The sequence below is a fragment of the Streptomyces sp. NPDC026672 genome (genome assembly GCF_040638185.1).
Lineage (GTDB): Bacteria > Actinomycetota > Actinomycetes > Streptomycetales > Streptomycetaceae > Streptomyces.
On sequence record NZ_JBEZXS010000048.1, the window covers coordinates 1 to 57671 of the forward strand.

Here is a 57671-nt window from a genome sequence, read left to right on the forward strand (position 1 = left end):
GGTGTTTCCGACTCTATCAGATCTTTTTCCGATCCGATTTCCTCGGTGCTTTCCAGGTTCCCGCTCTCGCGTTTCCCTTTCCGGCGGTTCCGACTCTATCAGATCCCTTTCGGTGTCTGATTCCCCGTCAGAGGGGGTTGTCCTCCCGGCCGCTGGGCCGTTCCGACGTCTCAAACCTTAGCCGATTCGCTCGGCGATTCCCAATCGGGCCGCCGGGCACTCCTTCGAATTGAATTCGGGCACGCCGAATTCATCCCGAGTGGGAGGTCGTGCTGGTGGTGTGAGGTGCCGCTGTCGCGGCGGGATGTGTTGTCGCAGTACCGTTACGGCCTCGCGGCAACCCGGAGAACTTTACAGATCGGGCAGGCGACTGTCAATCAAGGTCGGTGAGGCGTCCGCCGGCGTCCGGCTGGGCGTGTTCCACCCTGCGCAGGATGCGGGTCAGGACCTCACCGAGGGCCGTGCGCTCCTCGGGGGAGAGGTCCTGGAGCAGGTCCTCCTCGAAGACCGACGCGAGGCGCATGGCCTCCAGCCACTTCTCGCGCCCCTCGGGCGTCAGCTCGACGATCACCCGTACCCGGTTGGACTCGTCCCGCTCCCGGGTGACCAGCCCCTCCCCCACCATCCGGTCGATGCGGTGGGTCATCGCGGCCGGCGTCAGGCCGAGGCGCTTGGCGAGGTCGCTCGGGCCCATCCGGTAGGGGGCGCCCGACAGGACGAGCGCCTTGAGGACCTCCCAGTCGGTGTTGCCGATGCCCAGGGCCGAGGTCTGACGGCCGTAGGCGACGTTCATCCGCCGGTTCAGGCGTGACAGCGCCGAGACGACCTTCTCGACCTGGGGGTCGAGGTCGTGGAACTCACGCTGGTAGGCGGCGATCTGCTCTTCGAGCGTGGGCTCGCCGCCCGGCGCGGCGGGGGTGTCGGCCATGTCCGCAGTATGGCACGCCCTTGCTTGGCGTCGAAGTCCTTGAACATGTAGTCTTTAGCTTCGAAATTTATCTTCGAAGTCTTCGGTTCTAAGTGCTGACCGATGCAACTACCTGAGAGAGGTGAACGTGACCAGGGCGAGGGGCGCGGCGATGCGCCGGATCCACGTGGGCAACGCACTCAGCGCGTTCGGGCTCGGCTTCACGGTTCCCTACCTGTACGTCTACGTGGCGCAGGTGCGGGGGCTCGGAGCCGTGACGGCAGGGCTCGTCCTCGCCGTCTTCGCCGTGGCCGCGCTCGTCGTGCTGCCGTTCGCGGGCCGGGCGATCGTGCGACGCGGTCCGCTGCCGGTCCTGATCGCCGCCCTGGTCACCGCCGCGCTGGGCGCGCTGGGCCTGGGGCTCGCGGGACAGGCGGCGACGGTGCTGGGGGCCGCGGCGCTGCTCGGGGCCGGGCAGGCCGTGATGCAGCCGGCGCTGGCGACGATGATCGTGGACTGCTCGCCGGCCGAGACGCGGTCAGGGGCGTTCGCGACGCAGTTCTTCCTGCAGAACCTGGGGCTCGGCGTCGGGGGGCTCATCGGCGGCCATCTGGTCGACACGACGCGCGTCTCGTCGTTCACGCTGCTGTTCGCGATCGAGGCGGCGATGTTCCTGCTGCTGGTCGTAGTGCTGGCGACGGTGCGGGTGCCGCACGCCCCGCGGGTCCCGGGCGCGCCGGGCGGTTCGGCGCGGGAGCGGGGCGGCTGGCGTGCGCTGGCTCGGGACCGGGCGATGGTGCGGCTGTCCGTGCTGGGCTTCGTGCTGTTCTTCGCCTGCTACGGGCAGTTCGAGTCGGGGCTGAGCGCGTACGGCGTGGAGGCGGCCGGGATCTCGACGTCGGCGCTGGGCACGGCGCTCGCGGCGAACACGCTGATGATCGTGGTCGCGCAGTTCGCCGTGCTGAAGTTCGTCGAGCGCAGGCGGCGGTCCCGGGTGATCGCGGCGGTGGGGCTGATCTGGGCCGTGGCGTGGCTGGCGGCGGGGTACGCGGGGCTGGGGCACGGGAGCCAGGAGATGGCCACGGCCGCGTTCGTCTCGACGTACGCGCTGTTCGGGCTCGGTGAGGCGATGCTGTCGCCGACGGTCGCGCCCCTGGTGGCGGATCTGGCGCCGGAGGGGCTGGCCGGTCAGTACAACTCGGCGTTCGCGCTGGTCAAGCAGCTCGCGCTGGCTGTGGGGCCGGTGGTGGGCGGGCCGCTCGGGGCGTCGCTGCACGGGCCGTACGTCGTGACCTTCCTGCTGTTCTCGCTGGGGGTCACGGTGCTCGCGGTGCGGTTGGGCCGGGGGCTCAGCGAGGTGCAGGACCGGCCGTGGCTGGCCGGGAGCCGGGTGGTCTCCCGGGGCGGGGTCGTCACGGACCCGGTGTCCGCGGAGGCCTGACCTGGTGCCCGGCCCGTCCGGCGGTTCCTAGAGCCTCGGCAGGACGAATTCGCACCACACCGCCTTGCCGCCGCCCGGGGTGCGTCTGCTGCCCCAGTGGGAGGCGATCGTGGCGACGATGGCGATGCCGCGGCCGGACTCGTCGATCGGTTCGGCCCGGCGGCGGCGCGGGAGGTGGTCGTCGCCGTCGGTGACCTCGACGATGAGGCGGCGGTCGGTGCGGCGCAGCCGCAGCCGCATCGGCGGGGTGCCGTGCTGGAGGGAGTTGGCGACCAGTTCGCTGGTGGCGAGGACGCCGAGGTCGTGCAGGTCGGACGGGAAGCGCCAGCTGGTGAGGACGCCGGAGGCGAACGCCCGCGCGCGGGGGGCCGCTTCGACGCCGCCGAGGAGTTCCAGGGCGGCGTTGCGGAACAGTTCGCCGTCGGAGCCGGTGCGGGCGGGGTGCTGGAGGACCAGGACGGCCACGTCGTCGTCGTGGTCGGCGGTGACGCCGGCCGAGCGGACCAGCCGGTCGCAGACGACCTGCGGGCTGCCGGTGGCGCCGGACAGGGCGCGCTCCAGGGCGGCGATCCCCTCGTCGATGTCCTCGTTGCGGCGCTCGACCAGGCCGTCCGTGTAGAGGACGGCCGTGGCGCCGGGGCCGAGCGGCACCGAGCCGGAGGCGTGCATCCAGCCGCCGGTGCCGAGCGGGGGCCCGGTCGGTTCCTCGGCGCGCAGCACGGTGCCGTTCTCGTCGCGGACGAGGATCGGCAGATGGCCCGCCGAGGCGTACACCAGCTTTCCCTCGTTCGGGTCGTGGATGGCGTACACGCACGTGGCGATCTGGTTGGCGTCGATCTCGGTGGCGAGGCCGTCGAGGAGCTGGAGGATCTCGTGCGGGGGCAGGTCGAGGCGGGCGTACGCGCGGACGGCGGTGCGGAGTTGGCCCATGACGGCCGCGGCGCGCACCCCGCGGCCCATCACGTCGCCGATGACAAGTGCGGTGCGTCCGCCGCCCAGGGTGATCACGTCGTACCAGTCGCCGCCGACCGCGGCCTCGGTGCCGCCGGGCTGGTAGGTGGCGGCGATGCGCAGGTCGTCGGGCTGCTCCAACTCCTGGGGGAGCAGGGAGCGCTGGAGGGTGACGGCGGTCTCGCGCTGGCGGCGTTCGCTGGCGCGCAGGCGTTCGGCGGCCTCCGCGTGGTCGGTGACGTCGGTGGCGAAGACGAGGACCGCGCCGTCGCCGAGGCCGTCCGCGTGCTCGCTGACCGGGGTGCAGGTGAACGTGTAGGAGCGGCCGTCGACGGCCTTGCGGGACTTGAGGGTGCGGGGCTTTCCGCTGCGCAGGACCTGGTCGAGGAGGGGCAGCAGGCCCAGTTCGGCGAGTTCGGGCAGGGCCTGGCGGGCGGGTTCGCCCGGGGGCCGTGCGCCGAAGGCGGTGGCGTAGGCGTCGTTGACGTAGGCGATGCGGTGGTCGGGGCCGTGGACGAGGGCGACGAGGGCCGGAACGCGGTCGAGGACCTCCCGGGCGGGGAGTTCGTCGAGGGCCGGCGCACGGTCGGGTTCGTCGGCCGGTGGTTCGACGCGGGCCGCGGGCACGGAGCCGCCGTCTCCCCTCCGGTCCTCGCCCCTCCGGTCCGGGGAGACCGCGTGGTCGGTCCGCGCTGCGGCGCGGCGCTGCGTTCCGGGGAGCCGGGCGCTCCAGCGCGTGAAGTTCACAGTGGGGAAAGCCTCGTGGGTGCTGAGGACGGGCCGGTGCCCGTCCAGGTTCGTGGAGCAGTCTGGCAGTGCGGTGGGCCGCGGCGACATTCGTCAGACGCCCGGGTGGGCCGCGGAGTTCCTGGTCCGGGTCAGGACGACCCCTTCGGGTCGTCCGTGGCGTCGTGGTGAGGCTTTCCCCCGGCCGCGAGTTCGAACTCCGCTCGGGGGTGTTCGAGCGACCCGAGGGAGACGATCTCCCGTTTGAAGAGCCCGGAGAGTGTCCATTCGGCCAGGACGCGGGCCTTGCGGTTGACGGTCGGCACCCTGCTGAGGTGGTAGACGCGGTGCATGAACCACGCAGGGTAGCCCTTCAGGCGCCGTCCGTAGATCTGTGCGACGCCCTTGTGCAGTCCGAGGGAGGCGACCGAGCCGGCGTGCCTGTGCGCGTAGGTCTCCAGGGGTTCGCCGCGCAGGGCGTGGACGATGTTGTCGCCGAGGACCCTGGCCTGGCGGACGGCGTGCTGGGCGTTGGGCGCGGTCTCGGCGCCGGGCGTGTCGGAGGTGACGTCGGGGACGGCGGCGGCGTCGCCCGCGGCCCACGCGTGGGGGGCGCCGTCCAGGGCCAGTCGGTCGGTGCACCTGAGGCGCCCGCGCGTGGTGAGCGGCAGGTCGGTGGAGGTGAGCAGCGGGTGGGGTTTGACGCCCGCGGTCCACACGACGGTGCGGGTGGGGTACCGGTGGCCGTTGCTGAGGACGGCGACGCGGTCGAGGCAGGATTCGAGGCGGGTCTCCAGGAGGACCTGGATGTTGCGGCGGCGCAGTTCGGTGACGGTGTAGCGGCCCATCTCCTCGCCGACCTCGGGCAGGATGCGGCCGGACGCCTCGACGAGGATCCACCGCATGTCCTCGGGGCGGACGTTGTGGTAGTACCGCGTGGCGTAGCGGGCCATGTCCTCCAGTTCGGCGAGGGCTTCGACCCCGGCGTAGCCGCCGCCGACGAAGACGAAGGTGAGGGCCGCGTCGCGGACGGCGGGGTCGCGCGTGGAGGAGGCGATGTCCATCTGCTCGATGACGTGGTTGCGCAGGCCGATGGCCTCTTCGACGGTCTTGAACCCGATGGCGTGCTCGGCGAGTCCGGGGATGGGCAGGGTGCGCGAGACGGAGCCGGGGGCGAGGACGAGTTCGTCGTAGGTGAGGTGTTCGGCGCCCCGGCCCTCCTCCTCGGTGGCCAGGGTGGTGAGGGTGGCGGTGCGCGCGGTGTGGTCGATGGAGGTCACCTCGCCGACGACGACGTGGCACCGGTCGAGGAGGCGACGCAGAGGTACGACGACATGACGGGGGGAAATGGAACCGGCCGCCGCTTCCGGGAGGAACGGCTGGTACGTCATGTACGGATCGGGTGTGACGACAGTGATGTCGACGTCCCCCCTGCTGATCTCCCGTTTGAGCTTCCGCTGGAGCCGCAGTGCCGTGTACATCCCGACGTAGCCGCCGCCGACAACGAGAATGCGCGCACGTTCCTTCACCATCCCATGACGCACCCGACGCTCTTGTTTGTCCACAGCCCCGGCAATTTGTGTGACCGGCGGACCCGAGTGCGCCGGGTCGGCACATGCGACGAAGCCGGGCGGAATCGGGCCAGGTCAGCGAGGCTGGACGGGAGCGCACGGAGGCGGGCAATCGTGATGAATGTGCGCCGTACTCCGATCGGGGGGCGCTCTGTGCGGAACCTGCCCCTTCTGAATTGACCCCCTCTCAACTATGTTCGTGTGACGACGGGGTGTAGGGGATGTGGTCGGACGGGTCCGCGACGGGCGGTCCCGGCCGCGGAACGGATCCGGTTCCGCACACTCCGGAATCAGTGGCGGGGAGTCTCCGGGGGGAGACGTCGTTAACCGGGGGAACACTCATGCATATTCAGGACACTCATTGGTCATCGGCCCCCACCCTCGCGCCGGGTGGCGCGGTGGGCGGGGCGGGCGGCGGACGTGCGGACAGCTCGCGCACGACGCCGCTGCGGGTGGACGCACAGCGCAATCTGGAGCACGTGCTGCGTGCGGCGCGTGAGGTCTTCGGCGAACTGGGGTACGGGGCGCCGATGGAGGACGTCGCACGGCGCGCGCGGGTCGGTGTCGGCACGGTGTACCGGCGCTTCCCGAGCAAGGACGTCCTGGTCCGGCGGATAGCCGAGGAGGAGACCTCCCGGCTGACGGACCAGGCGCGGACGGCGCTCGGGCAGGAGGACGAGCCGTGGTCGGCGCTGTCGCGCTTCCTGCGCACGTCGGTGGCCTCGGGTGCCGGGCGGCTGCTGCCGCCGCAGGTGCTGCGCGTCGGGGTGTCCGACGAGGGCGGCGAGGGCGGCGAGGCGGAGGCGGTGGACGGCACCAGGGTGCCGCAGCAGCGGCAGCAGCCGGGCGCCGGTGAGCTGCGGCTGGTGGCGGAGGACGCCGTGACCGGTGCCGACTTCGACGCCGGGGTGGCGGCGCTGCTCGACGTGGTGGGCCGGCTCGTGGAGCGGGCGCGTGCGGCGGGCGAATTGCGGCCCGACGTGTCGGTGGCGGACGTGCTGCTGGTGATCGCGACGGCGGCGCCCTCGCTGCCGGACCCGGCCCAGCAGGCGGCGGCCTCGGCACGGCTGCTGGACATCCTGCTGGAGGGCCTGCGCTCGCGCCCCGCGTAAGCGGGCGAGCGGGCCGGCCGGCCGGTCTGGCTGACCGACCGGATGGACCGACGGAGCGGAGGGGCGCGCGGGTGTTTCCCGCGCGCCCCTCTCGCCCCTCCCGCGCGCCCCCGTGGCTCCCGCGCGGACGGCCCGGACCTCGTCTGCCGGACACCGGGGCTCATTGGCCCCTACACCCGTTCGAGTGCTTGTCCGTACTCCGTGACGGCAAGTCCCCTCGGACGAGTGGATAGGTCGTACCGGGGGGTACTGAACAAAAGCCAATGTGGCAGTCTTGCCCCCGCACGGGTCGGGCTGGCAGGCGTCGGGGGCTTTCCGGGATGAGCGTTGACGGGCGGGACGAGTCTCTCGGGGGCAGTGCCGCGGAGCCCGACGGGTCGGCCTCACCACAGGTGCCCCACCAGGGCGGCCGCGCGGACGTCCCGCCGGCCGACAGCGAACTGATCGCGCGGATGCGCGCCGGCGACGACAGTGCCTACGAGGCGCTGTACCGCAGGCACGCGGACGCCGTCCGCCGCTACGCGCGCGGCTGCTGCCGCGACGGCCACACCGCCGACGACCTGACCGCCGAGGTCTTCGCCCGCATGCTCCAGGCGGTCCGGGGCGGCTCCGGGCCCGAGCACGCCGTACGCGCGTATCTGCTCACCTCCGTACGCCGGGTGGCCGCGCACTGGACGAAGTCCGCGCGGCGTGAGCACCTGGTGGACGACTTCGCCCTGTTCGCCGCGCGGGCCGGGCGGGGTTCCGAGGTGTCCGACGACGACACGCTGGACCTGGGCGCCGACGTGCGGGCCATGCACGATGCCGAGCAGTCCATGGCCATGCAGGCGTTCCGCTCGCTGCCCGAGCGCTGGCAGGCCGTGCTCTGGCACACCGAGGTGGAGGACGAGTCGCCGAGCGACGTGGCCACCCTGTTCGGTCTGGACGCCAACGGCACGCGCGTGCTGGCCAGCCGGGCCCGTGAGGGGCTGAAGCAGGCGTACCTCCAGGCGCATGTCAGCGCGTCCCTCGCGGGCGACGAGGAGTGCGCCCGCTACGCCGACCAGCTCGGCACGTACGCCCGGCGGAAGCTGCGCATCAGGGCCGAGCGGGGGCTGCGCAAGCACCTGGACGAGTGCGCCAAGTGCCGGCTGGCCGCCGCGCAGATCGAAGAGGTGGCGAGCGGTATCCCCGCGGTCGTGCCGGTCGCGGTCATCGGCTGGTTCGGTGTCGCCGGGTACGCGAAGGCGGCCGGGATCATCGCCGGTGGTGCCGGGGTGGGTGCCGCGGGTGCGGCCGCCGCGGCGACCGGTGGTTCGTCGGGCGGCGGAGCCGCGGGTGGCGGCGGTGCGGCCTCGGAGGGCGTGGGCGGGCCGGTGAAGGCCGGGATCGCCGCCGGTGTGGTCGCGGTCGCCGTCGCCGTGGTGGCGATGGCCCTGGTGGGCGAGAACGATCCCGCCAAGGAGGTCGCCAAGCCGTCCGCGTCGCCGCCCCCGGCCGCCGCACAGCCGCAGCCCCCGCAGCCGCCCGCGGCGCCGCCGAAGAAGGAGCCCGCGCCGCCCGCGCCGGCGGTGGTACCCAGGCCGGACCCGAAGCCGACCCCCACCCCGAAGCCGACGCCGACGCCGACGGCCGAGGCGCCCGCGAAGCCCACGCCCACGCCCACGCCCACCCCCACGCCGACACCGAAGCCGCCGCGGAAGCCCAGCCCGACGCCGACCCCGACGCCGACACCTCCTCCCCCGCCGGCGCCCCCGGCCGTGTACCAGTGGAGCGAGCTGTCGTACGACCTCATCGGCGACCACACCGAGCCCGAGATGCGGCTCGGCGAGAGCAGTTGGGCGTGGCAGCGCGAGGGAGTGTCCATCGCGGGGCGGGAGTACGCGCACGGGGTGACGGTCCACGGGCAGTCCTCGGTGACCATCGACCTCAACCGGCAGTGCTCGGCGTACGACGCGATGGTCGGCCTCGACGATCTGACCCGGAAGCTCGGCAAGGTCTCGTTCTCCGTCTACGCGGACGGCGCGCTCAGGTGGAAGTCCGGGACGGTCAAGGGCGGTGACCCGGCGGTGCCGGTGCATGTGAACCTGACCGGCAGGAAGACCGTGCGCCTCGTCGTGGAGCCGCACGGCAACGCCTTCGACTCGGCGGCCCTGGCCGACTGGGCGGAGTCCAGGTTCCTCTGCGGCTAGGGCGTGTTTCGAAAGTAGCGCCGTCCGCCCGGAGGGCGGGGCCCGCGGCGTCTGGTGCGTGCAATCGCAAGGCGGAGGATCGCCCTCGTACTGGATGTACTCGGGCGTTCCGACAACGCAACGAGTGTGCGTGCCAGGCGTCGCGGGCCAGGCGGGACTTTCGAAACACGCCCTAGAGAACTCCGGGGCGCCCCCGGAACCCTGGACCGTCCCCGAGGGGTCAGCCGCCCGACGCCAGGGCCGTCCTGCGGGGCACTATGCCCGCGGGGACCGCCCGGGAGCGGGCGGGGGTGCCGGTCCAGCAGGTGCCGCGGCGGGACAGCAGGCGGCCGAGCCAGAGTTCGAGGGAGACGAGGTCCGCGAGCCCGTCCAGCGGCAGGGGCTCGCCCGCCGCGGCGGAGCGCAGCGCCTTGCGGACCACCCGGGCCTCGACCAGCCCCGCCTGGGCGAGCAGGGGCGTGGTGAAGAGGTCGACGACGGAGCCGGCGGCCGCGCGCAGCCCGATGCGGGCGGCGGCGGCCGAGCTGGCGTGGGAGGGGGCGCCCCAGCCGGGCGGGAGCTCGGTGACTCCGGCGCCCTCCAGGACCGTACGGAGGATCGCGGCGCGGGCGCCCGGCTGGACGCGCAGCGCCTCGGGCAGGGCGCGGCAGGCGCGGACGACCTGGTTGTCCAGGAAGGGCGCGTGCAGGCGCTGGGAGCGGATCTCCGCGGCCTGTTCGAGCACCCGGAGATCGGCGGCGTGGCGGGCGAGTGCCGCCCGCGCGCGGTAGTCGCCGGGGCGCTGTCCCGGACCCACTCCTGAGCGGTTTGCCGCGCCCTGGAGAAGAACCGATACTTCGGCGAGCGCCTCCCCGGTCAGCCAGCGCGCCGCCGGCCCGGGTCTGGCCCAGGTGAGCGCGGACAGGGAGGCGCCCACGGCTCCCCCGGGCTCGTCGAAGCGCCGCCGCATCAGCCGGTCGGCGAGCCCGTCGAGGCCGGCCCGGTACGGCGTGCGGGCCAGCTTCCGCGCCGCGCCGTACACCCGCGCGGGCACCAGCACCGAGCCGTCCGCCTTGGCGAGCGCGGCGACCGGGCGCACCAGGTGCCGGCGCTTGCGGTCCATCAGCAGGTCGGCGAGGCGGGCCGGGTGGGCGTCCAGGACCTGGCGGGCGCCGTACCCGGTGAAGTGGTCGGCGCTGCCCGCGGCCAGCCGGGCGCGGTGGCGGGCGGCGGAGATCAGCGAGGGCCCGGGTTCGTCGGTGAGCGGGCCGTCCAGGTCGGCGTAGGGCAGGACGTCCTCGCCTCCGGTCACCACCACGTGGTGCAGGCGCGGGTTGGCCGCGAGGGCCCCGGCCCGCTCCAGTTCGGCCTCCCGGCCGCCGACGGCGAGGTCGTTGAAGGTGACGGCCAGCAGCCGCTCGCCGGCGCCCGTGCCGTGGCCCAGGACCGTGCCGGGCATGCCGGGCAGGCCGGCCGCGAGCAGAGCCAGGGTGCCGGAGGCGGGGCCGCCGGAGAGGTCCGCCCCGATGCCGGGCACGGGCATCCCGCGCGCGGCCCGGCGTTCGGCGGGGCCCATGCCGGGGACGGGGCCGGGGTCCATGTCGGTGCCGGGGACGTGCCGGGGTGCGGACAGGCGGACGCGGACGGCCTCCACGAGCGCGTCGCGCACGGCGTCGACGGCGCTGTCCGGGTCGGCCGAGGGTGCCGCGACGGCGAGGGAGGCGACGTGCTCGTACCCGGCGACCTCGCGGGCGCCGGTGCGCAGGATCAGCGCGTGTCCCGGCGGCACGCGGCGCACGCCGTCGTAGGGCGTGGAGTCGTGCAGCGCGGCCGGTACGTCGGGGGCGGCGAGCAGGGCCGCGAGGTGGCCGAAGTCGAGGTTGGCCTCGATGAGGTCGGCGAGCGGGAGGGCGGCCGTGGCGTAGGCGGTGCCGCCGGCCCAGGGCGCGTGGAACACCGGGCGGGCGCCCGCGAGGTCGCCGCAGACGGTGACGCGGCGGCCGACCTGGACGACGGCGGTGTAGCTGCCCGGCCATGCCGTCAGGTGCCGCAGTGCGCCCCCGCGCGCGGTGAACAGTCCGAGCCGCAGTTCCTCGTCGGTGGCGCCGCAGCTGCCGAGGACGGCGATGCGGTTCTGCGCGTCGGCCCGCACCACGCGCACCTCGTCGGGGCGCCAGTCGCCCACCGCCCACAGCGGATCCGGGTCGCCCCACAGGAGTTGGGAGCCGATCGGCTGGACGGTCTCGCCGTCGTACCCGGTGGCGCCGGCGGATCCGCCCGCGACGGCACCGGCGGCGGTACTGCTCCATCCCACCAACCACCGCATCGACGCCTCCACAGCCTGTGGACAACCAGTGCACGGCATGAACCGGTTCACCATGCTGCCATGAAGAACGTGCGACGGAGGGGCGGCGGCGCCGCCTCGGGGCACGGGAAATCGACCTCGCGTGCCTGCCCGTGAAGAGGCGAACCCCCGTGCGGGGCAAGCGAACTGCGACGCGAATGCGCCCCATTTCGCTCCCCCAGAACGCCCTTCACGCCCTCAACTGCCGTGGTAGGAGCGGTGAAGACCCCGATCCCACCCCATCGATTTTCAGCCAAATTGATGGCGGCGAGACAGGTTTGGGCACGCTCCGTACAGGCTCTGCGCAGCGCATGAGCCGCGCGGAAAAAGCGCACAGTCCGGGAGGCGGGCATCGCCTCCCGGACCGGTCCGCCACCCGCGGGGATGTAGGTGGCGGTGTCCCCCAGCCCACTGGATCCAGTACAGCGGGCCGACCCACGCACGATCCATGGAACCGCTCCCCCGCCGGCCGCAGGAGAGCGCACGCACGGGCGCACGGCCACACGGCGGGGGCACGACCCGGCGACCCGTGCACGGTGCGTCAGGGCCCGCACTTCCGTACGGACCACAATCCCGCCAACCGGAACAATGCCCCTTAACGCTTGGGATGCGGCGAACTACGCTGGGTTTACGAATGCCGCGTGGTTATGCCAGCGCGGCAGCCGTCTGTGTCGAGGGGTGGCGCATGTCCAGGGAGCAACGCGGGCCGAACGAGAAACTCGGCGCCGTTCTCGCCCTCGCGGGAATCAGCAACGCAGGACTCGCGCGACGCGTCAACGACCTTGGCGCACAACGCGGGTTGACTCTTCGCTACGACAAGACGTCGGTGGCGCGCTGGGTGTCGAAGGGCATGGTGCCGCAGGGCGCCGCGCCCCACCTCATCGCGGCCGCGATCGGCCAGAAGCTCGGCCGCCCGGTGCCGCTCCACGAGATCGGCCTGGCGGACGCGGATCCCGCCCCCGAAGTGGGCCTCGCCTTCCCGCGCGACGTGGGACAGGCGGTGCGGTCGGCGACGGAGCTGTACCGGCTCGACCTCGCGGGTCGCCGCGCGGGCTCCGGCGGCATCTGGCAGTCACTCGCCGGGTCGTTCGCGGTGAGCGCGTACGCGACGCCCGCCTCACGCTGGCTCATAACCCCGGCCGACAGTTCGGTGGCGCGTGAGGCGAACCCGTCCGAGGGCTCCGGCGCATCGATCAAGGTCGGCCACAGCGACGTGCAGAAGCTGCGGGAGGCCGCGGAGGACGCCAGGCGCTGGGACTCCAAGTACGGAGGCGGCGACTGGCGTTCGTCCATGGTGCCGGAGTGTTTACGAGTGGAGGCGGCGCCGCTGCTGCTCGGCTCGTACTCCGACGACGTCGGCCGCGCCCTGTTCGGGGCGAGCGCCGAACTCACTCGGCTCGCGGGCTGGATGGCCTTCGACACCGGTCAGCAGGAGGCCGCCCAGCGGTACTACATCCAGGCGCTGCGGCTCGCGCGCGCGGCCGCCGACGTCCCCCTCGGGGGGTACGTGCTGGCGTCCATGTCGCTCCAGGCGACGTACCGTGGGTTCGGCGACGAGGGCGTCGACCTCGCGCAGGCCGCCCTGGAGCGCAACCGGGGGCTGGCCACGGCCCGCACGATGAGCTTCTTCCGGCTGGTCGAGGCGCGGGCCCACGCACGCGCGGGTGACGCCCAGGCGGCCGGCGGGGCGCTGCGCGCGGCCGAGGGCTGGCTGGAGCGGTCCCGCGAGGGCGACAACGACCCGTCCTGGCTGGGCTTCTACTCCTACGACCGGTTCGCCGCGGACGCGGCCGAGTGCTACCGGGACCTGAAGGCGCCCCGGCAGGTGCGGCGGTTCACGGAGCAGGCGCTGTCGAAGCCGACGGAGGAGTTCGTGCGCTCGCACGGGCTGCGGCTCGTCGTCTCGGCGGTGGCGGAGCTGGAGTCCGGGAACCTCGACGCCGCGTGCGAGCAGGGGGTGCGGGCCGTGGAGGTGGCGGGGCGGATCTCTTCCGCGCGGACGACGGAGTACGTGAAGGATCTTCTGCATCGGCTGGAGCCGTACGGGGACGAGCCGCGGGTTGTTGAACTGCGGGAGCGGGCCCGACCCCTTCTCATGACCCCGGCGTAGGGCTGCGCCGCCTCAGCGTCTGCCGGGTTGGTCTCGGCTTGCGGGTGCAGCTCGTTTGGGGTTGATCGCGCAGTTCCCCGCGCCCCTTACGGGGCGCTCCACCGGTCCGGGGTTTCAGCGGGCCCGCGGTGGTGCAGTGCACTATCGGGAGTGGAGGTGGGTGCGCGTGTACGACTGTGACGTGCTCGTCGTCGGGGGCGGGATCGTCGGGCTGTCGACCGCGTACGCGATCACGCGCGCCGCGCCCGGCACCCGGGTGACCGTGCTGGAGAAGGAGGCGGGCCCGGCCCGGCACCAGACGGGGCGCAACAGCGGGGTCATCCACAGCGGGATCTACTACCGGCCGGGCTCGCTCAAGGCGCGGTACGCGGTGCGGGGCGCCGCCGAGATGGTCAAGTTCTGCGCGGAGTACGGCATCGCGCACGCGGTCACCGGCAAGCTGATCGTCGCCACCGACCGCGAGGAGCTGCCCCGGCTGCACGCGCTCGTGCAGCGCGGCCGGGAGAACGGCATCCCGGTGCGCGAGCTGGGCCCCGCGCAGATCACGGAGTACGAGCCGCAGGTCCGCGGCATCGCCGCCATACACGTCGGGACGACCGGGGTGTGCGACTTCACCGGGGTCGCCCGGCGGCTCGCGGAGGCGTCCGGCGCGGAGATCCGGTACGGCGCGCGGGTGGTCCGGGTGGACCGCCGTCCGCGGCTGGGCGTCGCCGTGCGCACCGCGGCGGGGGCCGTCGTACGGGGCCGGGTGCTGGTGAACTGCGCCGGGCTGCACTGCGACGAGGTCGCCCGGATGACCGGGGACGCGCCCGAGGTGCGGATCGTGCCGTTCCGGGGCGAGTACTACGAACTGGCGCGGCCGGGCCTGGTGCGGGGGCTGGTGTACCCGGTTCCCGATCCGGCGTTCCCGTTCCTCGGGGTGCATCTGACGCGCGGGATCGACGGCGGGGTGCACATCGGCCCCAACGCGGTGCCGGCGCTGGCCCGCGAGGGGTACGGCTGGGGGGTCGTACGGCCCCGGGAGGCGGCCGGCACCCTGGCCTGGCCCGGCACCTGGTCGATCGCCCGCAGGCACTGGCGGTACGGGCTCGGGGAGGTGCGCAGGTCGCTGTCCCGGGCCGCGTTCACGGACGCGGTGCGCCGGCTGCTGCCCGCGGTGGAGCAGGCGGACCTGCTGCCCGCGGCGCCGGGCGTGCGGGCGCAGGCCGTGCTGCGGGACGGGACCCTGGTCGACGACTTCCTCATCCGCGAGGGCGCCCGCGCCGTGCACGTCCTCAACGCCCCGTCCCCGGCGGCCACGGCGTCGCTGCCGATCGGCCGGGAGGTGGCACGACGGGCGCTGGCCGCGCTGGCGGCGGCGTGACGCACGGGACGGCGGGCCGCGCGGGTCGGGCCGGGGCCGGAGCGGGCCGGTGGTCTTCGTCCCGCACGTAAAATCGAGTCACTGTGTCTGACTCCGTGAACACCCCCGAGACTCCCACCGCCCCCGGACCGCCGCCCACCGGGCACGCCCCCGGTGTGTCCGTCCGGCACACCCGGGCCAAGGGGGAGCCGCGGTTCCCCGACGGGCCCCGCGCCGATCCCGCCGGGTCGCACTTCGAGCGGCGCATCCGCAGTTTCCAGCCGCGCCGCAGCCGGGTCACCGCGGGTCAGGCCGACGCCCTCCAGCGGCTGTGGCCGAAGTGGGGGCTCGACATCGACGGGCAGCGGGTCCTCGACCTCGGCGAGCTGTTCGGCGACGACCGGCCCGTCGTGCTGGAGATCGGCTTCGGCATGGGCGAGGCCACCGCGCGGATGGCCGCGGACGACCCCGGCACCAATGTGCTCGCCGTCGACGTGCACACCCCGGGCCAGGGCAACCTGCTCAACCTCGCCGACCACGAGGGACTGACCAACGTGCGGGTGGGCAACGGCGACGCGATCATCCTGCTGCGCGAGATGCTGCGCCCCGACTCCCTCGACGGGCTCCGCGTCTACTTCCCCGACCCCTGGCCCAAGAAGCGGCACCACAAGCGGCGCCTGATCCAGCCGGAGTTCCTGGACCTGGCCGCGGCCCGCCTCCGGCCGGGTGCGCTGGTGCACTGCGCGACGGACTGGGAGCCGTACGCGCGGGAGATGCTGGAGGTCCTGGACGCGCACCCCGCGTTCGAGAACACGCGGCCCGACGGCGGTTTCGCGCCACGTCCGCCGTTCCGGCCCCGCACCCGTTTCGAGGGGCAGGGACTGGACAAGGGTCATGTGGTGAACGATCTGCTCTTCCGCCGGGTCCCGCACCCCGACCGCCCCCCTCACTAGAGTCGATGCCGTGGCCACCTATCCCGCGTATCCCACCGCCGACGACTCGTTCCGGCATGTGCGCTGGTGGCGACGCAGGTGGGTGCGGTACACCGCGCTGACCGCGCTGCTGACGCTGTCCGGGCTGGTCATCCTGGCGCTGGTGCGGCAGCAGACCGGCACGGAGGGGTTCCTGGTCGGGCTGGGGCTCGCGGTGCTGCCCGTGCCGCTGCTGATATCCGCGTTCCGGTGGCTCGACCGGGTCGCGCCGGGACCCTGGCGCAACCTGGTGTTCTCGTTCGCCTGGGGGGCGTGCGCGGCGGCGCTCATCGCGATCGTCGCCAACAGCTTCGCGACCCGGTGGATAGCGACGGCCACCGCGGACCCGTCCGGCGCGGACACGCTCGGCGCGACCGTGATAGCGCCGGTCGTGGAGGAGTCCGCCAAGGCGGCGGCCGTGCTGCTGGTGTTCCTCTTCCGCAGACGGGACTTCACCGGGATCGTCGACGGGGTGGTGATAGCGGGGGTCACCGCCACGGGGTTCGCGTTCACCGAGAACATCCTCTACCTCGGTACGGCCTTCGGGACCGACCAGCTGACCGGCGACCGCGGCATCGCCTCCGTCACCGCCGCCACGTTCTTCGTCCGGGTGGTCATGTCCCCGTTCGCGCATCCCCTGTTCACCGTGCTCACCGGCATCGGCTTCGGCCTGGCCGCGCTGTCCGGGCAGCGGAGGCGGCTGCCGCGGGTGCTGGCACCGCTGTGCGGGCTGCTGCTCGCGATGGGCATGCACGCGTTCTGGAACGGCTCCTCGACGTTCGGCGAGTACGGGTTCTTCGCCGTGTACGGGGTGTTCATGGTGCCCGTGTTCGGGCTGCTGACCTGGCTCGCGATCTGGACGCGGCAGCGGGAGCTGCGGAGCCTGCGGGAGGAGCTGCCGGCGTATGTCGCGGCGGGGTGGCTGGGGCCGACCGAGCCGTACGCGCTCGGGTCGATGAGCGCGCGGCGGCTGGCGCGGGACTACGCGGGGCACCATCTCGGCAAGCCCGCGGCGCGGACGGTGGCGGAGTACGAGGCGTACGCCACCTCGCTCGCGTTGCTGCGGCGCCGGGGGCGGCGGGGGCGGGCCGGGGCGGACTTCGTCGTCCGGGAGCGGGAGCTGCTCGCGGAGCTGTGGAACCGACGTGAGGTGGCCCGACCGGCACTGGAGTTCGCGACCCGCTCGGCGGCCCCGGCCTGGCCGGGCTACGGAACCCCACCCCCCTACGCCTACCCACCCCTCCCCCACCCCACCTACAACCCGTACCGCACCTGACCCCGAACGCCTTGCACAGCACTACGCGAACGACGGACAGAAAACCACCAACGGGCCACCCCCAGCCGGGCGCCGCGGCGGAGGGCGGAAGGAGGGCGGCGGAACCAGACAAGCCACCGGGCGGGAATCCCGCCGTCCGGGCCCGGCACCACCGAAACCACCACCGGGGCTGAGCCCCGCGGCGGCGGGGAGGAAGGGGCAGCGGAGCCAGAGAAGCCGCCGGACGGGATTCCCAGCGTCCGTGCTCGGGCTCGGCACCACCGAAACCACCACCCGGACCGAGCACTGCAATCGACGGGTCACCCCCAGCCCGGCACCACCGGAAACGCCGCAGGGGCCGGGCGCCGTGGTGGCGGAGAAGGACGGGTCGTGGAGCCGGGGCGGCCGCCGGCCGTGGCTGCCGGCGGTCGCGGGTGGCTCCGTCAGGCTGAGGCCGTTGTCAGGTGGGTGAGTTCTGTGGGGGTCAGGGTCAGGGTGGCCACGTCGAGGAGGGGCGGGAGCTGGGCGAGGGAGCGGGCCGAGGCGATGGGGGCCGCAACCGTCGGCCGGGCCGCGAGCCAGGCCAGGGCGACCGTGGGCACGGCGGTGTCGTGGGCCGCCGCGATCTCGTCCAGCGCCGTGAGGACCCGGCGGCCGCGCTCCGTCTCCAGGTGCTTGGCGGCGCCGCCCGCACGCGGGCTGTCGACCGTCGTACCGGGCCGGTACTTGCCCGTGAGGAACCCTGCGGCCAGCGCGAAGTACGGCACCGCCGCGAGCCCCGCCCGGGAGGCGAGGTCGAGGAGCGGACCCTCGTAGGTGTCGCGGGAGACCAGGTTGTAGTGCGGCTGGAGCGCGACGTACCGGGCCAGGCCCTCGCGGTCGGAGAAGTCCAGGGACTCCTGGAGCCGCTCGGCCGAGATGTTGGACGCCGCGATGTACCGCACCTTGCCCGCCCGCACGAGCTCGTCGAGCGCGCCGATGATCTCCTCCACCGGCACCTCGGGCCGGTCGAAGTGCGTGTAGTAGAGGTCGATGTGGTCGGTGCCGAGGCGCCGCAGCGAGGCGTCCGCGGCGGCCTTGATGTTGGCCGCGGACAGCCCCTGGAAGTCGGGGTGCTGACCGACCTTGGTCGCGATCACGACGTCGGAGCGGTTGCCGCGCGCCTTGACCCACCTGCCGATGATCGTCTCGGACTCGCCGCCCTTGTTGCCGGGGGCGAACGCCGAGTAGGAGTCGGCGGTGTCCACGAAGTTGCCGCCTGCGGCCGCGTAGGCGTCGAGGACGGCGAAGGAGGTCTCCTCGTCGGCGGTCCAGCCGAAGACGTTGCCGCCGAGGGCGAGCGGGAAGACCTCCAGGTCGGAGGGGCCGAGCTTGCGAAGGGAAGTCATACCCCGGTTCAACGCCCGTGGCGGAGAGACGGATTCCGAGGGCGCCGCAAAGATCGCGTAAACAGCTGACCGGCAGCCCTGACGTCGGGGGGACGCCGTCAGGACCGCCGGGGACCGGTGGGGTGGCTCAGGGGGTGAGGCCCTTGCCGCGCAGCCAGGACATCGGGTCGATGCCGGTGGCGTCGCCGCCGGGGTGGACCTCCAGGTGGAGGTGCGGTCCCGTCACGTTGCCGGTGGCGCCGACGCGGCCGATGACCTCACCCGTGGCGACCTTCTGCCCGACGGAGACGTTGATCGAGGACTGGTGGCAGAACCACAGCTCGGTGCCGTCGTCGAGGGTCAGGATCGTGCGGTAGCCGTAGGAGCCGGCCCAGCCCGCCTCGGTGATCGTGCCGCTGTGGATGGCCTTGATCAGCGTGCCCGTGGGGGCGGCGAAGTCGAGGCCGGTGTGGTAGCCGGAGGACCACATGGAGCCGGCCTGGCCGAAGGTGCTGGTGATCGTGTACGAGGAGGTCGGCAGCGTGTACTGCTTGGCCAGCGCGGCGAGGCGCTCCTCCTCGGCCTTCTTCTTGGCGGCGGCCTCCGCGTCGGCCTTGGCGTCGGCGGCCTTCGCGGCCGCGGCCTGCTCCGCCTTGGCGGCCGCGTCCGCGACCTGCTTGTCGGCGGCGGCCACGGCAGCGGCGGCGGCCTTGGCGTCGACCTGACCCTGCTGCCGCTCGGCCTGGGCCATGATCCGGTTGCGCAGTGCCTCACCGGCGTCGGCGGTGCCCGTGGCGCTGTCGGCCTGGGTCACGCCGACGCTGCTGAGCGCGGTCGCGGAGCCCTTGGGCGACTCGGCGTGGGACTCGCCGAGCAGGTGCTCGACGGAGGGGAGGTCGGGCATGGAGATGGACACCGGTGCCTTGCCGGTGTTGGCGCTGGCCATGCCACCCGCGCCGACGGCGGCGATGACACCGACGCCGAGGACCGTGGAGCTGCGGGCGAGCCCGCCGCCGCGCTGCTTGGCGACGCGGTGCCGGCCGCGTACGGGCGGGAGGGACTCCTCGGTGGGGTTCCACTCCTCCCAGGTGCCCTCGTCGGCGCGCGGGGCCCCGTAGGCGAAGGGCTCGGAATCGCGCTGGCTCGGCACGAACGGGGCTACGGGGGCAGGCCGGTTGGACGCCACGCGGGCGTACTCCTTTCCTTCCGTCGCCTACCGGGTTAGCTGACGGGTTCGGAGCGGGAAGGTCTCCTACGCGCGTAAACCAGCCGTGTCTCCACGGTGGTGTCCGCGTGATTCACCCCAAGGTGGTGGTTCCCCGGTTCCCTTGCGGGATTCGGCGCGTGCGCACGGAGCCGCCTCTTGTGACGGCTGGGACGACCGCGCTGCGTTATCGAACGTTAATAGACTCGGCCACCGGATTCCAAGCCGTTCCTCTTGATCATTAACGAATTCGGTGGCGGACTTTAGGCCCATGACCGGTGAAAATCGGGCGAGTTGGCCGCAAGTCTTTACCCATCCGGGAATAGGACCGAACCTGACGGTACGTCAGTTGTTATGCGGAGGGCTTCCGTCCGGTCACCGGCCGTGACATCGGCCGTGACATCGGTTGGGGACGGCGTACGGCGAGCAGCGCCATGTCGTCCGACATGCCGCCCCCGGAGTGCCCGCGCACCTCGTCGGCGAGGTGGGCGAGCAGCGCGCCGGGGCCGGGGAAGGTGCGCCCGACGAGCCGCCGTCCGGGGTCGTAGAAGCGGCCGTGGGCGTCCCGCGCCTCGGACAGGCCGTCGGTGTACAGCAGCAGGGTGGCGCCGCCGGGGAAGGGGACCTCCTCGGCCCGGTCGGGCCACACGCCCAGGTCGGCCATGCCCAGCGGCAGCGTGGTCTCCCGCGCGGCGAGCGTGCGCAGCCCTCCGTCGGCGTGCAGCAGCAGGGGCGGGGGATGGCCGCGGTTGAGGAGCCGGGCGCTCCCCCGGCCGTGCGGGATCTCGGCGAGGACGGCGGTGGTGAACCCCTCGTAGGCGTCGAGCCCCGGGCGCCGGGCGCCCTCGCGGGCCAGCGCCCGCTCCAGCCGCCGGGCCACCGCCTCCAGCGTCGGCTCCTGCTCGGCGGCCTCCCGGAAGGCCCCGATCACCACGGCGACCACCGCCACGGCGCCCATGCCCTTGCCGCGCACGTCGCCGACGACGACCCGGACGCCGTAGCGGCTGTCCTGCACCGCGTACAGGTCGCCGCCGATGAACGCGCCCTCCTGCGCGGCCTCGTAGCGCGCCGCGATGTCCAACCCGCCGATGCGTCCGGCGGGTTCGGGCAGGACCGCGCGCTGGGCGGCCTCGGCGATCTCACGGGCGGAGGCGAGCCGCCGGTCGCCGAGGCGGACGACGCGGTTGATGCCGGCGGCCAGGACGGCGACGGTGGCCACGGTGACGACCTCGGTGACGGCGCCGGCACTGACGTGGGCGCCGAAGCGGGCGTGCACGACGACGGTTCCGGCGAGGGCGGCGAGGCCGGTCAGGACGGTGGTGCGCAGCGAGGACAGGGGGGCGGCGACGAGGGGCGCGGCGGTGAAGAAGGGGACGGCGGTGAACGCCTGCGGGGTGAGGACGCCGTAGAGGACGCCGGCGACGATCAGCAGCGCGGGCAGGGCCCGCACGAGGGAGCGCACGCAGGAGGCGCGGCGGCCGGGGCGCTCCTCGGGCACGGGGCCCTCGGTACCGGGGCCCGGGTCCGGTGCGGGGTCGCCGGGGAGTCGGCCGCCCGCCCTGACGTACGGCCCCTCCTCCACCTCACCAGAGCGCACTGCTCGTCTCCCGCTCGTCCGACGTAGGGCGTGGGGTCCAGGTTTCCCGCAGCGGGGGTGGGCGGCGAACGCTGTGGGCCGACCGGATGAGCGGACGGGGCGGGAAACACCCGGGGCCGGAACCCATGTCTGGATTCCGGCCCCGGGCCTTCAGTAGCGGGGACAGGATTTGAACCTGCGACCTCTGGGTTATGAGCCCAGCGAGCTACCGAGCTGCTCCACCCCGCGTCGGTGAAACCAGTGTACGCCATCCGCGGGGCCCGAAGCACACGGGTTGATCTCGGGGGTGGATCAAGCGGTCGGACGGCTCCCGTCGTGCCCGGCGGACGGGCGCCCGTCGGCTCCGGCGAGCGGGCTCCCGTCAGCCCAGCAGGTGCCCGTTGGGCTGCTTGGCGCGGGCCTCGTACTCGGGGAGGAGGACGACCTCGGTGCCCTCGGCCCTCAGGAGGCCGTTGCCGTCGGCCTCCGTGACGAAGGTGTCCGGCTCGCGCCAGGCGGTGACGACGCGCCGTACGCCCGCGTCCAGGATCAGCCGGGCGCAGGGCGCGGGCCGGGAGGCGCGGCGCGCGCAGGGTTCGAGGCTGCTGTAGACGGTCGCGCCGGGCAGCCGCGGGTCCTCGGGGTCGATCTTCGCGAGCGCCGCCTCCTCGGCGTGCACCACGGGGTCGTCGCCCTCCCGGGAGTGGCCGCGGGCCAGTTCGGTCCCGTCGGCGGCGACCACGACCGCACCCACGCTGAACGCGGTCCGTGAGGGCGGGCACTGGGCGGCGAGGTCGCAGGCGAGCGCGAGCCAGTGCCGGTCGGCCGCGGTGACCGAGCTCCCGGCGCCGGGCGCGGTGGGCTCGTAGCGCATCAGGACGACGTCCTCGATGCGCCGCGTCTCCACCAGCCGCAGCCGGCCCCGCTGGTAGGCGCCGGGGCCGAACAGCCGGGGCGCGTGCGGGTCGCCGACGAGCAGCGGGGCGAGGACGAGCTGGAGCTCGTCGGCGAGACCCTGCTGGAGGAGCTGGGTGTGGACGGTGCCGCCGCCCTCGACCATCAGCCGCCGCACCCCGTACACGTCGTGCAGGTGTTCGAGCAGGGCCGGCCAGTCGAGGTCGGGGCCGAGGGCGACCACATCGGCCGCGAGTTCCAGGCCGGCGGCCCGCTCGGCGCCCTCGTCCGTGGTGTAGACGACCTTGCCGCCGCCCGTGTGCCAGAACTTGGCGTCCGGGTCGAGGTCGCCGGAGGCGGTGACGGTGACCTTGAGCGGATACTCGGGCCGGCCGTCGGCGACCCGGGCCGCGCGCCGCTCGGGGGCGTTGACCAGCAGCCGCGGGTTGTCGGCGCGGATCGTGCCGGCGCCGATCAGGATGGCGTCGACCGACGCCCGCACCTCGTCGACCCGGTCGAAGTCGGCCGGTCCGGACAGCAGCAGCCGCTCCGGACCGGTGTCGTCGAGGTGGCCGTCGAGGGAGACGGCGGCGGAGAGCAGGACGTACGGGAAGGGCATCGACGCACTCCGGAGTGGGGGGCTCACATGAACGGTCTTGGTTCAGATTTGAAACAAACTTACACTGTCGGCATGACGACCCGCTGGCTCACTCCCGAGGAGCAGCGCGCCTGGCGCGCGTACCTCGCCGGCAGCTCCCTCCTGGAGGACGCGATCGACCGGCAGCTCCAGCAGGACACCGGCATGCCACACCTGTACTACTCCATCCTGGCGAACCTTTCCGAGGCGCCGGACCACAGGCTGCGCATGACGGACCTCGCCGAGAAGTCGAAGATCACCCGCAGCCGGCTGACCTACGCCGTGGGCCGGCTGGAGAAGGACGGGCTGATCCTGCGCGAGGGGTGCTCCTCGGACAAGCGGGGCAGCATCGCGGCCCTCACCGAGACGGGTCTGGCCGTGCTGGAGGACGCGGCGCCGGGCCATGTGGCGACGGTGCGCGCCACCCTCTTCGACCGGCTCACGCCGGAGCAGGTGCGGCAGCTGGAGGAGATCTTCAGCGAGGTCGCCGGGGCGCTCCAGGACGAGGGGGAGCGCGGTACGACGGACGAGGTGCCGTGGCGGCGCCGGTCGCCCCGCCCCTGTTCCTGACCGCCACCCCCCACCCCTCCTCTGATCCACCTCTCGGCTGATCCATCTCTCGGCCCCCTGGTAATCCACCCAGTGATCCGGGGAACAACCCAAAAGCCATTGCTTCAAATTTGAAACGTGATGTAGGGTCCAGGACCGAGGATCTGCTTCAAATCTGAAGCTCCCGTGTCGGCCGCGGAACGGCGGCACGGCGGAGGCGAGGCGGACACCCCCTTGGGCCGAGACCCCTCGGCCCAGGACCTCTTGGACGAAGACCGGAGAACCCGCATGCCCGACACCTCAGCCGCCACCCAGCGCGCCCGCGTCCGGGTACCGCTGCGCTTCCACGACGGCTACTCGGTCGACGCCGAACTCGTCACCTTCCACGGCCTCACCGACGGCCAGGAGCACGTCGCCGTCGTCCTCGGCGACCCGGCCCCCGGCGCCGTACCGCTCGTCCGGCTGCACTCCGAGTGCCTGACCGGCGACGTCTTCGGCTCGGCCCGCTGCGACTGCGGACCGCAGCTGCGCGAGGCGGTCGAGCGCATCGCCGAGCGCGGCGGTGTGCTGCTGTACCTCCGCCAGGAGGGCCGCGGCATCGGCCTCTACAACAAGCTCGACGCGTACGCCCTCCAGGACCAGGGCCTGGACACCTACGAGGCGAACGCCGCCCTCGGGCTGCCCGAGGACGCCCGCGACTACACGTCGGCCGCGCAGATGCTGCGCGCGCTCGGCATCGAGCGGCTGGACCTGCTCTCCAACAACCCCGACAAGGCCGACCAGTTGCGCACCCTGGGCATCGAGGTCCACGACCGCGTCCCGACCGGTGTCTTCACGACGGCCCACAACGTGCGCTACCTGCGCGCGAAGGTCCTCCAGACCCAGCACACACTCCCCCTCGGCCAGCTCACGGAACTGAACGCGGGCTGAGTTCCCGGGGGTTGGGGTTGGGGGCCGAGGCGGCGGGGGCAGAGCCGGGGGCCAGGGCCGAGGCGGCGGGGGCAGAGCCGGGGGCCAGGGCCGAGGTGGCGGGGGCGGAGCCGGGGGCCGGAGTCGGGACCGAACGCGGAGCCGAGGCCCGGACCGAACCGGAACCGAGGCCGCCGCCCACTCCGAAGCCGGGTCAGGGCCGCAGTCGAGGCCGAGGCCAGAACCAAGGCCGGTGCCGGGACCGGGCCGGACCGGCCGACAGCCGCGCCGCTCGGTCGTCCAGTGGCTCAGGTCGGGAAGTTCACGCCGGTGAGGCGTTCGCTCGTTTCCCACAGGAGTGCGCCCTCGGCCGGGTCGTCCGCGCCCCGGGGGAGGCGGGCCTCCTTCGGGGCGCCCGCGGTCTGATCGCGGCCGGCGGGCCCGAGGTACCGCACGCCGCGCACGTCCGCGGCGGTGGCGGCGTACAGCGTGGGCCAGGCGGCGCCCTCTGGCGAGCCCATGACCGTGTGCGCGAGCAGGCCGACGACCGCCTTCATCAGCGGACCCCTGCTGTGCCGCTGGAGGTTGGTCACGGCCGAGCCGGGGTGCACGGCGACCGCTTCCACCGCCGTGCCCTCCAGCCGACGGGCGAGTTCGAGGGTGAAGACGACGTTGGCGCGCTTCGACTTGGCGTACGCGGTCATCGGGGCGTAGCGGCGCTCGCTCATCAGGTCGTCGAGCCGGCCGCCGCGCCAGGCCGCGGCGAGCGCGCTGACGGTGACGATCCGCGCGGCGGGCGAGCGGCGCAGGGCGGGCATGAGGCCGGCCGTGAGCGCGAAGTGGCCCAGGTGGTTGGTGCCGAAGGTCAGCTCGAAGCCGTCGGCGGTGGTGCGGCGTTCGGGGACGTTCATGACCCCGGCGTTGTTGACCAGCAGGTCGACGGTCCCGCTCCCGGCGATGTCCGCGCTCGCGCGCCGGATCGAGGCGAGGCTGCCGAGGTCGAGGACGACCGTGCCGACGTCGGCGCCGGGCCGTTCGTCGCGCAGGGCGGCGGCGGCCTCCTCCAGCTTGCCCGCGCTGCGCCCGGCGAGGAGGACGCGGGCGCCGTGGCGGGCGAGGACCCGGGCCGTCTCCAGGCCGATGCCGCTGTTGCCGCCGGTGATCAGGGCCGTGCGGCCGTGCTGGGAGGGGATGGCGTCCGGGGTCCAGTGCGGGGCGGTGGTGCCGGGCATGGTGGGGCTCCTCTCGTGACGTGTGACGTCTCTTGGTGCGTGGCGTCTCTTGTTGTGGCGTCCGACCGTTCTCAAATGAACGTTCATTTATTACCTGGGACAGACAGTGGCAGCCGCGGGCCGAAGTTGTCAAATGAACGTTCACTAGCGAAGGATGGAGGCATGCGCACACGTGACCCCGACCGCAAGCGGCAGCAGCTGATGGAGGCGGCACTGGCCGAGTTCGCCGAGTACGGCGTCGCCGGCGCCCGCGTCGACCGGCTCGCCAAGCGCGCGGGCATCAGCCCCGGGCTCGTCTACTCCTTTTTCGACGGCAAGGAGGGCCTGTTCGAGGCGGTCTACGACGCGATCGTCGAACAGACCGTCACCGCCGTCCCGATCGACGCCGACGACCTCCCCGAGTACGCCGGCCGGCTCTACGACGCCGGCGTCCAACACCCCCAGGTGATGCGCTTCCTCAGCTGGTACGCCCTGGAACGCGGCGACCGGCGGGACGTACGGCCCCTGGTCGCCCAGTCGATGACCGACAAGACGGCGGCGATCGCGCGGGCCCAGGAACGCGGCACCGTCACCACCCGGGTGCCGGCCCCCGAACTCCTCGCCCTCGTCCTGGTGATCGCCAACATGTGGCAGCACGGCACGGAGGACGTCCACACCCTGGTCCCCCCGGACTCCCACCGCCGGGTGATCGTCGAAGCGGTACGTCAACTGGTCGCGCCGCAGGGGGACTTGCCGTGAACCGACGACGCGCGAAGAAGCTGTCGAACCGCCTCGTCGGCGCGGCGGTGACCGGAGACACCGCACTCGTCCGCCGTCTCCTGTGGGCCGGCGCACGTCCGGGGGCGGCCGACTCGGAGGGCACGACCCCCCTGTACGCGGCGGCGGTCCAGGGAGCCGCGGACATCGCAGGACTCCTCCTGCGGGCCGGCGCGGACCCCGACGCCGAGAGCGGCCACGGCGCCGAGGGCACACCGCTGTGCGCGGCGGCCTGCTGGGGGCACACGGACACCGTGCGCGCACTCGTCGCCGCGGGCGCGGACCCCGCCCTCCGCGAGGACCACGGCACGGGCCGCACCCCGCTGGAGTGGGCGACGACCGGCCCCCACCAGGAGACGATCACGGCCCTGCTGTCCGCGGGAGCACCCCCGCCGGGAAACGACCGAGCCCCCACGCCGAACACCTCGGACGCGCGGGCTCCCGGGTAGGCCCTGTGGGACTCGAACCCACAACCAATGGATCAAAAGTCCCGGCCAAGGCTTGCTGGGTGGTTCCGGGCACTTCTTGGGTGTCCGGAACCACCAGGTCGGAGAGGACTTCGGAGGATGCACGGTCCACTCCGTGACCTCGTGAGGCGCAAGAAGGGTGCCGCCTCCCGCCCACTCCCTCCCACACACGTGGCAGATCACGTACCAGTCGTCGCCCGGCGCGCTCCCGTCCATGCACCCACGCCGCCCCGTCCCAGGGCACTCGTTGGTGATTTCTTCTTGACGGAGCAGAGCCCATGACAGCTCTCCTCGAACCACGACCATGCCTCTCACCTTGCGGTGGCGCGCGCGGCCGAGGTCCGGTACGGGCCAGCACTGCATCTACAGAAGTCCTCCTGAAGCTGCTGGGCAGAGTTAATTACGTCAATTTCCTAGATCGATGCAGAGATAGTTACATCTGGAGGTAACCATCTCTGTCGAACTATGCAACCATCTCTGTATGGACCGTGCTGAACAGCTGGCTGCGCTCTCCGGGGCCGCGGCGGACCAGTGGGGCCTGGTCACCACCGCACAGGCCAAAGCGCTCGGCCTGAACGCCGTGCAGTTGCTGCGCCTGACCGAGGTCGGCCTGCTGGAGAACGTCAGCCGCGGCGTCTACCTCCTCACCGCAGGCGGCACGCCCCGCCACGTGGAGATGAAGGCTGCCTGGCTGCGCCTGCAGCCCAAGACATTCGCCTGGGAACGCCCCGCGGGTCACCCGGACTCTGGCGTCGTCTCCCACGCCTCAGCCTGCCAGCTCCATGAACTGGGCGACATCCCCGCCCCCGACGTGGAGATCACCGTGCCGCGCCGGCGGACCACGAATGAGTCATTCGTCCGCCTGCGTACCGCACCGCTGGAGTCCTCGGAGATCACCGTGGTCGACGGGCTGCCCGTCACCACCGCCGGCCGTACCATCACCGACCTGCTCCAGGCCAAAGCCGACGGCGGCCACATCGGCGGCGTCATCGCCGAAGCAGAACACCGCGACCTGATCGCCCTGGACGACCTTGCCGAACGCGTACAGCCCTACGCCCGCAAGTACGGCCTCAAAGTCACCGCCACCGGACGCGAACTCATCGAACACCTCGTGCAGCAGGCAGGGGAAAGCCTGCGCCGCCAGGAAGCCGACCGAGCCAGCCAGGAAGGCTTCGACGCAGCCGTCCACCTGCTGGCCCACAACCCCGACCTCGCCACCTACCTCGCCCAGCACACCCCGAGCAGCCCCCGCACCATCAATGCATGGAACGAAGACACCGCCATGCTGCTCCGCGGGATCCGGTTGGCCGACCTGTCCCTCCCGCGTGGCTATCCCAACGCCACCGAACTCGCCGGACTGCGTAAGGCCCTCCAAGACATTGACCGGCAGTTGAAGCTGAAGATGTCCAACCCAGCCCTGACCGAGGCAATCACCGGACTCGGCATGCTGAATAAAAGCACGCCGGACAGCGAACCGGCCGACGGCCGACCCGAGGCGGAAAAGACGGACCGACCCGCACAAAGACCTGAAGGACGATCAACCCGGGCGTAAAGTCAGCAGACTTGAACCAGCACGCCAGGGGGCGATCCATGGGCAAGACCTACACGAGCCCGACAGCGTTCCGAGCGGCCCTGACACAAGCCGCACGGAACATGTCCAAGCAGACCGGCATGAGCGTCTCCGACCTCATGAAGATCTTCTACTTCAACCGGCTCTCCGCCCGCGTCTTCACCAAGGAACCCGACGGCTGGCTCATCAAAGGCGGCCAGGCCCTGCTGGTCCGCTACCGCGGCGCCGCCCGCCTCAGCCAGGACATCGACCTGCAGAGCGCGCACCCCGAGCGCAGTGCCGACGAAGCCCGGCAGCTGGTGATCGAGGCCGCCTCGCTGGACCTGGGGGACTACCTCCGCTACACCCCAAGCAAGTTCGAAAACCACAGTGACGAAGGCCGCGGCGGCGCACAGCACTTCAAGGTCTTCTGCGGCACAGCCCAGGTGGCCGACATCAAGGTCGACCTCGTCGTGGGCCGCACCCTCTCCGGCACCCCGGAGATCCGCACCCTGAAGTCCGCCGTCGACATCGAATGGCCGGTCGACTGGCCCGAGGTCCGCCTCTACCCCGTGATCGACCACGTTACCGACAAGATCTGCGCCATGTACGAGCGGCACGGCGACAACGCCCAGTACGGCTCCAGCCGGTACCGCGACTTGGCCGACCTCCTCCTGATCAGCCAGCGGGAAGCCGTCCCCGGACAAGACGTCACCCATGCTCTGCATCATGAAGCCGAACGACGACGACGAAACGGCACCCCTGTCGTACTCCCTGCCGTCTTCGAGGCACCAGGTCCCACCTGGCAGGACATGTACCCCCAGCAGGCGGCCCTGGTTGTCGGTCTTCAGGGCTGCGGCACCTTCGCCGAAGCGGAACAGGCCGCCGCCGCATTCATCAACCCCATGCTCGACAACACGGCTCAGGGAACCTGGGACCCACACCGCGGTACCTGGGCGTAGACACCGCCGGTACGGAACCCGTTTGCCCAGAATCGGTGGTCCCCAGGAGCCACAGCGTGGAAGCAGAAGGAGTGGCCAGCTGATCAGTCGGCGGCCGGGGGCCGGTCGTCGAGGAAGATGGCGGTCACCTCGCTGTTGTGGGAACGCTCGCGGCTGCTGGCAGTGGTGACGGCCCGCTGGGTACGGGAGTGGATGGCGTGGTCGAGGGACCAAGCGGCCGGATCGTCGTCAGCTGGCGGGTCGAGGATGTGCTGGGTGGTGACCAGCACTGCGAGCAGAGAGCGGCCGGAGAGGTGAGCGTCGATCTGCCCATCGTCGGCATAACAGCCGGGCGGAGGAGACGGCAGCCGCCGCGAGCGGCCCGCGCCGGTGATGGCGCTGCCCTCCGTACAGCAGCAGCTCCCGAGCTGGCTACGCACCGACGAGACAGCGAGCCGCCAGTGAGCACACCGCCCGCTGACCCGGGTAGAGACCAAGCTCAACACCATCAGCCAGGGCCTTTTCGAGGTCGGCAAGGACGTCGCCGACCACGAGTCCCGCATCCGCACGCTGGAACACCCGGTGTGGCGGGCACTTCCTCCGCTCCCAGGGCTGGGCGATCGACGAGGAGCTGTGGGCCATCGATGGCGCGGACTGCTCGCCGTGCGACGACAAGGTGCCCGACAGCCACTGAGCCCCGCTACAGTCGCCCCCGCCCTCACAGCTCCCGAGGGCGGGGGCTCCCGCATCCCGACAACCAGAGGACCGCTGTGCCCGTACCGCACGACATCGCCGCCGAGACCGAACTGTGGGACGCCTTCGCCGAGTCGGCGTTCAAGGACGATGCCGAACCCTCGTTCTGCTGGACCCAGTACGCCGGCCACGGCCCCGGTCCGGAGCTCCTGGGCGCCGCGGAGTCCGTCCTGGAGATCGGCTGCGGCACCGGCCGCGCCCTCGCCCACCTCGCGCAGCAGGGCGTGAAGGCCAGCGGCGTGGACCTGTCGCCGCGCATGGTGCAGCGGGCGGGCGAGAAGTGGGCACCGCTCGGCGTGCGGATCGAGCAGGGGGAGATCCTCGACCGGCTCGCCGACGACAAGAGCCGGTACGACGCGATCTACTCCATCTTCGGCGCGGCCTGGTTCACCGACCCGTCCCGCCTCTTCCCCCTCGTCCGCGAGCACCTCGTCCCGGGCGGCACCTTCGTGTTCTCCCAGCCGCCTGCCATCCCCGGCGCCTACGGACCGCAGGGCATGTACAAGGGCGGTTTCGCGGGCAAGGCCATGTTCACCTACCGCTACAGCTACAAGCCCGCCGTGTGGGAGCGCCATCTGCTTCGCGCAGGCTTCGAGACGGCGGAGGCGACGGTGGTGGACGCGCCGAAGGCCGGGCACATCGGCACACTGATCTTCCAGGCTCACGCCTGACCACCCGAGCAGGCCCCGACCGGCATCCCCGTTGCCGACCGGGGCCTGTCCATGTCGTGATCGTCTGCATTTCGGGCGAGCGAGGGGCCGGCTGACGATCACCGAAGCCCCGAAAACGCCGACGACCCCAGATCAGATGCGCTCTGACCTGGGGTCGAACCGTAGGCCCTGTGGGACTCGAACCCACAACCAATGGATTAAAAGTCCTGGCCAAAGCTTGCTAGGGGGTTCCGGACGGTTCTTCGGTGTCCGGAACCCCATGGTCAGGACTGATGTGACTCGTGACGCGGTCTTCTCGGTGATGGCCTGTGCGGTTCCGTCCGCTCACGCATCGCTCACGCAGAAGAGGTCGCCTGAGCAGCACGTTCAGCAGCGATGTAGGTGCGGCGCTACTGCTTCTGGCGCTTGCAGTCCCAGCATGCTCCGGGGTGGGAGCGGACTCGTGCCCGATCGGGTCGAGTCGAGTTGCAGGTTCGCGACGACTTGGACCAGTTGCACGTGGTTCGGCGGCCGCTCCTTCGCTTACAGGTCGAATAGTGCGTCGCCCGCGTCCGATGTTGCCTTCAGCGCCTTGGTTGCCTCTGTGGGAACAGGGAGGATCCCCGCTGTGGTCAGGTCCGTCACCGTGATCAGTTCGCCCGCGCACACATCATTGAAAAGATCGGCCTGTGCTGGCTCCTCTCGCACGAGCAGGCCGAGGACATTCAGCAACTCCAGCAGCTCCGTTGTCCATGAGGGAAGCCAGCGCGGAGCTACCTCGTGGTCCAGTTCGAGGCGTCGCTTGCCGGCGGGGTTCCTCCGTCGGTAGCCGAACCACTTGTCGAGAACGTTCATCCCGGACACTTCGTACTCCCGGACCGCGCGAGGCACCGGACTGATCCGTCCACTGCCGACCCACAGATCCTGTGTCACGGGGTCGTACGCCAGCTTCTCCGGCATGGCTTCCGCATCGTCCGGGATCTCCTCGACGCATCGAGGGCGGTCGCGTGGTAGCAGCACCCTGCCGTACGGCCTCCCGGCCGTCTCGTCGACGTACCGCTCGCCGTAGGTGTGTAGCCACAGGACTCGCTGGCCGATGGCGACTGCCTGCTCCCACAAGCAAAGGTCAACGGTGAGGGGTATCCGCGCGCCGGGGACTTCGAGGTCCTCTTGGAATCGAGCCGTGTACTCCGGGTGGGACGCGATCGCGGCGATGTAGGCCAGCAGGTCTTCAGCGACGACCGGTATGCCGAGCCGCCCGGCGAGCAGGGGGAGCAGACCGGGCATGACGTTGGGCAGCGTGCCGGCGGCGTTGCGGTAGAGGGGACGGGCGCAACCGCTGCGGTTGTTGAAATAGTCCATGTCGGTAATGAGGGCGCTGAAGACCAGTGCCGGACCGTTGACCACCGGGTGGGCGTTCTGCTCAACGGTGTAGATCTGGCGGTCGCTGCGAACTCGCCAAAGGTCCGCTCTGCCTCGCTCCATCAATCGGCTGTCCGGCAACACGTATTGCCGGTCGAACGAGCGGAACCCAATGCGCACCGTTTGAGGGTTTGTCCTGTGCTCGGCGGCGAGCGGTATCCGCCCGTGAGACTCAACTCCTGGCAGGGGCGGGACATTGTCTGAAGGCGCTCGCTCACCAGAGCGTCCGAGCATCTCGGCGCGTCTCTCGGTATCCGCGGCGAGTAAGCGCTGCCACCGTTTATGAAGTGTGTCCTCGTCCGGCGCGTAGACCCACATGCGCCCAGGCGTGACGCCACGAGACGACCACGGCATCAGATCTCTCAGCTGCGGGCAGGACTCCCACAGGTCGCTGCCGGGTGGCAGAAAGGCATCCGTCTCACCCGTGGCGCACTCGCGCCATTCGGGGTCGTCGAGCCTGAGTGTCGTCAGGCGTTCGATCTTCTCGTCTCGGCGCCCGCCGACCTTGAGGTGTCTTACCTTTGCAGTCTGCTGGTCCGTCCGTGGCCTGGGGCTGTCCCGCCACCGCACAAAGATCGCGATGCACAATTCCTGGGCGACCTCGGGGAAGATCCGGGTCGCGACATCCGCGCGGTGGCCCTCCGGGGACAGGTCGACGATCCAGCCTTCGTCGGCGGTTTCGCGTAGATAACGCCGCATTCCGGCGAACGCCCGCCCCTTGAGCCATGCCTTCGGCGTGATCAGCGCGACCACACCGAATGGCACGTCGTCGTGTGCGTCGAAGACCTTCCAGGTGGCCCAGCGCCAGAAGTAGACGTAGAGGTTGGCGATCTTCGACTCGTACCTGCCGTTGCCAGGTTGCCGGAAGGCCCCCAGCGGGGCCGGGATGTCCGCCTCGGGCTCCCCTCGTTCCACCCACTTGCCAGCGCCCCGTTTCACGGCGTCGTGAGGCGGGTTGCCCATGACGACCATGACACGTTCGTCCCGCTTGACCTGGTTGGCCTGCCGACGGGATTCCGCGAGCGCCCGGTAGGTGTGAGGGATCCAGTTGAACTCGGCTGTCGGGCTGTCCAGGGCGTCAGCCACCAACAGCCTGAGTCCCCGGGCGGGGGCGGCGGACCCGTACTGCTTGAGCATGGCGTGCATGCGTAGTTCCGCGACAGCGAACGGACCGACCTGCATCTCGAAACCAACCAGCCGACGTCCCACCATCTCTCGCAAGCGTGGGCCCACCGCACCTGGGCCCTCTGCCTCGGTGATGGTCTCGGCGGCCAGCTCCAGCGCCGACAGGAGGAAGGTGCCGGTGCCCATGGCTGGGTCGACAAGGACCACATCGGGAGAAGCGAAGCCGGACGGGATACGGAAACCCTCCCGCTTCAGGACGTCCTCGACGAGCCGGGCCATGGCCGAGACGACACCACGCGGTGTGTAGTACGAGCCTGTGCGTATCCGCAGGTCCGGGTCGTAGATCTGGAGAAAGTGTTCGTACAGCAGGAAGTAGGCGTCCCCGGTGCCATCGTCCAGCACATCCCATCTGACCGCGCCGATGACACGAAGCAATGTGTTCAGCGTGGTGGACAGGCCAGCAACAGAGTCGCCGGCCAAGACATCCAGGGCCTGCCCCATCAACGAGTGCTTCTTGCCGAGCTTCGTGGCGATCTCATGCACAGTCTCGCCTTCGAAATTGATCTCCTCCACCCTGGCGAGCAGCAGTGCGAACACCACTGCCTGACCGTATTGCTCGACGAACTGGGCGTCGGTTGCTTCCGGAAACAGCAGGTGTCGCCAGTCCTTGGCGAGTGTCGTGAATGCCGGTGGACGTCGACGGCTCTTCTCCTGTGCGATCGCTTCTCCGACCTCTTCCGACAGAAGTTGGCATAGCCCGGCGACTGCTCGGATGAGCTGACTCGTGGTGCGAGGTGTCTGCGGCTCCCAGGTCAGGAATTCGCGTAGCACCCGCGCGAGTGTCCCGTCGGCGGGGGTAAGCCGGGATCCAGAGGTGAGAACCGAGCCCTTCATGTGGGCCACTTCACCAACCTGTTGGCCCTCTTGGTGGACGGAGAATTCGTTCCCGTCACAGAGCAGAACGTTGTTGAGCAGCCGTAGTTTTGCCCACTGTTCGGCGTTGCGGCCTGTGTAGACGGACGGGTCGGCCTGGGTGCCCGGCTTCTTGAGCTCGATGTAACCGACGAGGGCGCCTGCTACCTCAACGGCATAGTCAGGGCGGGCTCCCATGTCGACAAGCGGGACTTCGCCAATGAGCGTGACGTCCAGACCCAAGCCACGGCATATGGACCGGATCATGTTCTCCAGCGGTCCCCGGAGCTGGTCTTCCTGCCACCCACCGCCTCTCAGCTTTGGCGTGACCTCCGCCCCGAACGTCGACACGGCGGCCTGCACTGCCTGCTCGAAGCTGTCATCGATCCTGCGACGGGACCCCATACCGCCCCCATCCCCAAGGCGGGCAGATCCGGCCGACGTCAAGTCAGTGCGGTCACCTGCCGCACCGTGCTCCCCGTCGGGGCCGGACTTTTCCGGCCCTCGCAGTTCCATGACCGTAGAAGGGGAGCGCGGGGCGCGTGGAGGGTGCACGCAGGGGCGCACAGAAGCACCAATGCAACGTCCTGCGACGGCTACACCGGGTCACCCGGACTCCGCAGGGCTTGAAAGTGGAACTGGGCTTAGATGAAGTCCTGGCCAAACCTTGTTGGGTGGTTCCGGACGCTTCTTGGATGTCCGGAACCACCAGGTGGGAGAGGACTTCGGAGGATGCACGATCCACTCCGTGGTCGTCCATTCCACGTCGTCCGCGCACGCATCGCTCACGCACCACCAGCCCAAGCGTCAGCGCTTCCGCAGGTCCTCGTGAGGCGCAAGAAGGGTGCTGCCTCCCGCCCACTTCGTCCCACACACGTGGCAGATCACGTACCAGTCGTCGCCCGGCGCGCTCTCGTCCATGCGCCCACGCTGCCCCGTCCCAGGACACTCGTTGGTGATTTCTTCTTGCCGCATTGCTTCTCCCCTGTGAGTGGTTGATCAGGCCGCGCCTTCGGCCGCGACAGCAGTGGAGCGGATCGAGTGGATGACGGACACCATGGCGTCTACTTCGGTGTCGGGAAAGATCGCCTCGGGACCGGTCGGCGCGAGCGCGGTGAACGGCGACTCATACAGTGCGTCAACGTCAATGGTGCCGTTCCGCGCTAGATAGTCGATGACCTCGTTGAGGAAGCGGAGCTGGTTGGCCGTGAATGTCTTGCCCTGTTGGAAGGCGTCGAAGGCTAGCGCCGCTGCCTCCCGCTCCAAGCCTGTCAGCGATCGCAGGAAAAGGCCGAGGCCACCCTTGGCGTCCTTGATGTAGTCAATGTCTGCTGTGGTGCCGAGGCCGGCCTCAACGAAGATCTGCTCCAGCTGTGACAGGTCCGTCGCGGTGATCTGCTTGTTGCGACGGATCTTCTGGACAGCGAGCTGGTCCTGGTGCGTGTTGAGGTAAATGCGGATCTTCTGCTCGAAACGCGTGAGATCAGTTCCGATCTCCATGCCGCTGAGCGTGGCAGCGGTCAGCTCGCCGAGCTCATCTTCAAAGTCGGTGTAGACAATACTGCGCTTGGTCTTCTCGATCAGCCGGACGAGCCCGCGCAGGCGGCGGCGCATCGTCTCCAGCAAGGGAAGCGTCACATCCTGCCACCACTCATCGCCGGCCACTTCGTCGAGCAGGAGTTGCTGGGCCTTGATCGCAGGGATAGTCAGCTGGTCGAGCAGTGTGGACGCGATCTCCTGGACTTGGTCCCGCAGGCGAGCAAAGCTCGGGTCGCCATTCAGAACGGCGAGTTGGAGGCGAAGCGAAAGCAGGTCGAATCGCTTGGCCTCCTCCCCGGTGTCGTCCTTGTCGCGGAAGGCCGTCGGAAGTCCCGATAGGTGATCGACGACTTGGCTGTGCGCGTCAGGCGTGAATGCAAGCCACGCATCGAAGTCCGCGAAGGTTTCAATCTGCTCGCGGTGCGGACGGACAAGGAAGTTGTCCGGATTCATCGCCGTCACCTCGTCGTGCAGCCGCGTGGCGAGGTCCCAGCGCAAGCCCTCATCGCTGACCGTGCCATCGGACTCTGGTCGTACGGCAGACTCCGCCGCATCTGGGCCAGAGTCTTCTGCCCCGTCGAGGGCGAGGAGCAGGTCGGCGCGGCGTTCGAAGATCCGCTGGCTCAGCGAGGGAGCGACCTTGCCTTCAGCGCGCATCAGGTTCTGGTTGAAGAACTCGATGTTCTGGCACAGGTCAAAAACCAGGAAGCCGTCCTTGCTCCTGTTCGGACCGAACAGGTCGGGTGCGAGGCGAGTGCCGCGGCCGACCATCTGCCAGAACTTGGTCTTGGACCGCACCAGTTTGAAGAAGACAAGGTTGACGACCTCAGGCACATCGATGCCGGTGTCCAGCATGTCCACGGAGATGGCGATCTGGGGAAGCTCCGCAGCGTCGGAGAACTTGTCGATGAGGCTCTGGGCGTACTCGGTGCGGTACGTGATGACCTGGGCGAAGGCACCCTTGAGGTGCGGGTAGTTCTTGTCGAATCGCTCTGCGATGAACTCCGCGTGGCGATTGTTGGCGGCGAAGATGATGGTTTTGCCGAGCTTGTCGCCGCCGTCGACCTTCAGGCCGTGCGTCATGAGGGTCTGCAGGACCTTGTCGACGGTGTCGGCGTTGAAGAGGTACTTGTTTAGCTCCTCTGTGGTGATCTCATCAGGGACTTGCCCATCCTCGCTCCACTCCGTCTCGTCCCACTTCTCCTTGTCCTCGTCGGAGAGGTCGTCGTACTTAATGCCGCCCCGCTGAAACTTCAGCGGGACATCGACAGCACGCGGCGCCACCAGGTAGCCCTCCGCCACCGCCTCGTCCAGGCTGTAGACATCAGTGGGCACGCCATCCTCAAGCTCGAAGCGGCGGTAGGTGTTCCGGTCGACTTCGTCCTTCGGTGTCGCTGTCAGGCCAACAAGGAGCGAGTCGAAGTAGTCGAAGATTGCGCCGTATCGCTGGTAGATCGAGCGATGTGCCTCATCGATGACGATCAGGTCGAAGAAGCCAGGGCCGAAGGAACGGCGGCCCGCAGCGTCGGTCTGATCGATCAGATTCATCATCGTCGGATAGGTGGAGACGAATACCCGCGCGTTGGGGTCCTTCTCCTCCAGCAGGTTGACGACGGGGGCACCAGGCAGATGCTTCTTGAACTCGTTGGTGGCTTGCTTGACCAAAGCGGTGCGGTCGGCGAGGAAGAGGATGCGCTTGGCCCAGTTTGCGCGCATCATCAAGTCGCTCAGCGCAATTACGGTGCGGGTCTTTCCGGATCCGGTTGCCATCACGAGCAGGGCGTGGCGCAGTGAGTCCTTTTCAAAGGAGTCAGCAATCCGTCGTATCGCGCGGGACTGATAGTGGCGGCCGGCAATCTGCTCGTTGATCGGCATCTTGGCGAGGCTGCGGCGGCTGGCTCGCCGCTGGACCAGGAGACGAAGTTCATCCTTGGTGTAAAAGCCTTGCACCTCACGAGGAGGATACCTGAGGTCATCGAACAAGTAGGTGCGGAAGCCGTTGGTGTAGAAGATCACCGGCCGCTGCTTGAACTGATCTTCCAGGGCCCTGGCGTAGACGGTCGCTTGATACTTGCCCTGCTGCGGGTCGCGAGTGGTCCGCTTGGCCTCAACGACGGCCAGAGGTTTGCCGTCGTCGTCCCACAGGACGTAGTCAACCTTACCCTTGCCAGAGGGCGCGGCCGAGGTCGGCAACCCAGAGACCGGGTATTCGCGGTCCCTCGGCTGGTCCAGGTCCCAGCCAGCCTCCTTTAGGAGGAGGTCAATAATCAGGGTGCGGGTCTGGGCTTCGTTGTAGTCGTGTGTGTCCGGCTGTGCCTCGTTAGCGACCTTGGCTGCCTTGATCTGTGCGCGCAGCGCGGCGATCTCTGCATCGAGATCCTCGTTCTTCTTCCGCTCCGCGATCAGTGCGGCATCTTGCTCGGCGTGCTTCTCTGCCTGGGCCTTCAGCTCGGCCTGCTTGGCGATGCGCACCTCTGCGGGGACCGGTCGAGGTATCAGCGCCACATCGAAGGCGAGCGTGGCCGGGGGCAGTTGGGTCTGGTCGCGGGTGTAGGTGCGCGCCATCCAATACAGGACGTGGAATAGCTCCGTGAGCGTGCGCACCGCGTCCTGGGGAGTGATGGGTGTCTTGCGATGCACGGCGATATTGCCTTGCCGACGGATCACATCCATCTTCGCCCGGACCGCAGGGCCAGAGACTCGCACCAGTGTCGGCTCGGCAATCAGCGCCGCTAAATCACGTCGATAAGGCAACCTGAGCGTGTCATCAGCTTCGAACAACCACGCCACCGTGAGTTCCAGCACCCGACGTGCGTAGAAGGCGGACGCCCTCGGGTCTGCATGCGCCAGCCGCTCAGCGTGTACCGATTCTCGGTGCAGGTCAGGCCACTCAGCCTGGAGAAAACCGAAGTTGCTCACGTTGGTGACCTTTCACTGAGGCGGGCGGCGTAATCTCGCATCTGGGCGGCGGTAGCAATCATGTAGCGGACGCAGCCTGGATCGACCACAGCTCGCCGCGAAATGCACGGTGCCGGATCGAGGCAAAGAGCGCGTCGAGCTGGGACAGGTGCTCACCATGGGATGACTTGCACTGCTCAAGATGCCTGATTCTAGCCCCAAAATCCTGCTGCAACTTGATAGGGGGAATGAGCAACGGAAAATTCTTCAACTGGGTTGCATTGATCGAGGCGATTCCAGTTGTCTGCTTGGCTGAACGCAGGAAGTAGCTCCGCCCACGATTTGACGCAACAAGCCAATTCAAGAAGATGGGATCAATGCCAGACCCTTCGCGCAACCGAACGCGAAAAATGTGATTCTGGTGAATGCATTCAGGGAGTTCGTTTCGCCAGAGCGTGCCGCGGCCGAGCTTGTCCGGATCCCCTCCCTCGGTGAGGAGTAGATCGTCCTCCAAGAGGCGATAGCGATCGATCTCGTCTGCGGTAGCCTCGATCTCCTTAACTGCAGATAGATCAAGGCGTCGCTCTTGAACGTTAGCGACTGCCATATAGGGAACACTGCGCAGTGGACCGTTAGGCGCTCTGCGGCCCTTCGTGATTCCAGACACAATAAACGCTGCATCTCCCAGGGTTCGATGCTCATCCCAACCGCGATCGTTTTTTACGACATCGCCAAACATATCGCGGAAGATGGACTGACTGAGGTCTTCGAGCAAGGAGATGGCTTCACGCCGCTTAGCGCGCAGAGTGTCTAGATGGTTCAAAATTTCAGCGATCTTCCGCTGCATCGAAATTGGTGGCAGTGGGAGACGGAGAGGAGTCAAGTCCTTCTTGTTGAGCTGGGGAATGCTGCTGCCATTCGCAATCTGAGATAGATCGAACGACTGAAACCAGTGATAAAGGTAGTCGCCATCAAGCTGACCGGGAGTGGGTTCGACCGCCATCAAGTTCGGATCGAGAATGCAGGGGCGCTCTACGATTCGCTTCTTATTTGTCCCAATGGCGCCACCTCGTTTCGGGAAAATTAGCGACCCGGCTGGGCACGTAGCTGATCTGGCCCCTGGTGTGGCACTCCAGCGCTGAGATTTCTTTAGCGTTCGCTCGTTCCCCGGCAGGCTCATGTCGGAAACTCTCACGAGGAGGTACCCGTCGGGCTGGCCATTGAAAGATTCACCGATGGGGAGCGAGGCACCAGCGTAAAATTTTGAGACGTCTCCGAGCGGGTAGGTGCGCATCTAGATCATGCCCTTCAGCTCACTCATGCCCTGCTGGATTTCCGCCTCAATCTGCGCGAGTTCATCCATGATCTCGGCGGGTGAGCGATGCTCGATCTCCTTGTGGGTGATTTCCTTGTAGCGACTGAGGCTCAGATCGTATCCCTGGGATGCGATCTCCTCTTTGGGAACGCAGAAACTCGGATTGGTCCGTTCCCGGTTCTGCTCGCTGCCGTTGCGGCGTCGCCACCGAGCCAGTACGTCAGGCAAATTATTCTTGGCGTGCTCGTCCGCGCTCAGGGCGTCGTTGCCCACAAGAGGCCCAAGCTTTTCCATCCCCAGAAGTGGGGTGCGCTTGTCATCCAGGCTCCAGCCGTCCGCCGTGACTTCGTAGAACCAAACGTTGTCTGTACCGCCGCTGTTGGTCTTGGTGAAGAACAGGATGGCCGTGGACACCACTGAGTACGGCTTGAAGACGCCACTCGGAAGCTTCACAACGGCATCCAGTTTGTGCCCTTCAATAAGCAACTCGCGTAGGTCTTTGTGTGCCTTGCTTGAGCCGAAGAGCACCCCTTCTGGCACGACCACTGCTGCGCGCCCCCCGGGCTTGAGCAGCCGTAGGAATAGGGCGAGGAAAAGAAGCTCCGTCTTCTTAGTCTTGACGACCTTCTGTAGATCTGCAGCAGTCGCATCGTAGTCGAGACTGCCCTTAAAAGGCGGGTTGGCAAGAATGAGAGAATATTTGTCCGCTTCACTCGCCACGCTTTCCGCGAGTGAGTCGCGATAGCGGATATCGGGGTTCTCGACGGAATGCAGCAGCATATTCATGCTGCCAATGCGGAGCATGGTGCTGTCGAAGTCGAACCCGTGAAACATGCTCTCGTTGAAATGCTTCCTCTGGGCAGGCTCGAACAACGCCTCGCGGTGAGTACGCTCAACATACTCGGCGGAGGCCACCAGGAAGCCGGCTGTGCCACAGGCGGGGTCGCAGATCTCGTCGCCGGGCTGCGGGGCCATCATCTCCACCATCAACTGGATGATGTGCCGGGGCGTGCGGAACTGGCCGTTCTGCCCAGATGTAGCGATCTTGCTGAGCATGTACTCGTACAGATCGCCCTTGGTGTCCTTGTCGCCCATGTCGATACCGTTGATCATGTCAACGGCCTTAGTGAGCAGGTTCGAGGTCGTGATGGTGAACCGCGCGTCCTTCATGTGGTGCGCGTAGGTGGACCCCTCACCACCCAACGTGCGCAGCCAGGGGAAGACACCGTCACGCACCCTCGTGAGCATGTTCTCGGGGGACTCGTTGATGAACACCGACCAGCGCAGTACTTGAGTGTCGTCCGTGTAGATCAGGTTCTCGACCGGCCGCCCAGTGCGATTGGCCCGGTTCTCCTTGGCCTGTTCCAGGATGTCGAGGCGCCGGATGAACATCAGGTAGGTGATCTGTTCGATGACCTCTAGCGGGTTGGAGATACCTCCTGACCAGAAGGCATCCCACAGTCGGTCGATCTTGCTCTTCAGCTCACCTGTAATCACGGATGCAGGCTAGCGCAGCCCACTGATGAGGACGGGAGGATCGCAAGATCGTTGATGGCTGGCAGGAGCGAGGGTCTGCCAGCGCGTGTTCCATTCCAGCGACCTATGAGGAGATGGATGCGAGCAGGTGTCGGCCGTCTAACGAATCCGGGTGGTTCCTCGTAGGACTGTTCAGCGGGCGGTGCGGATCATCACCGTGAGAACCGGCGAGGCTGGTGATGGCTGGCTTTGCCCGATGTCCTCGTACCCCCACGACCTGTAGAGCGCATGGACCTTTCCGTCGCCGGCCGCTGGGTTGACCATGAGCGTGACGAATGGCTCGTCGCGGGTGTCGAGAAGGGCGTCGTGGATGCGGCGGGCGGTGCCGGTCTTCCGCCAGGTCGGCCGGACCCCGATTTCCTTCAGGGCCAGGGCCGGGCGCTCGGTGTACTTCTCGGCCGGCGTCGGGCTGGTGCGCTGCCAGTAGCGGTCGCCGTGCTCGATGGTGTTGCCGTAGGCGTAACCGACCGGGTGCCCATCCGCGTACGCGAGGACGGCCGTGAACCCCGGCTCGCTGCCGTGTCGGTCCAGGCGTTCGCCGAACGCGGTGACCGCGTAGTTCGGCAGGTGGAGGAGCGGGGCGCGTACGTCGGCGTACACGTCGAGGAGGTCGCCGCGGACTGTGTCGAGGGTGGTGAAGGTGCGTAGTTCGATGGCGGGCGCCGTGGTCATGCGGCCATCCTCCAGGTGGCGGTGTGCTCGGTCCAGGTCTGCACGGTGGAGCTGCCCGGCGCGGTGGCGCGCAGTGCGGCCCCGAACTCCTGCAGCATGCGCGTGACCCGGGCGTGCTGGGTGGCGGCTTCGGCGGGGACCTTCATCGCGGTGGCCGTGGCGGCGTCGGGGGCGCCCTGTGCGAGCTGGGCGTGCGCGAGCCGGGTGGTGGTGATAGCCCGGGAGCGGATCATGTGGGGCCGGAGGGCGGACAGGCAGCGGTGGGCGTGGTACTCGGCGGTCGAGTAGTCGCCGAGCGCCAAGTGTGCGGAGAGCGCCAGGGAGTCCAGCTCGGCCTGATCGTAGAAGGCGAGCATCCACACCGGCCGGTAGTCGGCGGGATCGGCGCGCAGCATGGCGTCCTGCGCCTGCTCGAAGGCCCGGCGGGTGCCGGTGCGGTCCTGTGCCGTGCCGTGGATGGCGCCCTGGCGGGCCAGACCGAGGGAGGCGAACAGGGGGTCACGGCGGGTGAGGTGCAGGTTGCGGGCGACGTCGTTGGCGGCGAACGCGTCGGCGGGGCGGCCCATGTGGCGGTACATGGTGCCCGCGTGGCTCCAGATGCGGAACTTGATCGCCTGGTCGCCGGACATCTCGGCGAGGGCCTGGGCCTCACGCATGTGCGCCTTGGCAACGTCGTAGCGCCGGCCGTCGATGGCGGCCCACATCGCGGAGGAGCGGAAGGCGGCTGCTGAGGCGTAGAGGTTGCTTCGTACACGCTGGGTGGCACTGCCGGCGTTCTGGAGGTTGAGCGCCTCGTCGGCGAGGGCGGCGGCCCGCTGCTCAATGCCGAGTTGTCCGCCGTGCCGGTGGTCGCTGGCGATGATCTCGGCGAAGCGCTTGTTCAGGCGGTTGACGTCGCTCATGCCGATACGGCGCTGCGATGCGGTGCCCGGTGCGGCTGCTGCTGCGGCAGCCGCCGCGATGCCGCCGACGAGAGTACGGCGCTTCATGTCGAGGTCCTCCTGCTGCGGTGGGGCCGGGGTGGACGACGGCCGGCCCCGTGGCACGAACCCTAAAGCGACGGCGGGCAGTCCGGAGACGTCCTCAAGTGCCTTGCGGGCAGCTGACTTTGGCCACGTGACCCGGCCCGCTTTCCATGCCCGGACCGATGAGCCGTCGAGGCCACCAGGGCGCCCGGTCAACCGTTCAATGGCCCTGTTCACGGCCTCGGCGAGGCTGTTGGAGCTGTAGCCGTGTTCGGTCATCCACGCCTCAAGAACGGTGTTGCGGGTGGTGTCCATGCGGGCACGGTAGCCCTCGCTATCCCCGCCCGCCAGGTAAAGAAGAGGTCAAAACGCCCTAGGCGGATCCGTCGACTGAGCACCTGAACGTCCTAACCAACCTGCTGGGAAAGGGAGTTGTCTGGGTGCTGGTCGCCCGCCGCGCCCCACCGTGCGGGCGGCTGTTGACGGCCCGGCCCGCCCCTGAGGTTCCCCCGCGGGGGCGGGCCGGGCGCCGAGACGACACGAAGGCTCCACCCCAATGACGAGTCTGAGAACACCAGTTGAGGCCCTCTCCGTCGGCCACCCCACGTACAACCAGACCTTCCCGTGCGAGCCGTCCACGGCCGAGCTCGGCCGCGAACTCGTCCGAGACGTCCTCGACGTGTGGCACCTCGACGGCCTCGCCGACCGTGCCGCGCTGATCGTCACGGAGCTGATCGCGAACGCCTCCAGGCACACTCCGTGTCCCGAGATCCGCCTCACGGTTGGGCGGCCGAGCGCGACACGACTGCGTGTCGGGGTCGCGGACCGGGAACCATCGCGTCTGCCCATACTCAGCCAGGCGGCTGACGACGACGAGTCGGGGCGCGGGCTGCTCCTCGTCGATGCTGTCGCCGACCGCTGGGGCTACGACCTGCACGGCTCGGGCAGACGCCCCTGGGGCAAAGAGGTCTGGGCGGAACTCCGTACCGAGGACGGCAAGTGAGCATCCCGGCCACGGCACCCTCGCCCCTTCCGGACCTCGCCCGACTCCGGCCCCGCCAGCAGATGGCCATGGACTGCCCCCTCTGCGCCCGGCTGCTGGGAGCGAGCGGTCGACGGCTGGGCGAGGTACGCCACCGGGGCCTGCCGTTCCAGCTCTGGGCCTGCGCTCCCCACTGCCAGGCCGCCCGGTCGACCATCCCGACCAGCTGAGAAAGGGGATGTCTTTCCATGGAGTGGCCGTGGATCACCGGTGATTGCTGGCTTGGCTGCGGGCGTACCGGAGTCCTGGTGATCTGGCTCGGCCCGGTGCAGTGGGACGGGCAGCACGCGCCCTTCTACGCGTGCGAGCCGTGCCTCGATCGCCTCAAGGCCCAGGCGCTCGCCTACTTCATGGAGCGGCGACCGGCATCGGCTTGATCGGACTCCCGGCACACGACTTCCCGGCGTGAGGCAGCCACCCCGCGAGGACTTCCTACGCGGAGGCCGTCCTCTCGTGCCGGGCGGCCAGGAGCCGTCGGGGAGCAGCCGTCTGGCAACGCTCCCGTGGCGGCACCTGGTGGGCGCTCCAGCCCAGTAACACCACAACGATTACGAGGAGTTGAAGCATGACGCGCAGCACCGTAGTTCCCAGCCGCACCGAAGTACGCCCGCAGATCCCGGGGGCATCGGACGGCTTCGACCTGGACGTCTCCCTCGTCGAGATCGTCGACCCGGCGGGCCTGGTCAACCTGACCGACGACAACTGCGGGTCCACCTGCGGCGCCTGCACCACCAACGTCGCCTGATCCGGCCCCAAGCCATCCCGGTCTGGTGCCGCCGCGTCTCCACGCGGCGGCACCAGCCGCCCGCCCCCTCACCTACGGAGGTACTTGGTGGTTGCTCCGCCCGCAGCGTTCCGCACCGGTTCCACTGCTCTCGTGCGCGCCGTGGTCCGACCCTCGCTGCCGTTTCCTCCATGCCCTGACCTCGACGACCGCTCGCCCAATGGTTCGTCTGCCCGTGTGGCGTGGCTACGCGCGGTCTGGGCGGACAAGGACGTCGCCGAGGCACTCCAGCACTCCAGCCCGGTCCTGGCCGCGCAAGTAGGGGCCCTGTGTACGGCCGAGCATCCCGCCCTCCGGGATGTGCAGCGTGCGGCGCTGTCCGTGACCCGCTACCTACTGCGGGCCCAGCACCGCGCGACACCCTTCGGCCTGTTCGCCGGCGTGGCCACCGCGGAGTTCGGCCCGCAGGCGCAAGCAGACTGGGGCGAGGAGCACGTGGCCGTGGGCCGCGCGGGGGCAGAGTGGCTGGCGGCCCTGGTCGAACGGTTGGAGTCCTGCTCGGACCTCCTCGAACGGCTGCCCGTCGTCATCAACAACACCGTGACGTCCCGGGGAGACCGGCTCATCGTGCCGTTCCAGCCCGACGTCCAGGACGACCGGACTCGCGCGGTCGAGGCGTCCCTAGCCCTGAGCGGACCGGTGCGCGCGGTCCTTGCCGCGACCCGGGCGCCGATCCGGTTCGGCACCCTCGTGGACAAGCTCCGAGCGGAGTTCCCCGAGGCCGGTCCCGAGAAGGCACGTCAACTGCTGACGGAGCTGATCCGGCGACGGGTACTGATCACGAGCTTGCACGCACCAAGCACCGAGACCGACGCCCTCGGGTATTTACTGGGCCAACTCGACGCGATCGACGCCCGAAGCCTCGCCCCGGTCGCGGAGACCGTACGCGAACTCCACGCGGCTCGGGCGGGCCTGGAGGATTACGCCACGCACGGCGGCCGGGACACCGTGGCGGCGCAGATGCGAGACCTCGTCCCCGGCCTGCGCCGCCACCCCGTCGCCCTCGACCTCCGCTTGGACGCGCAGATCGTTCTGCCAGAAGCGGTCGCACGCGAGATCGAGCGCGCCGCTCTCATCCTGACCCGCTTGAGCAGCCGCCCGTACGGGACCGCTGCCTGGAGCGAGTACCACCAGCGGTTCTACGAGCGGTACGGCATCGGCACAATGGTGCCGCTCGCGGAGGTCGTGGCGGACAGCGGCACCGGCTATCCCGACGGCTACCCAGGCGCTCCGGCCGGCGCACGCAGGCCCCGCGTCTCCGCTCGGGACGATGCCCTCGTTCGGCTGGCTCAGGCCGCGGCGCTCGACGGCCGTGACGAAGCGATCCTCACGGACGAACAGATTGAGGCCCTAGACGTGGGGCCCGACGAGCCTCGGCTGCCGCCGCACTTGGAGATCGGGGTGCGGGTGCATGCAGTCAGCCTGGAGGAGTTGCAGCGCGGGCGGTTCCGGCTGGAGGTCATGAGCGTGTCCCGAGGCGCCGGCGTCTCCGCGGGCCGGTTCCTCAGCGTGCTGGCCCCCGCCGAGCGGAAGGCCCTGGCCGCCGAGCTTGCCGACCTCCCGGCCGCAGACGGCAACACCATGCCCGCGCAGCTCTCTTTCCCGCCCCTGCTCCCCGCGAGTGCCCACGTCACTCGCTCGCCACAGGTCCTACCCAACGTGATCAGCCTTCAGGAGCACCGCGCCCCGCAGGACACCGTCCTCACCCCGGAGGACTTGGCCGTGGGATGCGACGGCCGCCGCATCTACCTCGCCGTCCCCGAGCGAGGCCACCGCGTCGAGGCCATCGGGATGCACGCCCTGAACCTCCACACCCACACCCCGCCACTGGTGCGGTTCCTCACCGAACTGTCCCGCGCCCAGTGCGCGCAGGTCACCGTCTTCGACTGGGGCGCCGCAGCGGCCATGCCGTTCCTTCCACGTCTGCGGTACGGCCGCATCGTGCTGGCCCCGGCACGCTGGCGGCTGGAAGCGCCCGAACTGCCCGGCCACGTCCGCCCTCGGGACGAGTGGGATGCTGCGCTCGCCGACTGGCGTGCCCGGCGGAGGCTGCCGCGCCATATCCATCTCGTTGAGGACGACCGACGTCTCTTCCTCGACCTCGACGAGGCCGGCCACCGGACGCTCCTGCGTCAGCACCTCGACCGCACGCGTCTGGCCGTGCTGGTCGAGGCCCCGGAACCGGAAGCGTACGACTGGTGCGGCGGGCGAGCCCACGAGGTCGTAGTTCCGCTCAAGGCCACCCGACCGCCGACGTGGCCGCCACTGCCCGCCCCCAGCCGGGCCCGTGCCCTGTCTGCGGCCCAGATGCAGACGCCCGCCGCTTCCTCGGTTCTTCTGGCCGCCCTGTACGGCGACCCCCGCCGCCAAGACGTCTTGCTCTCTCGGCACTTGCCCGGCCTCCTCGAACAACTCGGCAACCCGCCGTGGTGGTTCATCCGCTTCCGCGACCCGGACCAGCACCTCCGCGTACGCATCGCCCTCCCCGACCCGGAAGCCTTCGCCGACACGGCCCGAACGGTGAGCGCCTGGGCCGACGAGCTACGAGGCATCGGCCTGCTGGCCGACCTGCGCTATCCCACCTCGTACCGGGAGATGGGCCGCTGGGGCTCCGGCATCGCATGGGAGGCGGCCGAGGAGGTCTTCCGGGCGGACTCGCGCGCCGTCCTGGCCCAGCTCGCACAGCCACAGCGCCCCAGTCAGCGCACGCTGGTGGCGGCCCACACGATCGCCATCGCTTCCGCGTTTCTCGGCACCACCGAGGCCGGGATGCGGTGGCTGATCGACCATGTCTCGCCGACCGCACCCGTGCCCGTTCCGCGCCCGCAGTTCACCGAGGCAGTACGGCTCGCCGACCCAAGCGACGACTGGTCGGCCTTGCGCAGTGTCCCTGGCGGAGACGCCATCGTGTCCGGATGGGTCGACCGGGATGCGGCACTCGCCACGTACCGGCCGCACCTGCCCGGCCCGGACACCCAGGGCATCGCCGTCGACGACGTCCTGACATCCCTGCTGCACGTCCACTTCGTGCGCCACGTCGCCGTGAACTTCCCGGAGGAAGAGGTGTGCCTCTACCTGGCGCGCGCCGCCGCCCTGGCCTGGACCGCCCGCACCAAGGGGAGGGCCTCGTGAACGCGCACCTCACGCTCGGCCTGGTCGACGCCATCGCCGCCCGGCTCGCCGACCCCGAGACCATGCCTCACGGCTCCAGGACGCTGTGCTCGGACCGCCAGCATCTTGCTTACGGGCCACCGGGCATCGCGCTCCTGCACATCGAGCAGGCCGCGAACGGCCTCGGTCCGTGGCACCGCGCCCACGACTGGCTCGCCGCCGCCTCCCGGCAGCCGCTCACCAGCGGCCCGGACAGCCACCCCTTCTACGGAGTGCCCGCGTTCGCCCACGCCCTGACCTGCGCGGCCGACCACCTTCCCGGCTCCTACCAGCGCGCCCTCGACGCATCGGACGGACAGATCGCAGTCGACGCCGGACGCCGTCTCGACGCCGCACACCGCCGCATCGACGCCGGACGCCTGCCGCATCTCGCCGAGTTCGACGCCATCCGGGGCCTCACCGGATACGGCGCCTACCTACTGCGCCGAAACCCCGGCAGCTCCACGACGCGCGCCGTTCTCGACTACTGCGTACGCCTCACCGAACCGATCACCCACCACGGCGAGACCCTTCCGGGCTGGTGGACGGAGACCGGGCCCTCGGGCAGCCCGGACAACCGATTCCCCGGCGGACACGCCAACACCGGCATGGCCCACGGCATCGGCGGCGTCCTCGCACTCCTGGCCATCGCCGCTCAGAACGGCTCCGTCACCGACGGGCACCACGCAGCACTGCACTCCATCCTGACCTGGCTGGACCGCTGGAAGGAGGAGGCCGACGGTGGACCGGCCTGGCCGTACTGGGTCACTCACGGCGAGCTGCGAAGCGGGCGTCTCTCCCCGTCCGCGCCCCGGCGGCCCTCCTGGTGCTACGGCACCGCCGGCCTCGCCCGCGCCCAGCAACTTGCCGCGCTGGCCCTCGACGACACCCGCCGCCAGATTGCCGCGGAGAAGGCATTCGTGGCCGCCCTTACCGACCCCGAGCAGCTGAAGGCCACGACGGACAACGGCCTCTGCCACGGGTTCGCCGGCCTCGCCCACGTCGCCGCGCGTACGGCCGACGACGCCCGCCCCTCGACCGCGGAGAAACTCCGCGCCGCGATCCCCGCCCTCCTAACTGCGGTCGTCCCACCGGGCACCGACCCCGAACTCATGGCCACGGCGCTCATCCAGGAGGAGGAAAGCGGCCCCGGCCTACTCGACGGCGCCGCCGGCATAGCCCTGGCCCTCCTCGCGCCCAGCACCGCCACACCACCCCGGTCCCCCTGGGACGCATGCCTCCTCATCGCCTGATCCACCGACCGAAGGACCTCAATGCCTCCCGACCGCTGGCAGCAGCACAACATCACCTTCGTCGACCGCGAGAGCGCCCAGCGCACCATCGCCGGACGCCTCGGCCCCACCCTGATCGAGGCAGAGGCCGACGGGCAGCTCACCAGCTGGTGGTACATGAACAAGCAGCCCTGGCCGCTGCGCTACCTCGCGGACAAGCCCTCACCAGCCATCGAGTCGCTCCTGAGCGATCTCATCGGCGACGGCGTGGCCGTGTCGTGCCTGCCCTGCGTCTACGAGCCCGAGACTGACGCATTCGGCGGCCCGGAGGCCATGGACGCAGCCCACGAACTCTTCCACAGCGACTCCCGCCACCTGCTCACCTACCAGCCGAGCTCGAAGCACTTGGGACGCCGGGAGACCGCCGTCCTGCTGGCGAGCGTCATGATGCGCGGCGCTGGACTCGACTGGTTCGAACAGGGCGACGTATGGGCGAAGGTCGCGGCCCTTCGCCCGGCCGACAATCCACCACCACCCGAACGAGCAGCCGAACTGGCTCCGCCCATTCGGAAGCTCATGACCGCCGATGCCCACAGCCTCTGCCGCCCGGGCGGCCCACTCCACCCTCACGAGGAATGGGTGACCGCCTTCGAACGGACCGGAGCCACGCTCGCCGACCTTGCAGCCCGAGGCTCCCTCACCCGCGGCCTGCGAGCCATCATCGCCCACCACGTGATCTTCCACGCCAACCGCGCCGGTCTCCTCCGGGACGACCAGAGCGCCCTGTCCCACATCGCACGAGAGGTAGTAATGGGAACGAGTGACCACACCGAGTCGCCCACCGAGGCAACAGCCGACATCGATAGCGTCAGCGCGGTGAACACCGACACGATCACCACCCCCACGGCGGACGCCGAGCGTCTCCGCAACGCCCTGGTCGACCAGCTCCGCGCGGACGGACACGCCCGCACGCCCGCCGTCGAAACCGCGTTGCGGACCGTGCCCCGCCACGTGTTCGTGCCCGACGCGTCCCTCGAAGACGCCTACGCCAACGCACCGGTGCACATCAAGTACGACACCGACGGCACGTCCATCTCCTGCGCCTCCCAGCCGGGCGTCGTCGCCCTCATGCTGGACCAGCTCGACGCCCAGCCCGGCGAGCGCATTCTCGAACTCGGCGCCGGCACCGGCTACAACGCCGGTCTGCTCGCCCACCTGGTCGGCGAGAACGGACACGTGACCACCCTCGACGTCGACGACGACCTCGTGGAGGGTGCCCGCACGCACCTCGCCGCCGCCGGGATCACCAACGTCGAGGCCGTGACCCGCGACGGAGCACTCGGCTACGCCGAGGCAGCGCCGTACGACCGGATCATCGCCACCGTCGGCGCGCACGGCGTACCGCACGCCTGGCTGCAGCAGCTCGCACCCGGCGGCCGGCTCCTCGTCCCCCAGCGCCTCAAGGGCACGGTGTCCCGCTCCATTGCCTACGAGCAGCGCGACGGCCGGTGGGTGTCCCTCGGCAGTGAGATGAACACCTTCATGCCGCTTCGGCGGGGCATCGCCGACGACGACCGCCGAGTGATCCCGCTCAGCACGGACGGTTCCGTACGACTCCAGGCCCCTGCCGGACTCAACATCGACGCCGACGCCCTCGCGGGCGTACTCGACCAGCCGCGCACCGAGGAGTGGACCGGTATGACGGTCCGCGCCATGGAGTCGCCGGAGTGGATGGAACTGTTCGTCACCTGCTCCCTCCCTTCCGGCCTGATCCGGATGTTGTTCCCCCAGAGCGCCAAGGGCACTCTGCTCACGGAGGATCCCTACCCCTCGTCAACTGCGGTCGTCGACAAGGGCGCCGTCACCTACCTCGCCCGGCGCGTGTCCAAGGAGAAGACCCCTGAGGGCGACAAGCTCTGGGAGTTCGGCGTCATTGGCCACGGCCCGGGCAGCGATGAGCTGGCCGCGGAGGTCGCCGACACTATCCGCACCTGGGACAGGGAGTACCGAGGCCGTGAGGCCACGTTCGAGATCCAGCCCCTCGACGCCCCCGAGATCGAGCGACGCCCGGGTCTCTTCTCCCTCGACACGCCGCTGAACCGCATCGTCGTCGACTGGCAATGACACCGCTCGTGTAGCGGACGGTGCCCGTCGGCACACGACCGGCGGGCACCGTCGCCTCAGCAGTCCTCACTCTCGACCCGGGGAATCCATGGACCCACACGGCCCCATAGCCCAGCGTTTCCCGCTCATCGCCCGATTCCGCCCCGCCTGCCTGCCCCTGCCTGAACGCGTACGCGCACTCGTCGACCTGGCCGACACCGCAGTCAAAGAGACCGATCAGGGGCTCGCATCGGCCGTCCACAACCAGGCCGCGCTCATCGCCTCCGACCTCGGCCTCCCCGACCTCGCCCGCGAGATGTGCCACCAGCACGCCGCCGCCTACCTCCACGCCTGCCCCCTGCCCGGCATGAGCGCGATCCGAGGACTGGAACCGGTCGTCAACCTCGCCCGCCTCCAGATCCGCGCCGGCCACGCCGATGAGGGTCGGCAGCGACTCCTCAACCTGTACAAGGCCGTCGAGGCGGGCACAGCCGCCCGGTTCGAGGACGTCAAGGTACCTGCGGACCTCACTGCGACCGCCGAAGACCGTCAGGAGGTTCGCGCGTGGCTGTGGCGCGTCCTCCTCGCCGACGGCACGCGCACCCTCACCACCGAGGGGAGATGGGCAGAGGCGCTGGCGCACATCGAGGCCCACCATGGCATCGGAAAACGGATGCTCGACGGGCGGCAGGTCGCCGTACTCGCCGCGCTCGTTGCGGGTGACACCCCGCGGGCCGCTGCCCTCCTCGCCGACACGATGCCCGGCGGCCCATGGGAACAAGCCGTCACGACATGCCTGACCGTCCTATGCCGCCGCGACGCCGGGCAGCCGAGCGACGGCCACCTAGCGGACCTGGTGGCGGCTTACTCCAGGCGGAAGACCGAACCGGGGATGACCGTCTTCGACACCCGGCTCGGGCATACGGTCCTCGACGCAATCGGTTCCGCCGAGACGCTCGCCGCGCACCGCATCGTCGAGGACCTCCACCGCAGGACGACCGACGCCGAAGACGGCTACGCGGCTCGCGAGAACTTGGCTCATCCTCTGTTCACCGAGATCGCCACGGACCGGCAAGTGCAGGACTGTCGCGCGCTGGTGCGCGCCTGCGCCCTCGGCTCAGGGAGCCTCCCGGACGAGCTGCGAGGAGAACTGGCGGCGGCTCTGCGCGCCAGCGACCGCGTGATCAGAGGAAGCCTCGCACGTTCCTCCGGGCCCGGAGGAACGCAACTCCTGCGGTTCTGACGGTGTCTATCGGCGCTGCCCGTGCTGCTGTTCTGCAGGTGTCGGGGTCGCCGATGGAAGCTGACTGTCATGGATCTGCCGAACGCGGATCGAAGCCGTCATGGTGGTGCGGCTGCGGGCGGCTTCGGCACGGCGGTTGGGTACGGGGTTGCGGCCGGTGTGCTGGATGCGGGTGATCAGGACGCGGGCGGGCTGACGGGCAGCGTCCAGTTCGCGCTGGGCGGTGGCTTCCTTCAGGAGTTGGTGGGGTTGGTGCCCACGGGCTTCGGCGTCGGCGAGGACGGTGGCGAGCGCTGGCCAGGCGGGATCGGTGAGTATCCGCTCGGCCTGGTCCGGCACGGCGGCGCGCACGTCGCCAGCCAGGGTGAGGCGGGCCTGCTCCCTGGGAGGGCGGGCTTCGAGTTCGACGAGCACCGGGGCGATGGCATGGTCGGCAACGCTCTTCAGATGCTGGACGGCCTGGCGCGCGGCTTCAGTCTGCTGGGCGTGGCCCTTGGCCGCGTGCCAGCGGGCGGCGACGATCACGGCCCACACAAGAGCCGCCATCAGGGCGGCCACAACGCTGCCGTCGGGGCCTGTCGCGGTGTGAACGATGTCGCGGGCCGCACTGCGCAAGGCGTAGGCGGTGCGGTCCTCGGCCCGGATCTGGGAGCGCTGGGCTCGTGCGAACGCCTTGGATGCGGCCTGGAGTTCGGCGCGCAGGTGGGCGGGTGCCTTCTGGGCGGTGGCTTCAAGGAGTTCACCGAGGGCGGTGATGTGGGCCTGGGCGTGGGTGTCGTCGGCGAGGTCGGTGTGGAGGGTGTCGAGGGCCTCGGTGGCTTGGTGCCAGGGGGTGGTGGGGCGGTTGCGGCGGGCAGCGGGGTGTTCCTCCGGCACGGCGCTTTCCAGGCGGGCCTTGATTTTGGGCAGGGTGAGGTCTGGGGCGATCTTCTTGCCGGGATGGAGGATCTGCTCGCCTTGGCTGTTGAGGTCGCCGGGACGACCGACGGCGTAGCCGAGGAGATCACCCGACGGGCCGCGCCTGACCTTGACGGGGATGCCGTCGGCTTCGAGGTAGGCGATGAATTCCTCGGCGTCGGCCACGTGCGGGATGGCAGCACGGATGCGGTCTTCGAGCCACTCGGGGCTGGTCTGGTCCCAACCCAGCCGCTGGGCCTTGTGCATCTCGGCCTGGGTGGGCCGGCGGGTGGCGGTGCGGTCGCCCTTCTTCAACTGCCTGAGCCCGTATTCCTTTTCGATCTTGCGGCAGGCGTCGCCGACGCGCAGGCCGCTGTCGTGGAGTTTGGGGCGGCGTCCGTCCTCGCGAACGGTGGTGGCGAGGATGTGGATGTGGTCGTCGGCGTGGCGTACGGCGATCCAGCGGCAGGCCAGGTCGTCACCTTCGGGCGCGATGCCGGCCGCGATCACGATGCGCTGGGCGATCTCGCCCCACTCGGCGTCGGACAGGTAGCGGTCCTCGGGTGCGGCGCGGACGGCGCAGTGCCAGACGTGGTCGGTGACCTGCTGGCCGAACTCACTGTTGCGCAGCCTTACGGGCTCGTCGAGGTAGTGGCCGAGTTCGGTCAGGGTGGCGTTCTCGCTGCGGCCAGGATCGGGCATGGCGAGCATCGCGAAGGCGGCCACGATGTGCGGATCGAGGTGCTCGTCGTGCCGACCAGGTCCATAGAGGTAGGCGAGCAGACCGCGGGTCTTGGTCCCCGTGGCTTTGATGGCGGCGATCACGCGGCCAGGTCCTCTGTCGGGTCGGCGGGCTCGCGCAGAGCCTCGGCAATCAAGGTCAGCAGGTGGTCAAGTTCGTCGAGCCTCTGGCGTATGTCGGGTGGGGTGAGGTCGCTGTTGAGCGCTCGGGCGATCTGGTTGACGTTGACGCCGATCCGGTTGAGCTGGCGCAGCACCTGGGCGCGGAACATGTGGGTGCGGCGGCGGTCCTCGGACAGGGGCAGGTTCGCGGTGAAGCGGCCGTCGAGGAAGGCGACGACGACGTCGGCGCAGAACCCGGCCTCTCCCTTGTAGCCGTGCTCGGCGGTGGTCTCCCGGAGGCGTGCACGCTCGTCGGTGCGGAACTGCAGGGGGCCAACGCGTTCCGTGCGCTTGTCACCCGTGTAGCGGCGGATCGTGGGCTGCGCGCTCTTCACGGTGGGCTCGCCGGCGGCAGCGCTGTCTTCGCGTACGGGGCGGAGGATGGCGTGCTGGACGGCGTGGAGCGTGTCCGGGTCAGGGCCGCCCTCGGCCCCGACCTCCTGGCTCGGCGCCCCCTGGCGCTGGGCCTCCTCCGCCACCCCCGGGGCGGAGGTACCCGAGATCCGGCCTTGAGTCGGACTCGGGGTACTACTGGCTCCGCCCGGGGCAGCCCGCCCGAACGCGCGGCGCCAACGGTCCATCAGCGTAGGGGACTTCGTCAGCGGCATCGGCTCGTCGGAAGCGTTGTCGGGGTGGAACGGGTCGTGCTTCATGGACGGTTCTCCGGAGAGGGGTGGGGAGGGCATGCGGATCACCGCGAAGATCGGATGGAGTTCGGACGGTTACCACCTCATCCACAGGTGTGGACGATCGCGCGTTACGTGAGGGTGGTGACCGGCGGGCCGGGTGACCGGAAGGGTTCCGGTCACCCGGCAGCGGTTCCGTTCAGCCGCTGGGCCGATGGGTCTCGGCGGAGGGTTCTAGTTCGGCCCGGAGGATGTCCATCACCTCGGTCAGCCGCTCACTGCCGACCGTCAGCCCTTTGTCCTCAACCGCCGTTCGGACGACGGCCCGGGTGAGCTTGCCCTGCTCAGCGGCAGCAGCCCGGCCGATCTCCACGAGTACCTCAAGCGGGGCGCCGGGCGGACGGCCACCGCGCGACTTGCCTGCGGCAGCGGAGGCGGACGATTCCGGCGACGGGACGGATACGGCGGCCGAGGGCTCAGCGGCCGGGCCGGGTTCAACCAGCAGATCGGCAGGCCCGACGCGCGTGACCGGGGGAGCCTCGCCGGACTGACCGACCGTGGTGGTCAACGGCTCGGTGGGCTGGACGGATGTGGTGGCCGGTGGTTCCGGCGCCTGCGCTGAATCGGGGGCCGGATGGTCGGCGTCGGGCTGCACGACGTGCTCGTGGATCTGCCGCATCAGCACGCCGAAGGCCACCATCGCGGCGGCCGGGGGAACCGCGGCGACCACGTAGTCAAGCAACGGGACACTGCCGACTTCGCGCGTACCGGTCACCCCGGCCACGTTGAGCCCGATGGAGCCGACCGATCCGATGGCCGTCACGCCGATGGCCCACAGGTCGGTGACCTGGCGCAGGCCCGCACGAAGCATGAGCAGCTCGCCCGCGACGATGAACGCGTCCAGCGTCGCGGGCCACGCCCATCGGCGGGTCGGCGAGTCGCGGAGTCCGTGCTGGGCGGCGACCTCTGCCAAGTGGGCGTAGGAGAGCCAGAACGCACCAGCGGTCAGGGCCACGATGACGACGCCGGCCGCGCGGAGCACGTACTGCTCCGCGGTGAGCTTCGTCTTCGCCGGCTGCTCCTGACCGGGCCGGTCTCCGCGCGGCGGGCGGTGTCGGCGACGGGACATGCGAGGGATCTTCAAGCGGGGTACTCCTGGGGTAGTGGTGTGGTGCGTCTTTGCCGTCTTGGCCGTTGCAGGCGCAGGTCACAGCGGGTACGGCAACCGCCTCGGCCCTCCGTCCCGGCAGGCGGTGCCGACGTCGTGTTCCGAGTCGGAACACACGCGGGACGTCCAGCCGGACCTGGTGCCGGTCTGGCCGTGCCCCCGGGCCGGGACGGTGGCGTCGCGTCTTCCGTCCCAGCTGGCAGGGCTGCGACCTGCGGCGATACGGCAGGACGGCGGCGGACGGCACAAGACGGATACGGGCGGCGTCTTGGCGGGAGGGGTGCGACTGATGATCGCGTTCCCGTCTTGGCCCCGGTTGCCGTCTTGCCTGTAGGCCGTGTGACCTGCGAGATCACGGCAGGGACGGCAGGTACGGCAACCAGAGGGCGGGGCTCAGCCCTCGCCGCGAGCGGGGTCGGCGTCGACGGGGTGGACGGTGGGGCAGTACCGGCGCCAGGCGTCCAGGAACTTGTTGCGCATGTAGCCCTTACGCTGTGTCCGGTCGGCCATCCGAACGTTGCCAGGCTTGATCCCGAACTCGCGCAGCAACCTGCCCAGTTCACGGGCGGTCAGCCCGCCCCGCCCCCACTCCGCCCACGGAGCCTCCGCGTCCTGGCGCAGGTGGTGGAGGAGTTCCTCGGTGGACAGGCTGTCCGCCTCGCGCTGGGCAACGAAGACCCGGCGGATGTCGGCGAGGATCCGCGCCCCGCTCGGGTGGTCCTCCTCGGCCGCCACTTCGGCGGCGACCATCCGCGCACACGCGAGGCGCGCCAGCCTGGGCCAGTGCCCGCCCGCCAGGTCGGCGACGATGACCAGGGGCTCCCACGTGTCGGCGGCACGGTCCTCGACCGGCATCTCCGGCTCCAGGTCCGCGGCCTCCTCCAGCAGTGGCCGGGCCCACGCGTGGATGCGGTCGCGCAGATCATGCAGGGCCGGGATGTCGCGCCGCGACCGGAAGGGCTTGACCTTCTCGCCCTCGGCCCTGCGCCGCATCCGGATCACCACCGACCGGTCCATGACCGTGTCCGGCAGATCGCCGATCCCCGCGATGGCCGCCATCGCGAAGGTGGCGAACTTGTGCGGGGTGTGATCGTTGCCGACGACCCGGGTCACATACCGGCCCCGCTGGTGACCGGCGTTGAGCAGGCCACGCGTCTCCTCGTTCTTCTCCGCCACCTTCGGGCCGAAGATGGTGTCGGCCTCGTCCACCAGCAGCGTCGGCGGCTCCTCCTCGGTGATCGACCGGAAGATCGCCGCCGGTGTGGTGTTGATGGTGAGCATCGGTTCGTGGACCGTCTCGGTCAGCACGTCCAGCAGCCGCGACTTGCCGCACCGCTTCGCCGGACCCACCACCGCCAGGCGCGGGGCGTGCTGCCACGCGGGCTGTAGGTGCGTCGCCACCACCCACAGGGTGATCGCGTCCAGGGCCTCTGGCGAGGGTGGGATCACGAACTCAGCGATCTGCGCCCGCAGTTCATCCAGCAGTTTGGAGCCACAGGTCGGTTCCGCGTCGGGTATCGCCTCCAGGCCGCTCGGCGTCTCCGCCTCGTCGGCGCGGTCAGTCTGCGTGGCGCGCAGGTGGGCGCCGGGTCGGCCGGGGATGGCCGCCGCGGGCCAAACAGCGTGAGCGGGGGCGGAATAGGACTCGGGGTTCTCGGGTTGCACTCGGCAGCTCCTCGTCTGGCGGTGGCGGGCTCGCACGCCCTTGCCGCCGGGTTGGTTCTTCCAGGGCCGTTCGGGGTTGCTCGGGCCTCCGGCGTTGCACCGCCGGGGGC

42 protein-coding genes, 1 tRNA gene and 1 riboswitch are annotated in these 57671 nt (G+C 70.1%); of the genes, 22 read left to right on the top strand and 21 right to left on the bottom strand.

Annotation, left to right across the window (positions count from 1 at the left end):
* Nucleotides 1–373: 373 nt before the first annotated feature.
* A complete protein-coding gene (locus AB0F77_RS36215; RefSeq protein ID WP_361956740.1) occupies nt 374–928 on the bottom strand; it encodes a MarR family transcriptional regulator in 555 nt (184 codons plus the stop codon).
* Nucleotides 929–1079: 151 nt separating this feature from the next.
* Here AB0F77_RS36215 and AB0F77_RS36220 point away from each other — a divergent pair, with 151 nt between their 5' ends.
* Entirely contained in the window at nt 1080–2348 is a 1269-nt protein-coding gene (locus AB0F77_RS36220; RefSeq protein WP_361956860.1) for an MFS transporter, read from the top strand.
* Nucleotides 2349–2375: 27 nt separating this feature from the next.
* On the opposite strand, the gene AB0F77_RS36225 is transcribed toward AB0F77_RS36220, so the two are convergent.
* Nucleotides 2376–4046, bottom strand: a complete 1671-nt coding sequence (locus AB0F77_RS36225) for a SpoIIE family protein phosphatase (RefSeq protein ID WP_361956743.1) — start codon at nt 4044–4046, stop codon at nt 2376–2378.
* Between the two features lie 131 nt (nt 4047–4177).
* Complete coding sequence (locus AB0F77_RS36230; protein WP_361956746.1) at nt 4178–5557, bottom strand: FAD-dependent oxidoreductase; 1380 nt, start codon at nt 5555–5557, stop codon at nt 4178–4180.
* A gap of 380 nt (nt 5558–5937) precedes the next feature.
* Between AB0F77_RS36230 and AB0F77_RS36235 the strand changes: the two genes are divergently transcribed.
* A complete protein-coding gene (locus AB0F77_RS36235; protein ID WP_361956749.1) occupies nt 5938–6708 on the top strand; it encodes a TetR family transcriptional regulator in 771 nt (256 codons plus the stop codon).
* A gap of 320 nt (nt 6709–7028) precedes the next feature.
* On the top strand, nt 7029–8879 hold the full coding sequence (locus tag AB0F77_RS36240; protein ID WP_361956752.1) for a sigma-70 family RNA polymerase sigma factor: 1851 nt from the start codon (nt 7029–7031) through the stop codon (nt 8877–8879).
* Between the two features lie 220 nt (nt 8880–9099).
* Here the strand turns inward: AB0F77_RS36240 and AB0F77_RS36245 are convergent, their stop codons facing one another.
* On the bottom strand, nt 9100–11184 hold the full coding sequence (locus tag AB0F77_RS36245; RefSeq protein WP_361956755.1) for an asparagine synthase-related protein: 2085 nt from the start codon (nt 11182–11184) through the stop codon (nt 9100–9102).
* A 703-nt stretch (nt 11185–11887) separates the two neighbouring features.
* Between AB0F77_RS36245 and AB0F77_RS36250 the strand changes: the two genes are divergently transcribed.
* The 4 genes from AB0F77_RS36250 (at nt 11888) to AB0F77_RS36265 (ending at nt 16901) form a co-directional block, all read left to right on the top strand.
* Complete coding sequence (locus tag AB0F77_RS36250) at nt 11888–13312, top strand: MFS transporter (protein WP_361956758.1); 1425 nt, start codon at nt 11888–11890, stop codon at nt 13310–13312.
* A 166-nt stretch (nt 13313–13478) separates the two neighbouring features.
* Nucleotides 13479–14675 (top strand): L-2-hydroxyglutarate oxidase, encoded by a 1197-nt coding sequence (gene lhgO / locus AB0F77_RS36255; RefSeq protein ID WP_361956761.1) that lies wholly within the window; start codon nt 13479–13481, stop codon nt 14673–14675.
* Nucleotides 14676–14758: 83 nt separating this feature from the next.
* Nucleotides 14759–15607 (top strand): tRNA (guanosine(46)-N7)-methyltransferase TrmB, encoded by an 849-nt coding sequence (gene trmB, locus AB0F77_RS36260; protein ID WP_361956764.1) that lies wholly within the window; start codon nt 14759–14761, stop codon nt 15605–15607.
* 10 nt (nt 15608–15617) lie between these two features.
* Complete coding sequence (locus AB0F77_RS36265; RefSeq protein WP_361956767.1) at nt 15618–16901, top strand: PrsW family intramembrane metalloprotease; 1284 nt, start codon at nt 15618–15620, stop codon at nt 16899–16901.
* A gap of 422 nt (nt 16902–17323) precedes the next feature.
* Here AB0F77_RS36265 and AB0F77_RS36270 read toward each other — a convergent pair whose 3' ends face one another.
* From AB0F77_RS36270 to AB0F77_RS36290, 5 genes are all read right to left on the bottom strand, one after another.
* Nucleotides 17324–18268 (bottom strand): aldo/keto reductase, encoded by a 945-nt coding sequence (locus AB0F77_RS36270; RefSeq protein ID WP_361956770.1) that lies wholly within the window; start codon nt 18266–18268, stop codon nt 17324–17326.
* A gap of 127 nt (nt 18269–18395) precedes the next feature.
* Nucleotides 18396–19433: a M23 family metallopeptidase gene (locus tag AB0F77_RS36275; RefSeq protein WP_361956773.1), complete on the bottom strand. Its 1038-nt coding sequence runs from the start codon at nt 19431–19433 to the stop codon at nt 18396–18398.
* Between the two features lie 7 nt (nt 19434–19440).
* A riboswitch (cyclic di-AMP (ydaO/yuaA leader) is annotated at nt 19441–19600 on the bottom strand.
* Between the two features lie 203 nt (nt 19601–19803).
* Complete coding sequence (locus tag AB0F77_RS36280; RefSeq protein WP_361956776.1) at nt 19804–21048, bottom strand: PP2C family protein-serine/threonine phosphatase; 1245 nt, start codon at nt 21046–21048, stop codon at nt 19804–19806.
* 154 nt (nt 21049–21202) lie between these two features.
* A tRNA-Met gene (locus AB0F77_RS36285) sits at nt 21203–21276 on the bottom strand.
* Nucleotides 21277–21409: 133 nt separating this feature from the next.
* The gene (locus AB0F77_RS36290; protein ID WP_361956779.1) at nt 21410–22540 is read right to left on the bottom strand and encodes a dihydrofolate reductase family protein; all 1131 of its coding nucleotides are present in this window, start codon (nt 22538–22540) and stop codon (nt 21410–21412) included.
* 72 nt (nt 22541–22612) lie between these two features.
* On the opposite strand from AB0F77_RS36290, the gene AB0F77_RS36295 reads away from it, so the two are divergent.
* Both AB0F77_RS36295 and ribA read left to right on the top strand, forming a co-directional pair.
* Entirely contained in the window at nt 22613–23128 is a 516-nt protein-coding gene (locus tag AB0F77_RS36295) for a MarR family transcriptional regulator (protein WP_361956782.1), read from the top strand.
* A gap of 267 nt (nt 23129–23395) precedes the next feature.
* A complete protein-coding gene (gene ribA / locus AB0F77_RS36300; RefSeq protein ID WP_361956785.1) occupies nt 23396–24037 on the top strand; it encodes a GTP cyclohydrolase II in 642 nt (213 codons plus the stop codon).
* A 287-nt stretch (nt 24038–24324) separates the two neighbouring features.
* Here the strand turns inward: ribA and AB0F77_RS36305 are convergent, their stop codons facing one another.
* Entirely contained in the window at nt 24325–25248 is a 924-nt protein-coding gene (locus AB0F77_RS36305) for an oxidoreductase (RefSeq protein WP_361956788.1), read from the bottom strand.
* 162 nt (nt 25249–25410) lie between these two features.
* Here AB0F77_RS36305 and AB0F77_RS36310 point away from each other — a divergent pair, with 162 nt between their 5' ends.
* From AB0F77_RS36310 to AB0F77_RS36325, 4 genes are all read left to right on the top strand, one after another.
* Complete coding sequence (locus AB0F77_RS36310; protein ID WP_361956791.1) at nt 25411–25986, top strand: TetR family transcriptional regulator; 576 nt, start codon at nt 25411–25413, stop codon at nt 25984–25986.
* Nucleotides 25983–26453, top strand: coding sequence for an ankyrin repeat domain-containing protein (locus AB0F77_RS36315; protein ID WP_361956794.1), 471 nt, complete (start codon nt 25983–25985; stop codon nt 26451–26453). The genes AB0F77_RS36310 and AB0F77_RS36315 overlap by 4 nt, the downstream gene beginning before the upstream one ends.
* A 499-nt stretch (nt 26454–26952) precedes the next feature.
* Complete coding sequence (locus tag AB0F77_RS36320) at nt 26953–28023, top strand: type IV toxin-antitoxin system AbiEi family antitoxin domain-containing protein (protein WP_361956797.1); 1071 nt, start codon at nt 26953–26955, stop codon at nt 28021–28023.
* A 38-nt stretch (nt 28024–28061) separates the two neighbouring features.
* Nucleotides 28062–28982, top strand: coding sequence for a nucleotidyl transferase AbiEii/AbiGii toxin family protein (locus AB0F77_RS36325; RefSeq protein ID WP_361956800.1), 921 nt, complete (start codon nt 28062–28064; stop codon nt 28980–28982).
* An 83-nt stretch (nt 28983–29065) separates the two neighbouring features.
* Here the strand turns inward: AB0F77_RS36325 and AB0F77_RS36330 are convergent, their stop codons facing one another.
* A complete protein-coding gene (locus tag AB0F77_RS36330) occupies nt 29066–29401 on the bottom strand; it encodes a hypothetical protein (RefSeq protein WP_361956803.1) in 336 nt (111 codons plus the stop codon).
* A 330-nt stretch (nt 29402–29731) separates the two neighbouring features.
* Between AB0F77_RS36330 and AB0F77_RS36335 the strand changes: the two genes are divergently transcribed.
* Complete coding sequence (locus AB0F77_RS36335) at nt 29732–30385, top strand: class I SAM-dependent methyltransferase (protein WP_361956806.1); 654 nt, start codon at nt 29732–29734, stop codon at nt 30383–30385.
* A gap of 522 nt (nt 30386–30907) precedes the next feature.
* On the opposite strand, the gene AB0F77_RS36340 is transcribed toward AB0F77_RS36335, so the two are convergent.
* The 6 genes from AB0F77_RS36340 to AB0F77_RS36365 all read right to left on the bottom strand — a co-directional run bounded on the left by AB0F77_RS36340 (nt 30908) and on the right by AB0F77_RS36365 (nt 43063).
* Nucleotides 30908–34228 (bottom strand): type ISP restriction/modification enzyme, encoded by a 3321-nt coding sequence (locus tag AB0F77_RS36340; RefSeq protein ID WP_361956809.1) that lies wholly within the window; start codon nt 34226–34228, stop codon nt 30908–30910.
* A gap of 594 nt (nt 34229–34822) precedes the next feature.
* Nucleotides 34823–38281: a DEAD/DEAH box helicase family protein gene (locus AB0F77_RS36345; RefSeq protein WP_361956812.1), complete on the bottom strand. Its 3459-nt coding sequence runs from the start codon at nt 38279–38281 to the stop codon at nt 34823–34825.
* Nucleotides 38282–38339: 58 nt separating this feature from the next.
* Nucleotides 38340–39554, bottom strand: coding sequence for a restriction endonuclease subunit S (locus AB0F77_RS36350; RefSeq protein ID WP_361956815.1), 1215 nt, complete (start codon nt 39552–39554; stop codon nt 38340–38342).
* Nucleotides 39555–41072, bottom strand: coding sequence for a class I SAM-dependent DNA methyltransferase (locus tag AB0F77_RS36355; RefSeq protein ID WP_361956818.1), 1518 nt, complete (start codon nt 41070–41072; stop codon nt 39555–39557).
* Nucleotides 41073–41243: 171 nt separating this feature from the next.
* Complete coding sequence (locus tag AB0F77_RS36360; RefSeq protein WP_361956821.1) at nt 41244–41783, bottom strand: GNAT family N-acetyltransferase; 540 nt, start codon at nt 41781–41783, stop codon at nt 41244–41246.
* The gene (locus AB0F77_RS36365) at nt 41780–43063 is read right to left on the bottom strand and encodes an XRE family transcriptional regulator (RefSeq protein WP_361956824.1); all 1284 of its coding nucleotides are present in this window, start codon (nt 43061–43063) and stop codon (nt 41780–41782) included. The genes AB0F77_RS36360 and AB0F77_RS36365 overlap by 4 nt, the downstream gene beginning before the upstream one ends.
* 241 nt (nt 43064–43304) lie before the next feature.
* Between AB0F77_RS36365 and AB0F77_RS36370 the strand changes: the two genes are divergently transcribed.
* The 8 genes from AB0F77_RS36370 (at nt 43305) to AB0F77_RS36405 (ending at nt 52302) form a co-directional block, all read left to right on the top strand.
* A complete protein-coding gene (locus tag AB0F77_RS36370) occupies nt 43305–43751 on the top strand; it encodes an ATP-binding protein (RefSeq protein WP_361956827.1) in 447 nt (148 codons plus the stop codon).
* Complete coding sequence (locus AB0F77_RS36375; RefSeq protein ID WP_361956830.1) at nt 43748–43960, top strand: hypothetical protein; 213 nt, start codon at nt 43748–43750, stop codon at nt 43958–43960. The genes AB0F77_RS36370 and AB0F77_RS36375 overlap by 4 nt, the downstream gene beginning before the upstream one ends.
* 18 nt (nt 43961–43978) lie before the next feature.
* A complete protein-coding gene (locus tag AB0F77_RS36380; protein WP_019759144.1) occupies nt 43979–44167 on the top strand; it encodes a hypothetical protein in 189 nt (62 codons plus the stop codon).
* A gap of 188 nt (nt 44168–44355) precedes the next feature.
* Nucleotides 44356–44535, top strand: a complete 180-nt coding sequence (locus AB0F77_RS36385) for an FxLD family lanthipeptide (RefSeq protein WP_210875011.1) — start codon at nt 44356–44358, stop codon at nt 44533–44535.
* Between the two features lie 216 nt (nt 44536–44751).
* Entirely contained in the window at nt 44752–47706 is a 2955-nt protein-coding gene (locus AB0F77_RS36390) for a lantibiotic dehydratase (RefSeq protein WP_361956834.1), read from the top strand.
* Nucleotides 47703–48977, top strand: coding sequence for a lanthionine synthetase C family protein (locus tag AB0F77_RS36395; RefSeq protein ID WP_361956837.1), 1275 nt, complete (start codon nt 47703–47705; stop codon nt 48975–48977). The genes AB0F77_RS36390 and AB0F77_RS36395 overlap by 4 nt, the downstream gene beginning before the upstream one ends.
* 21 nt (nt 48978–48998) lie before the next feature.
* Entirely contained in the window at nt 48999–51080 is a 2082-nt protein-coding gene (gene fxlM / locus AB0F77_RS36400; protein WP_361956840.1) for a methyltransferase, FxLD system, read from the top strand.
* An 88-nt stretch (nt 51081–51168) separates the two neighbouring features.
* Nucleotides 51169–52302 carry a hypothetical protein gene (locus AB0F77_RS36405; protein ID WP_361956842.1) on the top strand — a complete coding sequence of 378 codons (1134 nt, stop codon included), beginning with the start codon at nt 51169–51171 and terminating at the stop codon, nt 52300–52302.
* A 6-nt stretch (nt 52303–52308) separates the two neighbouring features.
* Here AB0F77_RS36405 and AB0F77_RS36410 read toward each other — a convergent pair whose 3' ends face one another.
* The 4 genes from AB0F77_RS36410 to AB0F77_RS36425 form a co-directional block, all read right to left on the bottom strand.
* On the bottom strand, nt 52309–54024 hold the full coding sequence (locus AB0F77_RS36410; protein WP_361956845.1) for a relaxase/mobilization nuclease domain-containing protein: 1716 nt from the start codon (nt 54022–54024) through the stop codon (nt 52309–52311).
* On the bottom strand, nt 54021–54755 hold the full coding sequence (locus AB0F77_RS36415) for a MobC family plasmid mobilization relaxosome protein (protein WP_361956848.1): 735 nt from the start codon (nt 54753–54755) through the stop codon (nt 54021–54023). Before AB0F77_RS36415 ends, AB0F77_RS36410 begins: the two co-directional genes overlap by 4 nt.
* A 172-nt stretch (nt 54756–54927) precedes the next feature.
* On the bottom strand, nt 54928–55770 hold the full coding sequence (locus tag AB0F77_RS36420; RefSeq protein WP_361956851.1) for a DUF2637 domain-containing protein: 843 nt from the start codon (nt 55768–55770) through the stop codon (nt 54928–54930).
* Nucleotides 55771–56289: 519 nt separating this feature from the next.
* Nucleotides 56290–57561, bottom strand: coding sequence for a DUF3631 domain-containing protein (locus AB0F77_RS36425; protein ID WP_361956854.1), 1272 nt, complete (start codon nt 57559–57561; stop codon nt 56290–56292).
* Nucleotides 57562–57671 lie beyond the last annotated feature (110 nt).

Coding starts and splice junctions, on each gene's coding strand:
- AB0F77_RS36215 (WP_361956740.1), bottom strand. CDS start 928: ATGGCCGACACCCCCGCCGCGCCGGGCGGCGAGCCCACGCTCGAAGAG.
- AB0F77_RS36220 (WP_361956860.1), top strand. CDS start 1,080: ATGCGCCGGATCCACGTGGGCAACGCACTCAGCGCGTTCGGGCTCGGC.
- AB0F77_RS36230 (WP_361956746.1), bottom strand. CDS start 5,557: ATGGTGAAGGAACGTGCGCGCATTCTCGTTGTCGGCGGCGGCTACGTC.
- AB0F77_RS36235 (WP_361956749.1), top strand. CDS start 5,938: ATGCATATTCAGGACACTCATTGGTCATCGGCCCCCACCCTCGCGCCG.
- AB0F77_RS36240 (WP_361956752.1), top strand. CDS start 7,029: ATGAGCGTTGACGGGCGGGACGAGTCTCTCGGGGGCAGTGCCGCGGAG.
- AB0F77_RS36245 (WP_361956755.1), bottom strand. CDS start 11,184: ATGCGGTGGTTGGTGGGATGGAGCAGTACCGCCGCCGGTGCCGTCGCG.
- AB0F77_RS36250 (WP_361956758.1), top strand. CDS start 11,888: ATGTCCAGGGAGCAACGCGGGCCGAACGAGAAACTCGGCGCCGTTCTC.
- AB0F77_RS36270 (WP_361956770.1), bottom strand. CDS start 18,268: ATGACTTCCCTTCGCAAGCTCGGCCCCTCCGACCTGGAGGTCTTCCCG.
- AB0F77_RS36290 (WP_361956779.1), bottom strand. CDS start 22,540: ATGCCCTTCCCGTACGTCCTGCTCTCCGCCGCCGTCTCCCTCGACGGC.
- AB0F77_RS36295 (WP_361956782.1), top strand. CDS start 22,613: ATGACGACCCGCTGGCTCACTCCCGAGGAGCAGCGCGCCTGGCGCGCG.
- ribA (WP_361956785.1), top strand. CDS start 23,396: ATGCCCGACACCTCAGCCGCCACCCAGCGCGCCCGCGTCCGGGTACCG.
- AB0F77_RS36305 (WP_361956788.1), bottom strand. CDS start 25,248: ATGCCCGGCACCACCGCCCCGCACTGGACCCCGGACGCCATCCCCTCC.
- AB0F77_RS36310 (WP_361956791.1), top strand. CDS start 25,411: ATGCGCACACGTGACCCCGACCGCAAGCGGCAGCAGCTGATGGAGGCG.
- AB0F77_RS36320 (WP_361956797.1), top strand. CDS start 26,953: ATGGACCGTGCTGAACAGCTGGCTGCGCTCTCCGGGGCCGCGGCGGAC.
- AB0F77_RS36325 (WP_361956800.1), top strand. CDS start 28,062: ATGGGCAAGACCTACACGAGCCCGACAGCGTTCCGAGCGGCCCTGACA.
- AB0F77_RS36340 (WP_361956809.1), bottom strand. CDS start 34,228: ATGGGGTCCCGTCGCAGGATCGATGACAGCTTCGAGCAGGCAGTGCAG.
- AB0F77_RS36350 (WP_361956815.1), bottom strand. CDS start 39,554: ATGCGCACCTACCCGCTCGGAGACGTCTCAAAATTTTACGCTGGTGCC.
- AB0F77_RS36360 (WP_361956821.1), bottom strand. CDS start 41,783: ATGACCACGGCGCCCGCCATCGAACTACGCACCTTCACCACCCTCGAC.
- AB0F77_RS36365 (WP_361956824.1), bottom strand. CDS start 43,063: ATGGACACCACCCGCAACACCGTTCTTGAGGCGTGGATGACCGAACAC.
- AB0F77_RS36370 (WP_361956827.1), top strand. CDS start 43,305: ATGACGAGTCTGAGAACACCAGTTGAGGCCCTCTCCGTCGGCCACCCC.
- AB0F77_RS36380 (WP_019759144.1), top strand. CDS start 43,979: ATGGAGTGGCCGTGGATCACCGGTGATTGCTGGCTTGGCTGCGGGCGT.
- AB0F77_RS36385 (WP_210875011.1), top strand. CDS start 44,356: ATGACGCGCAGCACCGTAGTTCCCAGCCGCACCGAAGTACGCCCGCAG.
- fxlM (WP_361956840.1), top strand. CDS start 48,999: ATGCCTCCCGACCGCTGGCAGCAGCACAACATCACCTTCGTCGACCGC.
- AB0F77_RS36405 (WP_361956842.1), top strand. CDS start 51,169: ATGGACCCACACGGCCCCATAGCCCAGCGTTTCCCGCTCATCGCCCGA.
- AB0F77_RS36415 (WP_361956848.1), bottom strand. CDS start 54,755: ATGAAGCACGACCCGTTCCACCCCGACAACGCTTCCGACGAGCCGATG.